Source organism: Aromatoleum toluvorans (assembly GCF_012910905.1).
Classification (GTDB): Bacteria; Pseudomonadota; Gammaproteobacteria; order Burkholderiales; family Rhodocyclaceae; genus Aromatoleum; species Aromatoleum toluvorans.
Genome location: NZ_WTVN01000012.1, coordinates 1 through 56,667, shown reverse-complemented (window position 1 = coordinate 56,667; position 56,667 = coordinate 1). Strand labels below are relative to the sequence as shown.

Here is a 56,667-nt window from a genome sequence, read left to right as displayed (position 1 = left end):
CAAGATCTATCAGCGTCCGTTCGGCGGCCACTCGCAGAACTACGGCAAGTCGCCCGTTTCGCGATCCTGCGCCGCCGCCGACCGTACCGGCCACGCGATGCTGCATGCGCTGTATCAGCGCAACGTTCGCGCCAATACGCAGTTCTTTGTGGAGTGGATGGCGCTCGACCTGATCCGCAACGCGGACGGCGACGTCCTGGGCGTGACTGCGCTGGAAATGGAAACGGGCGAAGTCTCGATCTTCCATGCCAAGGCGACGATCTTCGCGACCGGTGGCGCCGGCCGTATCTTCCACAGCTCGACGAATGCGTTCATCAACACCGGTGACGGTCTGGGGATGGCGGCGCGCGCCGGCGTTCCGCTCGAGGACATGGAATTCTGGCAATTCCACCCGACCGGCGTGTTCGGCGCGGGAGTGCTGATCACCGAAGGCGTGCGCGGTGAGGGCGGGATCCTGCGCAACGCGTCCGGCGAGCGCTTCATGGAGCGCTATGCGCCGAACCTGAAGGACCTCGCGTCGCGCGACGTCGTTTCGCGTTCGATGGTCACCGAGATCAACGAGGGACGCGGCTGCGGGCCCGACAAGGATCACGTGCTGCTGGACATCACGCACCTGTCGCCCGAAACGATCATGAAGCGCCTGCCCGGCATCCGCGAAATCTCGATCCAGTTCGCGGGGGTGGATCCGATCAAGGCTCCCATCCCGGTCGTGCCGACGGCGCATTACCAGATGGGCGGCATCCCGACCAACTACAAGGGTCAGGTCGTCGCGCCGAAGAACGGCAACCCGAACGCCCCGATCACCGGCTTCTACGCGGCGGGCGAATGTGCCTGCGCATCGGTGCACGGCGCCAATCGTCTTGGTACCAACTCTCTGCTCGACCTGCTGGTGTTCGGTAAGTCGGCGGGCGAGTCGGTCGTCGAGGACCTGAGCAACGGCAATCTCAGCCTCAAGCCGCTGCCGGCCGACGCCGCCGACGTCTCGCTCGCGCGTCTGGCACGCCTCGAGGGGCAGACCAATGGCGAGAGCGTGTTCGATGTCGGCCTTGAAATGCGTCGCACGATGCAGAAGCACGCGGGCGTGTTCCGTTTCGACAAGCTGCTGAAGGAAGGCGTCGCCGCCATCCTCGACGTGGCCGAACGTTCGAAGCGTACCGAGATCAAGGACAAATCGAAGGTCTGGAACACTGCACGCACCGAAGCGCTCGAACTCGACAACCTCATCGAAGTCGCAAAGGCGACCATGGTGTCGGCCGAGGCGCGGAAGGAATCCCGCGGTGCCCACGTGCGCGACGACGCGCCGGATACGGCGGAATTCCCGAACGGCCGCAATGACAATGAATGGCTCAAGCACACCTTGTGGTACAGAGACGGAAACCGGCTCGAATACAAGCCGGTGACGATGCAGCCGTTGTCGCAAGATGTGGACCCGATTGCGCTCGCAAAGCGCACCTATTGAGCGCGGGAGAAATACTGAAATGAGCAAGCGCACCATTCAATTGAAGATGTACCGCTACGATCCGGACAAGGACGACAAGCCGTACATGCAGGACTACACCCTCGAACTGGAGCCGTCGGACAAGAAGCTGCTCGACGCGCTGGTTCGCCTGAAGTCGAAGGACGATTCGCTGTCTTTCCGCCGTTCCTGCCGCGAAGGCGTTTGCGGTTCCGACGCAATGAACGTCAACGGCAAGAACCGTCTCGCATGCCTCACCGACATCGACAGCCTGCCGCAGCCCATCGTGCTGCGTCCGCTGCCCGGGCTGCCCGTGATCCGCGACCTGATCGTGGACATGACCCAGTTCTTCAAGCAGTACCACTCGATCAAGCCGTACCTGATCAACGACGCGCCGGCACCCGAGCGCGAGCGCCTGCAATCGCCGGAAGACCGCGAAGAACTCAACGGGCTCTACGAGTGCATCCTGTGCGCCTGCTGCTCGACGTCCTGCCCGTCGTTCTGGTGGAACCCGGACAAGTTCGTCGGCCCGGCGGGCCTGCTCGCGGCGTACCGCTTCCTCGCCGATACGCGCGACGAGGCGACGAGCGAGCGCCTCGACAACCTCGAGGACCCGTATCGCCTGTTCCGCTGCCACACCATCATGAACTGTGTCGACGTGTGTCCGAAGAGTCTGAATCCGACGCGCGCGATCGGCAAGATCAAGGACATGATGGTCAGCCGGGCAGTATGAGCATCAACCGGGGACGCGTGCGCTGGCAATGCCGTCGGGCTCTTCTGGAGCTCGACCTTGTCTTCGCACGTTTTCTGGAAAGGGATTTTGACCGTCTCACGGACAGTCAACTGGCAGACCTCGAGGATTTGCTGCGCTGCGAGGACCATGAGCTGTGGGCCATGGTCAACGGCAGCAAGCCCTGCGAGGTCGATCGCTGGAAGGAGATGATCGGCCTGCTGAGTCAGCGTTGATTCGGCAGGGCGGTCATTACAGGGAGCAAGTAGTTAATACGGGCACGCATAAGGGACGACCTATGAGCACTGAACGCACCGCAACGCTTACCGTCGATGGCAAGACCGTCGAATTCCCGGTGATGACCGGCACCCATGGCAATGATGTCATCGACATCCGTACTCTTGGTGCCAAGACCGGTCTCTTCACCTATGACTCCGGGTTCCTTTCGACCGCGAGCTGCAAGTCCACGATTACCTTCATCGACGGTGACAAGGGCGAGCTGCTGTATCGCGGTTATCCCATCGAGCAACTGGCCGAGAAGTGCAACTTCCTGGAAGTCGCCTATCTGCTGAAGAACGGCGAGCTGCCGAACGCCACGCAGAAGGGTGAGTTCGAGACGACGATCAAGAACCACACGATGCTGCACGATCAGATGACGAAGTTCTACACGGGCTTCCGTCGCGATGCGCATCCGATGGCGGTGATGGTCGGCGTGGTGGGCGCGCTGTCGGCGTTCTACCATGAGGCGATGGATTTCTCGGATGCTGCGCACCGCAACATCTCGATCAACCGCCTGATCGCGAAGTTGCCGACGATCGTGGCGATGGCGTACAAGTACAACATGGGCCAGCCGTTCATGTACCCGCGCAACGACCTCGATTACACGGCGAACTTCATGCACATGATGTTCGGCACGCCGTGCGAGAAGTACGAGCCGAACCCGGTCCTGGTGCGTGCGCTCGACGTCATCTTCACGCTCCACGCCGATCACGAGCAGAACGCGTCGACCTCGACGGTGCGCCTCGCGGGTTCGTCGGGCGCCAACCCGTTCGCGTGCATCTCGGCGGGCATCGCCTGCCTGTGGGGCCCGGCGCACGGTGGTGCGAACGAAGCCTGCCTGAACATGCTCGAAGAAATCGGCGACGTGTCGCGTGTCGGCGAGTACATCAAGCGTGCCAAGGACAAGAACGACAGCTTCAAGCTGATGGGCTTCGGTCACCGCGTGTACAAGAACTTCGACCCGCGCGCGAAGCTCATGGGCAAGGTCTGCGCCGACGTGCTCGGCGAGCTGGGGCTCGAGAACGACCGCCTGTTCAAGCTGGCCAAGGAACTCGAGAAGATCGCGCTCGAGGACGAATATTTCGTCGAGAAGAAGCTGTATCCGAACGTCGACTTCTATTCGGGCATCGTGCAGAAGGCCCTCGGTATTCCGACCTCGATGTTCACCTGCATCTTCGCGCTTGCCCGTACGGTCGGCTGGATCACCCAGTGGGAAGAAATGATCACCGATCCGGAATACAAGATCGGGCGTCCGCGTCAGCTGTACGTCGGCGCGGCACGCCGCAATGTGCCGGAACTGGCTCAGCGTCCGTAAGAGATGATGACCAGGGGCGGGAGAGAATCCCGGCTGTGATCTCCGCGGGATGGTCGTTCGACGCGGCCATCCCGTTTTTTGTTCGGAGACGCCGGGTTTTAGCGTCGAATAGCCCAAGCAGAGCAACAAGACTACAGGTGGCATCACAATGACGACTCAGAAAAAGGCAACTTCTCACTTGTTCGGCAGCAATGCGCCGTTCATCGAGGAGCTCTATGAGAACTATCTTTCGGATCCGGCGTCGGTATCCGAATCGTGGCGTGAATACTTTGACAAACTCCAGGCGCAGAGCGGTGCGGCGCTGCGCGACGTGGCGCATGGCCCGGTGATCGCGGCCTTCGCCGAAATGGCCAAGCGCGGTCCGGTGCGCACCGTGGCGCCGGAAGGCGACGACAAGCGCCAGGTCAGCACGCTGCAGTTGATTAACGCTTACCGCTTCCTCGGCAACCGCTGGGCGAACCTCGATCCGCTGCGTCGGACCGAGCGTCCGCATATCGCCGAGCTTGAACCGTCCTATTACGGATTTACCGAAGCTGACCTCTCGCGCAGCTTCAACACCGGATCCTTCCACGGTTTCTCGACCGATCACGCGACGCTGCGCGAGATCCTCGAGGCCGTGCGCCAGACCTATTGCGGCTCGGTCGGTTCGGAGTACATGTACATCTCCGAGATCTCGCAGAAGCGCTGGATCCAGGCGCGTCTCGAAAGCGCGCGTGCGACGCCGCGCTACGACGCAGCGAAGAAGAAACGCATTCTGGAACGCGTTACCGCCGCCGAAACGCTCGAACGCTACCTGCACACGAAGTACGTCGGCCAGAAGCGCTTCTCGCTCGAGGGCGGTGAATCGGCGATCGTCGCGATGGATGAGCTGATCAACGTTGGCGGCGGGCTCGGTGCGCAGGAAGTCGTCATCGGCATGGCGCACCGCGGCCGTCTCAACGTGCTCGTGAATACGCTGGGCAAGTCGCCGTCGATGCTGTTCTCGGAGTTCGAGGGCAAGGCCGCCGCCGACCTGACCGCCGGCGACGTCAAGTATCACATGGGTTTCTCCAGCGACGTCATGACCCAGGGCGGGCCGATGCACCTGACGCTGGCGTTCAACCCGTCGCACCTCGAGATCATCAACCCGGTGGTCGAAGGTTCGGTGTATGCCCGCCAGGTCCGGCGCAGCGATGAAAGCAAGACCCAGGTCATCCCCGTGCTCATCCACGGTGACGCGGCGGTCGCCGGCCAAGGCGTGAACCAGGAGATGCTGAATTTCTCCCAGACGCGCGGCTACGGAACGGGCGGCACGATCCACATCGTCATCAACAACCAGATCGGCTTCACGACCTCCGATCCGCGTGACTACCGCAGCTCGCTGTATTGCACCGACATCTTCAAGATGGTCGAGGCGCCGATTTTCCACGTGAACGGCGACGATCCCGAAGCTGTCGCATTCGTGACGAAACTCGCGGTCGAATTCCGTCAGGAGTTCAAGAAGGACGTCGTCATCGACATCATCTGCTTCCGCAAGCTCGGCCACAACGAGCAGGACGAGCCGATGGTGACGCAGCCGCTGATGTATCGGACCATCCAGAAGCATCCGGGCACGCGCAAGCTTTACGCCGATCGCCTGGTCACCGAAGGCACCTGCAAGACCGACGAGCCCGATCGCATCATCGCCGAGTACCGCGAGCATCTGGACCGCGGCGAGCTGCTATCGAACCCGGTATTGCCCGGACACAACCGCCAGTTCTCGGTGGATTGGACGCCGTTCCTGAAGAAGCCGTATACCGACGCCGCCGACACGGCCATTCCCGTGCCCGAAGTCAAGCGCCTGGGCGAGCGCCTGTCGACGATTCCGACGACCTTTGCGCTGCATTCGCGCGTCAAGAAGATCATCGACGATCGCGCCGCGATGGCACGCGGCGAACTGCCGCTCGACTGGGGCATGGGTGAGAACCTCGCCTACGCCAGCCTGCTTGCGCAGGGTTATCGCGTTCGACTTTCCGGTGAGGACGTGGGGCGCGGCACCTTCTTCCATCGCCATGCCGTTCTGCACGATCAGAAGCGCGAGCGTTGGGACGAGGGTATCTACAAGCCGCTCGACCATATCCAGGATGGCCAGGCCGGCTTCCAGTGCTTCGATTCCGTGCTGTCCGAAGAGGCAGTGCTGGCGTTCGAATACGGATACTCGACCACCGAACCGAACGAGCTCGTCGTATGGGAAGCCCAGTTCGGCGACTTCGTAAACGGTGCCCAGGTCGTCATCGACCAGTTCATCAGCTCCGGCGAGGCGAAGTGGGGCCGTCTGAGCGGACTCGTGATGATGCTGCCGCACGGCTACGAAGGCCAGGGACCGGAGCACTCGTCGTGCCGTCCGGAGCGTTTCATGAGCCTCGCGGCGGAAAACAACTGGCAGATGTGCGTGCCGACCACGCCGGCACAGATCTTCCATTTGTTGCGCCGCCAGATGGTGCGCAAGCTGCGCAAGCCGCTGATCATCGTCACGCCGAAGTCGCTGCTGCGTCACAAGGAAGCGATCTCGACGATCGACGAACTGGCGAACGGCAGCTTCCAGACCGTGATCCCGGAGGTCGAGAAACTCGATCCGAAGAAGGTCAAGCGCGTCGTACTGTGCCAGGGCAAGATCTACTACGAACTGCTGGCGCATCGTCGCGAGAACAAGATCACCGATACGGCGCTCGTCCGCATCGAGCAGATCTATCCGTTCCCGACGGAGGCCTTCGCCGCGGCGATCAACCAGTTCCCGAACGCCAAGGAAGTGGTGTGGTGCCAGGAAGAGCCGCGCAACCAGGGTGCATGGTACTGGCTCGCCTCGCGCCAGCACCTCGTGAACGTGCTCGGCAAGCGCCGCCTGCTGCTCGTCAGCCGTCCTGCCTCGGCATCGCCCGCGGTCGGCTACTACGCGAAGCACAACGCGCAACAGAAGGCCGTCATCGAAAATGCCTTCGGTCCGATCCAGGACACGACGCAGCAATCGCCTAACTAACTAATAAATATAGCAATCGGGAGTTCCTTACATGCTGATCGAAGTAAAAGTGCCGCAACTGTCGGAATCCGTCTCCGAAGCCACGCTGGTGTCGTGGCACAAGAAGGAAGGGGACGCCGTCGCGCGCGACGAGAACCTGATCGACATCGAAACCGACAAGGTCGTGCTCGAGACCCCGGCCCCCGCCGATGGCGTTCTCGTGAAGATCGTCAAGGCCAACGGTGACAACGTGAACTCGGGCGAGTTGATCGCCCAGATCGACACCGAAGCGAAGGCTGCTGCCGGTGCGGCAGCGCCTGCCGCGGCTGCGGCAGCGGCGCCCGCTGCTGCGGCGCCCGCGACGGCAGCCGGTACGGCCAGCCCCGCAGCGCGCAAGATCCTCGAAGAGAAGGGCATCGTGGCCGGGGATGTGGCCGGCACCGGCCGTGGCGGCCGTGTGACCAAGGAAGACGCGGTTGCCGCTCAGGTGCGTTCGGCGGCGGCCGCTGCTGCGCCCGCGCCGCTTGCCCTGACGGGCGAGCGTCCGGAAGAGCGCGTCCCGATGACCCGTCTGCGTGCCCGCATCGCCGAGCGCCTGATCCAGTCGAAGAACGAGAACGCCATCCTGACCACGTTCAACGAAGTGAACATGGCGCCTGTGATGGCCATGCGCAAGCAGTACGGCGACAAGTTCGAGAAGGCACATGGTGTGCGCCTGGGCTTCATGGGCTTCTTCGTCAAGGCTGCCGTTGCAGCGCTGAAGAAGTTCCCGATCCTGAACGCCTCGGTTGACGGCAGCGACATCATCTACCACGGCTACATCGACATCGGCATCGCCGTCGGTTCGCCGCGTGGCCTCGTCGTGCCGATCCTGCGCGACGCGGACCAGATGTCGATCGCCGACATCGAGAAGAAGATCGCCGAATTCGGCCAGAAGGCCAAGGACGGCAAGCTGTCGCTCGAGGAGCTTTCGGGCGGCACCTTCTCGATCTCCAACGGCGGCGTGTTCGGTTCCATGCTGTCGACGCCGATCATCAACCCGCCGCAGTCCGCCATCCTTGGCATCCATGCAACCAAGGACCGTCCGGTGGTCGAGAACGGCCAGATCGTGATCCGTCCGATCAACTACCTGGCCATGTCGTACGACCACCGTATCATCGACGGCCGCGAAGCCGTGCTCGGCCTCGTGACGATGAAGGAAGCGCTGGAAGATCCGGCCCGCCTGATCCTCGACGTGTAATTTCACGCTCGCGTGGCGATCCGCCGGGACGCAATCGCCCGGCGGCGCCACGTTTTTCTTTTTTCGGAGTCAAGAATAATGGCTGACAAGCAATTCGACGTACTCGTTATCGGCGGTGGCCCGGGCGGATACGTGGCGGCGATCCGTGCTGCTCAACTCGGTTTCAAGACGGCGTGCGCCGAATCCAACCCGTATGCCGATCCGAAGGGCGAGCCCCGTCTCGGAGGCACCTGCCTCAACGTGGGTTGCATTCCGTCCAAGGCATTGCTTCACACCTCGCATCTGTTCGAGGAAGCAGAGCATTCCTTCGAAGGGCAGGGCATCAAGGTCGGTGGCAAGGTCAGCATCGACGTGCCGACGATGATCGCCCGCAAGGATAAGGTGGTCGACCAGCTCACCACGGGCATCAAGGGTCTGTTCAAGAAGAACAAGGTGACCTTCCTCGCCGGGCACGGCAGCTTCGAGAGCGCGGGTGCGGGGGGCTATGTCGTCAAGGTCGGCAACGAGACGGTCGAGGCGAAGCACGTCATCATCGCGACCGGTTCGAAGCCTCGTCACCTGCCAGGCATCCCGGTCGATAACAAGATCGTTTGCGACAACGTCGGTGCGCTGGATTTCGACTCGGTGCCGAAGAAGCTGGGCGTGATTGGCGCTGGCGTGATCGGTCTCGAAATGGGCTCGGTGTGGCGCCGCCTGGGTGCAGACGTGACCGTGCTCGAAGCGCTGCCGGACTTCATGTCCTTCGCGGACGTCGATGTCGCCAAGGAAGCGCTGAAGGTCTTCAAGAAGCAGGGACTCGTGATCGAGACCGGCGTGACCATCGGCGAGACGAAGGTCACGAAGAAGGGCGTGTCGCTCGCCTATACCGACAAGGACGGCAAGGAAGCAAAGCTCGAATGCGATCGCCTGATCGTGTCGGTGGGGCGCGTGCCGAACACCGACGGCCTGAACGCCGCGGCGGTCGGGCTGAACGTCAACGAGCGGGGCCAGATCGCGGTCGATGGACACTGCAAGACCAATCTGCCGAACGTGTACGCGGTCGGCGACGTCGTGCGCGGCCCGATGCTCGCGCACAAGGCGATGGAAGAGGGCGTGATGGTCGCCGAGATCATCGCGGGACAGGCCGGCCACTGCAACATGGACACCGTCCCGGGCGTCATCTACACCTCGCCCGAGATCGCGTGGGTCGGCAAGACCGAGCAGCAGCTCAAGGCCGAGGGGGTGGCTTATCGCGCGGGCAAGATCCCGTTCATGGCCAACGGCCGCGCGCTCGGTTCCGGCGATCCGACCGGCTTCGTCAAGATGCTGGCTGACGCCAACACCGACCGCATCCTCGGCGTGCATATCATCGGTGCCAACGCTTCCGAGCTGATCTCGGAGGCGGTGGTGGCGATGGAATTCGGCGGCGCTTCCGAGGATCTGGCGCGGATCTGCCATGCCCACCCGACGTTGTCGGAGGTGGTGCACGAGGCGGCTCTCGCGGTGGACAAGCGCCCGCTGCACTTCTGATCGATCGCTGGTCCGGAGAGGGGTGGTGCGGGATAATCCCCGACCACCCCTCGTTTCTTTATCGATTCTCGCATCCCAGTTTCCATGCCCCACCGTGTCCTGAACGTCCCGCAGCACGGCATGCTCGACGCCTACGAGGCGCAGCTGAAGTCGCGCGGTTACAAGTCCGACCCCGAGCAGCGCGCGGCCGCGCAGCGGCTCCAGCAGATGTATACGGAACTCATCGGTTTCAAGGCGGCGCGGCGGGGAACCCTCAGGAAGATGTTCGCGCGTCCGCGCATGCCGCGCAGCGTTTATTTCTGGGGAGGGGTAGGTCGGGGGAAGAGCTTCCTGATGGATTGCTTCTTCGACGCCGTGCCCTACCAGCGAAAGCGTCGCGTGCACTTTCATGCCTTCATGCAGGAGGTGCAGAACGACCTCAAGAACTTCAACAACGAACCTGATCCCCTGCAGCGTGTCGCGGATCGGGTCGCGCGGCAGACACGGTTGCTGTGCTTCGACGAGTTCCATGTGTCGGACATCGCCGACGCGATGATCCTGGGCCGGCTTCTCGATGCCCTGTTTGCACGGGGAGTCATCTTCGTGATGACCTCGAACTATCCGCCTGAGGGGCTATACCCGAACGGTCTCCAGCGGATCAATTTCCTGCCGGCGATCGAAATGATCAAGCGCCGGTTCGATGTCATCGAAGTGGATCACGGGACCGACTATCGACTGCGTACACTCGAGCGGATCGAGATCTACCTGGTGCCCTCCGACAAGGAGTCGGACCGGAAGATGAGAGGGGACTTTCGTCGTCTCTCGGGCACAGAGGCGGCGGCCGGGGAAATCGACCTGTTCGAGCGCAAGATGCCGGTGCTGGCGCATGGTCCCGGGGTGATCTGGTTCGATTTTGCGACCCTGTGCGGCGGCCCCCGATCGCAAAACGATTACCTCGAGATCGCGCGCGAACATCACACGCTCCTGTTGTCGGGCGTGCCGCGCATGACCGCCGGCAATGCCGCGGAAGCCAGGCGCTTTACCTGGCTGGTCGACGTATTGTATGACCACAGGGTGAAGCTGATCATGAGCGCGGAGGTTGAAGCGCCCGAACTTTATACCGAAGGGCACTACGCCCATGAGTTCGTCCGCACCGTTAGCCGGCTGATCGAGATGCGCAGCCGCGAGTATCTCGCTCAGGGGCATCGCGTCGACTGAGGGGCGCACCCACTTTATCAGGTCCGTGGATTACCGATGACCGATCTGGAAACCGCCTTCTCGCCGGACGGACCGCTCGCTGCGGCAGTGCCTTCGTTTCGCCCGCGTCCGCAGCAGTTCGAGATGGCACGTCATATCGCCGATGCCCTCAGGGACAATCGCGTACTGGTTGCCGAAGCCGGAACGGGTACCGGAAAGACGTTCGCCTATCTCGTCCCGGCGCTGCTGTCGGGGGGAAAGATCATCCTTTCCACCGGGACGAAAACGCTCCAGGATCAGCTTTTCAATCGCGACCTTCCGACCATTCGCGCGGCGCTCAAGGTGCCGGTCACGATCGCCCTCCTGAAGGGGCGCGCGAATTATGTGTGTCCCTACCATCTCGAGCGCAACGCGCGGGACGGGCGCTTCCTTACCGCCCAGGACGCAGCAGACTTGCGCTCGATCGTCCGGTTTGCCCAGATCACGCAAAGCGGAGACAAGGCCGAGTGTTCCGAAGTGCGGGAAGATTCGCCCGCCTGGATGGCCGCCACTTCGACGCGGGACAACTGCCTGGGACAGGAGTGTCCGAACGTCAAGGAATGTTTCGTGCTGGCGGCGCGGCGCGCGGCGATGGACGCAGAGGTCGTCGTCGTGAATCATCACCTTTTCTTCGCCGATGTGATGCTGCGCGACGAAGGAATGGGCGAGCTGCTGCCGTCGTGCAACGCGGTCATTTTCGACGAAGCCCATCAGCTCCCGGAAACGGCGAGCCTGTTCTTCGGCGAGAGCGTGTCGACGGCTCAGGTCCTGGAGCTCGCACGCGACACCCGCTCCGAGACCCTGGCCGGTGCGCGTGACTGTCGGGCGCTCATCGATGCGACGCGCTCGCTGGAAAAGGCCGCGCGTGATCTGCGGCTCGCATTCGGTGCCGATCCGGCCCGTCTTTCCGCTGCGCAGGTGGCGGCCCTGCCGGAGTTCGACAAGAACCTCGACGCCCTGTGCAAGGAGCTCGACGCCTTTTCGGCCGTGCTGGAAACGCAGGCCGAGCGCAGCGAGGGACTCGCGAACTGCCTGCGTCGCGCGGCTGAAGTGGGGGAACGGCTGGTCCGATGGCGTTCGCCGGAGGTGGGCGAGTTCATCCGGTGGGTCGAAGTGTTCAGCCAGTCTGCCGCGCTCAATGCCACGCCGCTTCACGTGTCCGGAGTCTTTCGCCGCCAGCTGGAGAGCCACCCGCGGGCATGGATCTTCACGTCCGCGACGCTGGCCGTCGGACAGAACTTCAGCCATTACTGCAACGAGATGGGCTTGAGCTGGATCGAGCCTCCGCCCGTGACTGCCGTCTGGGGAAGCCCGTTCGACTACGAACGGCAGGCCTTGCTGTATGCGCCGGCGGGGATGCCGGACCCGAACCACCCCGAGTACGCGGAGGCCGTCGCCCGGGTCGCCTTGCCGCTGATCCGTGCGGCGCGCGGGCGCACCTTCGTCCTATGCACTTCCCTGCGTGCGATGAAGCGTATTCACGGCCTGATCGCCGATGGGCTCGAACGCGCCGGCGAAAAGCTGCCGCTGCTGCTGCAGGGCGAAGGTTCGCGGACCGAGCTGCTCGATCGCTTTCGACGCCTCGGCAATGCCGTGCTCGTGGCGAGCCAGAGTTTCTGGGAAGGCGTGGACGTGCCCGGGGATGCCTTGTCGGTCGTCGTGATCGACAAGCTGCCGTTCGCCCCGCCCGACGATCCGGTCCTCGCCGCGCGCGTCGAACACCTGCAGAAGAGCGGCCACAACCCCTTCATGCACTATCAGCTGCCCCGCGCGGTCATCAACATGAAGCAGGGGGCCGGACGCTTGATTCGCAGCGAGCGTGATCGCGGTGTGCTGTGCATCTGCGATCCCCGCATGATCGAGAAGCAATACGGGAAAATCGTGTGGCGCAGCCTGCCACCGATGCGACGCACGCGTGCCGAAGCGGACGCCGTCGCATTCCTTGAACAACTCCCGCCGCCTGCCGGTGCTTGAGCGGGCGTTCGGAAGATCCGGGGGCTGGCATGACCGCATTACCGACAGTTGAAAGCGATCCGCTCATCCAGGCCATTGCGGACGTGGATCATCAGGACATCGTCGAACGCATGAACCGTGGCTGCCAGTGCGTTTCACTGGACCATGATCGCTTGAAGGCCGAACTCGAACGCGACCCGCGTGACGGAGCCTTGCTGGCCACCATCAATGCGACGCGCCCCCACCTGTTCGCCGATTCGGTTGCCTTCGTTGCGGCCAGCCATCTGGAGGCGGCGGCCGGGATCGTGGCGGCGGTGGAGCGGGTGGTGAAGCTGCGGGCGTGGCAATCCACGGTACTCGAACACGCGCCCGCGAGCGCCGCGATCGATTGCGCGGCGTCCGGAGTATTTCTCGGCTACGATTTTCACCTCGGCCCCGACGGGCCGAAGCTCATCGAGATCAATACCAATGCCGGCGGCGGGCTGCTGAACGTGGCCCTTGCGCGTGCGCAGAGAGCCTGTTGCGCGGAGGTGGCGCCACTGGCGGTAACGACGGCGGCAGGAGATCCCGAGCACGCGTTCATGGACATGTTCCTCGCCGAGTGGCGTGCCATGCGGGGCGACACTCCGCTGCGGACGGTCGCGATCGTCGATCGCGAACCGCAGAACCAGTACCTCCTGCCGGAATTCCTGCTGTTCCAGCGGATGTTCGAGCGCCATGGCCTGACCGCGTGGATCTGCGATCCCGAAGCCCTGCGCTTCGTCGATGGTCGACTGCTGCTCGAGGAGCACGAAGTCGATCTGGTCTACAACCGGCTCACGGACTTCAGTCTGGGCGAACCGGCTTCGTCTGCCATGGCCAAGGCATGGCATGCGCAGGCGGCCGTGATCACGCCGCATCCGCGCGCACATGCGATCTACGCGGACAAGGGGAACCTCTCCTTGCTGTGCGACGATGGCTTCCTGCGATGGATCGGCGCCGATTTGCCTACCCGGACCGTCCTCGAGAACGGCATTCCCCATACCGTGCGCGTGCGTCGGGAAGATGCCGAAGCCTTGTGGAAGAATCGCCGCGAGCTTTTCTTCAAGCCTGCGACCGGTTTCGGGAGCAGGGCGGCGTACCGCGGAGACAAGCTCACGAAGAGCGTGTTCGAGAGCATTCTGGCAGGCGATTACATCGCGCAGCAGCTTGTCCCCCCGAGCGCCCGGCGCCTGTCCGTCGGCGGGGTCGTGACGGATCTCAAGATGGACCTGCGCGTCTATGCGTACCGGGGCGCGATTCAGCTCGCGGCGGCTCGGTTGTATCGTGGCCAGACGACCAATTTCCGTACCCCCGGCGGCGGGTTCGCCACCGTTGTTGCGTTGCCGTGAGCGCAGAGGTAATCCCTGAGGTATGCTTTGAATCCGTGAAAACATTGGCGCCAACACGATGATCGTCTTCGGTATCGCCGGTTGGTCCGGCTCAGGCAAGACCACGCTGATCGAGAAACTGATCCCGGAATTTTCGTCCCGCGGCCTTTCGGTGTCCGTCATCAAGCACGCTCACCATGGCTTCGACCTCGACAAGCCCGGGAAGGACTCGTATCGCCATCGGGAAGCGGGTGCGAGCCAGGTGCTGATGCTCTCCAACGACCGCTGGGTGCTGATGCATGAGCTGAGAGGCGCACCCGAACCGACGCTCGACGACCAGTTGCGAGTGCTTTCGCCGTGCGATGTCGTGCTGATCGAAGGTTTCAAGGCGGCCGCAGTCCCCAAGGTCGAGGTCCATAGGCCGACGCATGGCAAGCCGCCGCTCTGGATTGAAAACCCCCACGTGGTGGCAGTGGCGTCGGACGCGCAACTGGAATGCCCGTTGCCCTGCCTGTCGCTCAACGACGCATCCGAAATCGTCCGGTTCATTCTCGAGTACGCTGCCCGCCATGAATCCAAACATGCTGTCGTTTGACGAAGCGCTGGCCACGCTGCTGGCGAAAGCCCGCCCGATCCGCGAGATCGAGATGGCGGACACGCTCGTCGCACTCGGGCGCGTCATGGCTGCGGACGTCCGATCGCCGCTCGTGGTCCCCGCGCTGGACACATCGATGATGGATGGCTACGCGGTGCGCGTGTGCGATGTGGCCGAAAGTGGGACGCGCCTGCCGGTGTCGCAACGGATTCCCGCCGGAAGCGTGGGCAAGACCCTCGAACCGGGAACGGCGGCACGCATCTTTACCGGAGCGCCACTGCCGTCCGGCGCCGACGCGGTCGTGATGCAGGAACTGTGCGAGCATGCCGGCGACGAAGTGGCGATCAACCATCTTCCCCGTGCCGGCGAAGCAGTGCGGCTTGCCGGTAGCGAGATCGCGGCCGGCGACATCGTCCTGCCTGCCGGGACCCGCATTCGAGCCCAGGAGATCGGCCTTGCGGCCTCGGTCGGCATCGCACAGATCCCCGTCGTGCGCAGGATGCGTGTTGCGCTGTTCTCCACCGGCGACGAACTCGTGATGCCCGGCGAGCCGCTCCCGCCAGGCGGCGTCTATAACTCGAATCGATTTCAGCTGCGCGTGCTCCTCGATCAGTTGGGTTGCACGGTGACCGACTTCGGTATCGTCCCAGACCGCCTGGATGCCACGCGCTCCGTGCTGCGCGAAGCGGCGGAAGGGCATGACCTGATTCTGACCAGCGGGGGCGTATCGGTGGGCGAGGAAGATCACGTCAAGCCCGCAGTTCAGGCCGAGGGTTCGCTGGACCTTTGGAAGATTGCGATGAAGCCGGGTAAGCCGCTTGCCTACGGGCAGGTCGGTGCCGCGGCGTTCATCGGCCTGCCGGGCAATCCGGTGTCGAGTTTCGTGACCTTCCTGCTCATGGTCCGTCCGTTCATCCTGGCGACGCAAGGCGCCACCGCGGTGACGCCGAAGGCCTTGATGCTGCAGGCGGATTTCGACTGGCCCAGACCGGATCGTCGCCGCGAATTCCTGCGTGCCCGCATCAACGATGCCGGCGCGGTCGAGCTATACGGCAATCAGGGTGCCGCCGCCTTGTCGTCCATCGTGTGGGCGGAGGGGCTGGCCGATGTGCCGGCCGAGACGCCCATCCGCAAGGGGCAGACGATACGTTTCCTCCCTTATGGCCAACTCCTGTACTGACACCATGACCGTCAAGATCCTGTATTTCGCGTCACTGAAGGAAGCCCTCGGCTGTGCCGGGGAGGATTTCGTGCTGCCGTCCGGCGTATCGACGATTGGCGAACTGCGCACCTTTCTCGCCGGGCGCGGCGAACCATGGAACGCGCTGGGCGAAGGGCGGAACATCCGGGCGGCGCGAAACCAGCGGATGGCGGCTCCCGCCGATCCGGTGCTTCCCGGAGATGAAATCGCGTTCTTCCCCCCCGTGACGGGAGGCTGAGTCATGTCGGTCAGCGTGCAACAGGAAGATTTCGATGCGGGCGCCGAGATCGCGGCCCTGTCTGCGGGACGCCGTGAGGTCGGCGCGGTCGCCAGCTTTGTCGGTCTGGTGCGCGACGTGAGTCACGGCGCGCACGTCGGTGCGATGACGCTCGAACACTATCCGGGAATGACGGAGCGATCGCTCGAAGAAATCGTCGATCAGGCCCGGGCACGCTGGACGCTGTACGCCGTGCGGGTCATTCACCGCTTCGGCCGGCTGGAGCCGGGCGAACAGATCGTGTTTGTCGGCGTTGCCGGTGCGCACCGCGGAGAATCCTTTGCCGCGTGCGAATTCATCATGGACTATTTGAAGACGCAGGCGCCGTTCTGGAAACTTGAGGAAACCCCCGACGGGGCACGCTGGGTCGACGCGCGGGAGAGCGACGACTCGGCAGCGGCACGCTGGGAACAGTAGGGCCAGGACTGCGCGCCCGACCCGGCAAAGAAAAACGGCGCCCGCGGGCGCCGTTTTTTCTGGTCAGGGAGCCCGCTTATTTCTTGCCCTTGCCGGTCTGCTGCGTGAACAGCTGGAACGCTTCGGTCGAAGCGCGGGTCATCTGTTCGAATGCGGCGCGCGTCGTGTCCATCGCGTTCTGGATCGCGGACATGGCGTTCTGGTCGGTGATGGGCATGCCCGAGAACATCTTCTGCATCGACTCGAAGACGTCCTTGCTGCCGGTGGACAGTTGCTCACCGACGAGCTTGCCGACTTCGGCCTGCGTGCGGCTCGCCAGTTCGGCCATTTCGCGGGCGCAGGCGAGCATTTTCTCGGTCGCGCTCTGGGTGTACTGCGAACGCAGTTCCAGGACTTCCTTCGGATCCTTCGCGGAGGAGAGCGCCTTGGCGTTCTGCACGCCTTCTTCGAACAGGCTCTTCGCGGTCGCAACCTGGAGTTCCATGATGCGCTGGGAGTTCTCGATCGACATCTGCGCCAGGCGCATCGCTGCTTCGAAGTTCTTCTTCTGGATTTCGTTGAACTGTTCCTGCTTGATCGCCATGTTCTTCCTCCACGAGCGCTGAAAAATTTTTTGCGGCGTTGGATACGCCTGCTTGATTCTTTCAACATAGCATGCCGATTCGGCTTGGCATGGCTGCAGAAAGTTATCTGTGCTATTTGAACACGCTTGCTGCAACGCAGCAAGCGTGCGCGTGCAGAATTGGTTCGCTGCTCGATATCGGACTGCCCATAATGAGCCGATGGCCAGGCGGTGCGAAGGTTGAATTGGAATGGGGCGACCCCATATCACAGCCAACCCCATACCGGAACGAGGATTGCGGAAATGCGCTTCGACAAACTCACCACAAAATTCCAGCAGGCGCTTGCGGATGCGCAGAGCATCGCCATCGGCGGCGACCAGCAGTTCATCGAGCCCGTCCACCTGCTGCTCGCAATGCTGGGACAGGACGATGGCGGAACGGTTTCGCTGCTCCAGCGTGCGGGAGTGAACGTCCCGCCATTGAAGACCGCGCTGGACAAGCTGCTCACCCGTTTGCCCAAGGTCGAGGGGTATGGCGGCGAGGTCCAGATCGGGCGAGACCTGTCCAATCTCCTCAACCTCGCGGACCGCGAGGCGCAAAAGCGCGGAGACCAGTTCATCGCGAGCGAGATGTTCCTGCTCGCGCTCACCGAGGACAAGGGCGAGACCGGGCGCCTGCTCAAGGAACACGGACTCGCGCGCAAGCCGCTCGAAGCCGCAATCGAGGCCGTACGCGGCGGGGCTGCCGTGGGCAGCCAGGATGCCGAGGGACAGCGCGAAGCGCTCACCAAGTATTGCCTGGATCTCACCGATCGCGCCCGCGCGGGCAAGCTCGATCCCGTGATCGGCCGCGACGACGAAATCCGCCGCGCCATCCAGATCCTGCAGCGCCGTACGAAGAACAATCCCGTCCTGATCGGTGAGCCCGGTGTCGGGAAGACGGCCATCGTCGAAGGACTCGCGCAGCGCATCGTGAATGACGAAGTGCCCGAGACGCTCAAGGGCAAACGGGTGCTGTCGCTCGACATGGCGGCATTGCTCGCAGGCGCCAAGTACCGCGGGGAATTCGAGGAGCGCCTCAAGGCGGTGCTGAAGGAAATCGCCCAGGAAGAAGGGCGGATCATCGTCTTCATCGACGAGATCCACACCATGGTGGGCGCCGGCAAGGCGGAAGGTGCAATCGACGCCGGCAACATGCTGAAGCCGGCACTGGCACGCGGGGAATTGCACTGCATCGGCGCGACCACGCTCGACGAGTACCGCAAGTACATCGAGAAGGACGCAGCGCTCGAACGGCGCTTCCAGAAGGTGCTCGTGGACGAGCCCTCGGTCGAGTCCACGATAGCCATCCTGCGCGGCCTGCAGGAGAAGTACGAGTTGCACCACGGGGTGGACATCACGGACCCGGCTATCGTCGCAGCGGCCGAACTCTCGCATCGTTACATTACCGACCGCTTCCTGCCGGACAAGGCGATCGACCTGATCGACGAGGCCGCAGCGCGGATCAAGATGGAAATCGATTCCAAGCCGGAATCGATGGACAAGCTGGAACGCCGGATCATCCAGCTCAAGATCGAGCAGGAAGCCGTCAAGAAGGAAACCGACGAAGCTTCGCAGAAACGCCTGCTGCTGATTCGGGACGAAATCGAAAAGCTCGAGCGCGAATACGCCAACCTTGATGAAATCTGGCGCGCCGAGAAGGCCAGCGTCCAGGGCAGCCAGCACATCAAGGAAGAAATCGAGAAGCTGCGTGCGCAGATGGCGGAAATGCAGCGCAAGGGCCAGTACGACAAGCTGGCGGAGCTCCAGTACGGCAAGCTGCCGCAGCTCGAAGCGCAGCTGAAGGCCGCCGAGACGGCGGGAAGCGGCGAGCGCAAGTTCAAGCTGTTGCGCACCCAGGTGGGCACCGAGGAGATCGCAGAGGTCGTCTCGCGCGCGACCGGCATCCCGGTGAGCAAGATGATGCAGGGCGAACGCGAAAAGCTGCTCAAGATGGAGGAGCGCCTGCATTCGCGCGTCGTCGGCCAGGACGAAGCCGTGCGCCTGGTCTCCGACGCCATCCGCCGTTCGCGCGCCGGCCTGTCGGACGAGAATCGTCCCTATGGTTCGTTCCTGTTCCTCGGGCCGACTGGCGTCGGCAAGACGGAACTGTGCAAGACCCTCGCGGAATTCCTGTTCGATTCGGAGGAGCATCTGATCCGGATCGACATGAGCGAATTCATGGAGAAGCATTCGGTTGCGCGCCTGATCGGTGCGCCTCCGGGCTACGTCGGCTACGAAGAAGGCGGCTATCTCACCGAACAAGTCCGCCGCAAGCCCTACAGCGTGATCCTCTTCGACGAGGTCGAGAAGGCCCACCCGGACGTCTTCAACGTCCTGCTGCAGGTGCTGGACGACGGACGGATGACGGACGGGCAGGGGCGCACGGTGGATTTCAAGAACACCGTCATCGTCATGACGTCCAACCTCGGCAGCCAGATGATCCAGCAGATGTCGGGCGACGACTACCAGGTCATCAAGCTCGCCGTCATGGCCGAGGTCAAGACCTACTTCCGTCCCGAGTTCGTCAACCGCATCGACGAGGTGGTGGTCTTCCATGCGCTCGATGAAAAGCACATTGCCAGCATCGCGCGCATCCAGCTGCAGTATCTCGAAAAGCGTCTGGCGCGACTCGAGATGGCGCTCGAAGTGACAGACGCGGCGCTCGCGGAGCTTGCGACTGCGGGTTTCGATCCCGTATTTGGCGCCCGCCCGCTCAAGCGTGCGATTCAGGAGCGGATGGAAAACCCGCTGGCCAGGGCCATTCTCGAAGGGCAGTTCGGCGCGAAGGACAAGATCGCGGTCGACGCGGCGGGTGGGCATCTCACTTTCGCCAAGGGGTGATCGGCACGTCGTGATGGATCGGGCAGGCGCACCGCCTGCCTTGTTCTACGCGCTCCATCGGGCATTCCGTTTGCAAAGGTTGGTCTGCCGGGCCGCGCGATGCGATAATTGTCCGCTTTGATTGGCGGCGTTTGGCCGCACTGCCTTCCTTCTGAGATCTCACGGAAACAGACGATGCTGGAAACAGTTCGCAATAACAAACGCGTGGCGCAGCTCATCCTGGCGCTGCTGATCGTTCCCTTTGCCTTCTTCGGGCTGGATTCCTATTTTTCCAATGGACCGGGCGGAGCCGACGTTGCCACGGTCGCGAAGTCCAAGATTTCGATCGCGGAGTTCGATCAGGCCTTGCGCGAGCAGCAGGATCGCCTGCGGGAGTCGATGGGCGGCGAAGTTGACCGGGCATTGCTGGACTCGGAGCCGATCCGCCGTTCGGTTGTCGAGGGTCTGGTCAATCAGCGTCTGCTCGCCTTGCATGCGGCAGACCGGCACCTGGTCGTGACGCCGCAGCAATTGCAGCAGGTCATCGGCAGCGTTGAAGCGTTCCAGCAGGACGGAAAGTTTGCGATCGAGCGTTACGAAGCGGCGGTGCGTGCGCAGGGAATGACGCCGGCGATGTTCGAGTCGCGCCTCGCGCAGGATCTGCGCATCCAGCAGGTGGCACAGGCCGTCGGCGACTCCGCGTTCGCGTCGCGGGAGTCGATCAGGCGTTTCATGACGGCGCAACTCGAGGAGCGCAAGGTCAGCGAGCTGCAGTTTCCGGCGAGCCGGTTCACCGGCGAGGTGAAGCTCGCGGAAGACGCGGCGAAGCAGTACTACGACGCGAATGCGGCGCGCTTCGAGCGGCCAGCGCGTCTGCGTGCCGAGTACGTGGTTTTCAACCAGGATGCGGTTCTCGGGCAGGTCAGCGTGTCGGATGATGCGGCGCGCAAGTTCTATGAGGCAAATGCCGAACGTTTCAGCCAGCCTGAAGAGCGCAGCGCGCGACATATCCTGATTTCCGCGGCGGCGGACGCATCGGCAGCCGAGGTGACCAAGGCTGGCGAAAAGGCCGCCGGAATCCTGAAACAGCTGCGCGCCGATCCGAAGCGTTTCGCCGAGCTGGCGAAGGCGGAGTCGCAGGATCCGGGTTCCGCTTCGCGCGGCGGGGATCTCGGGTTCTTCGGGCGCGGTGCAATGGTGAAACCGTTCGAGGATGCCGCGTTCAGCCTCGGCAAGGGGCAGATCAGTGATGTCGTGCGTTCGGATTTCGGCTTCCACATCATCGAGGTCACCGACATCAAGTCCGCACATGCGCGTCCGTTCGAGGAAGTGAAGGGCGAGATCGTCGAGGAACTCAAGCGCCAGGAGGCGAGCAAGAAATTCGCCGAACAGGCCGAGCTCTTCTCGAACACCGTCTATGAGCAGTCCGACAGCCTGAAACCCGTGGCCGAGGCACTGAAACTGAAGATCCACACTACTGACTGGATCGAGCGGGTCGGCGGGGCCGTGGGCGATTACACGAACGAGAAGCTGCTGAATGCGCTGTTCTCCGACGAAGCGATGACGAAGGGGCGCAACGTCGAAGCGGTCGAGGTATCGCGCGGGACGCTGGTGTCTGCCCGCGTCGTCGAGCATCAACCGGCACAGCGGGCGCCGTTCGAGCAGGTGAAGGCTTCCATCGAACAACTGCTCAGGACCGAGGAGGCGGCGAAACTCGCGGCCGCACGCGGGGAGGCGGAGCTTGCTTCGCTGCAGAAGGGCGAGTCGGTGTCGGGTGAATGGGCTGCAGCGCGCACCGTGCAGCGCGGCAAATCCGAGTTGCCGCAGGCGGCGATGTCGGCAGTGTTCGGCGCGCCGGCTGGAAAGCTGCCCGCCTACGTCGGGGCACCGATGCAGGGGGGCGGCTATTCGGTGTATCGCATCGAAAGCGTGAATCGTCCCGATGTCGCGAAGGAGGATCCGCGACTGAAGGCACTTGAAGCGCAGTACCAGCGCCTGGTTGGCCAGCGCGATTTCAATGCCTTCCTGAACTCGCTGCGGCAGCGCTACGCCGTGAATATCAACACGGCGGCGATCCGGTCGCAGCAGCAATAAGCGTTTTCACCAAGGCGCTGCTGTTCGGCGCGCCCTGGTCAGCACGCAAAAAAACGCCCGATGCGCAAGCATCGGGCGTTTTTGCTTTCGGTCACCGGCTGCGCGTAACGCAGCCGGCCGAGGGCATCGGCTTCAGGGCTGTTCGGAGTTGCCGAGCGCCGTGGTGTTGAAGCCGCCGTCGACGTACATGATCTCGCCGGTCATCCCGCTCGCGAGATCCGAGCAGAGGAAGGCCGCGGCGTTGCCGACTTCATCGATCGTCACGTTGCGACGCAGCGGTGCATTGTGCTCGTTGAAGGAGAGCAGCTTGCCGAAGCTGCCGATGCCCGATGCCGCAAGCGTCTTGATCGGGCCAGCGGAGATGGCGTTCACGCGCGTGCCTTCAGGGCCGAGACAGACGGCGAGATAGCGCACCGCGCTTTCGAGGCTGGCCTTTGCGAGTCCCATGATGTTGTAGTTGGGCATCGTGCGCACCGCACCCAGGTAGGACATCGTCAGGAGCGCACCCCTGCGGCCCTTCATCATCGGGCGGGCGCCCTTGGCGAGCAGCGGGAAGCTGCAGGCGCTGATTTCCTGCGATACGCGGAAGGCCTCACGCGAGAAACCGTCGAGGAAATCGCCTTCCAGTGCATCGCTCGGTGCGAAGGCGATCGAATGGACGAGGCCGTCGAGACCGTCCCATTTTTGCGACAGCTGCTCGAACAGCGAAGTGATTTCCGCGTCGTTTTGCACGTCGCACGCAAAGACGAGATCCGAACCGAATTCGGCGGCCATCTTGGCCACGCGGTCCTGGAAGCGTTCGTTCTGGTACGTGAAGGCGAGTTCTGCGCCTTCACGATGCATGGCTTTGGCGATGCCGTAGGAAATCGAGCGATTGCTGAGCAGTCCGGTGATCAGAATGCGTTTTCCGGCGAGAAAGCCCATTTTCGGTAATGCTCCTTCTTGATAGTCGGCGGATTATAGCTGATGGGCGCCGATGGTCGACGGGTGCGGCGGCAGTCGAGTGTCGTCAGCGGTGAATTATGCAGCCTTGCGGGTAGAATCGCCGGTCATGTTCCGGCGCATCTGTTTACTGCTCCTGCCTTGTCTGCTGCTGCCTGCCTGCGGGTCGGTGTGGAACGACCCCTATCCCGCGGCAGAGCAGGGGCAGAACATCATGTACTCCGCCTTTACCGACCGCCCGAAGCATCTCGATCCGGTGCAGTCGTACAGCGAGGACGAGGCGACTTTTCTTTATCAGATCTACGAACCGCCACTCCAGTACCATTACCTGAAGCGCCCGTACACGCTCGTGCCGGGCAGCGCTGCGGCCATGCCTGAGGTGCGCAGATACGACGACGCGGGACGGGAACTTCCCGCGACCGCGCCGGCGTCGCAAGTTGCGAAGAGCGTTTATGAGATCCGGATTCGGCCGGGAGTTCTCTACCAGCCGCATCCGGCCCTGGCGCGGCGGGCGGATGGCACGCTGCGCTACGCCGAACTGCGTGCCGAGGACCTGAAAGGCGTCCGCGGTGTCGGCGATTTTGCCGAAACGGGCACGCGCGAGCTCGAGGCCGGGGATTTCGTTCATCAGATCAAGCGTCTGGCGCACCCGCGACTGCATTCGCCGATCTTCGAGTTGATCGCCGACTATCTGCCCGGACTGAAGACCTTGCAGAGCGCGCTCGCCGAGGAAGCGGCGCGGAATTCCGGTTGGATCGATCTGGAACGCCATGCCGTACCGGGCGTGGAGGTCGTCGATCGCTACACCTATCGCATCACCCTGAAGGGCGCCTATCCGCAGTTCCTGTACTGGCTGTCGATGCCGTTCTTCGCGCCGGTCCCGCCCGAAGCGGACCGCTTCTACGGGCAGCCGGGCATGGCGGAGCGCAACCTCACGCTGGACTGGTGGCCGATCGGGACCGGCCCCTACATGCTGGCGGAGAACAATCCGAACGCGCGCATGGTGCTCGCGCGGAATCCGAACTTCCGCGGCGAGGCTTATCCCTGTGAAGGCGAGCACGGCGATCGGGAGGCTGGCCTGCTCGACGATTGCGGCAAGACGATGCCTTTCGTCGACGAGGTCGTGTTCACACGCGAACGCGAAGGCATTCCGTACTGGAACAAGTTCCTGCAGGGCTATTACGATGCCTCCGGCGTTTCGTCGGACAATTTCGACCAGGCCGTGACGATGACGAGCCAGGGCGATGTGACGCTGTCCGACGAGATGCGCGCGCAGGGCATCCGGTTATTGACCTCGGTGTCGCCGTCGATCTTCTACCTCGGCTTCAACGTGCTGGACAACGTCCTCGGGGGCGGGGAGAGCGCCGAGGGACAGACGCGGGCGCGCAAGTTGCGCCAGGCGATCTCGATTGCGCTCGACATGGACGAATTCATCTCCATCTTCCTCAATGGGCGCGGCGTAGTGGCGATGCACCCGATTCCGCCCGGCATTTTCGGCGCACGCGAAGGCGAGGCGGGGATCAATCCGGTGGTATACGAGTGGCGCGATGGGCGACCGGTGCGGCGCAGCAGGGAGGTCGCGCGACGCCTGCTCGCCGAGGCCGGCTATCCGGACGGGCGCGACGCGAAGACGGGCGAACCGCTGATCCTCAACCTCGACACGACGCCGGGTGGGCTCGGCGACAAGGCGCGGTCCGACTGGCTCGCGAAGCAGTTCCGGGAGCTGGGCGTGCAGTTCGTCGTGCGCGCGACGGACTACAACCGCTTCCAGGACAAAATCCGCGAGGGCAATGCGCAGATGTTCTTCTTCGGCTGGAACGCGGACTATCCGGATCCGGAGAACATGCTGTTCCTGCTGCATGGTGCGCAGGCCAAGGTCAAGGAATCGGGCCAGAACGCGGCGAACTACGTGAATCCGGAGTACGACCGCCTGTTCGAGAAGATGAAGAGCATGCCCGACGGTCCCGAGCGCCAGGCGGTGATCGATCGCATGGTCGCGATCCTGCAGCAGGATGCGCCCTGGATTTTCGGCTTCCACCCGAAGGCGTACTCGCTGCAGCATGCCTGGGTGCTCAATCGCAAGACGGGCAGCATGGTGCGCAACACCTTGAAGTACCAGCGCATCGACCTTGGCCGCCGTGACGCGGCGCGTGCGCAGTGGAATCGACCGATCGTGTGGCCGCTGGGGCTCCTGGCGGTGCTCGTCGTGGCCGCGCTGGCGCCCGCGTTCGTGCATTACCGGCGGCGCGAACGCGCGACGGCCGTAGGAGGGCGCGGCTGATGTTCGCCTACATCGTGCGCCGGCTCCTTTATGCCGTGCCGATCCTGATCGGGGTCAATCTGGTCACCTTCGGCCTGTTCTTCGTCGTCAACTCGCCGGACGACATGGCTCGCATGCAGCTCGGCGTGAAGCGCGTGACGCCGGAGGCGATCGAGCGCTGGAAGGCCGAGCGCGGTTACGATCGTCCGCTGTTCTTCAACGCCAAGGCTGCGGGGAGCGGACAGGTCACGGACACGATCTTCTTCCAGAAGTCGCTGCGGATGTTCGCCTTCGATTTCGGACGCGCCGACGACGGACGCGACATCGCCCAGGAGATGCGCGATCGCATGGGGCCCTCGCTGGCGCTGGCGCTGCCGACCTTCGTGATGGGCCTCTTCGCGTCGATTTCGTTCGCACTGATCCTGGTGTTCTTCCGTGCGAGCTACCTCGATTTCTGGGGTGTGGTGCTGTGCGTCGCGATGATGTCGATATCGAGCCTCTTCTACATCATCGGCGGGCAATGGCTGGTGTCGAAACTGTGGGCGCTGGTGCCGATCTCCGGCTACGCCCCGGGGCTCGACGCCTGGCGCTTCCTTGTCCTGCCGGTGGCGATCAGCGTGATCGCCGGCGTGGGGTCGAATGCGCGCTGGTATCGGACGATCTTCCTCGAGGAGGTTTCCCGCGACTACGTGCGGACGGCGCGCGCGAAGGGTTTGTCCGAGCGCGTCGTGCTGTTCCGGCACGTGCTCAAGAACGCGATGATTCCCATCCTGACGGGGGTGGTCGTGGTCATTCCGCTGTTGTTCATGGGCAGCCTGCTGGTCGAGTCCTTCTTCGGCATCCCGGGCCTGGGGAGCTACACGATCGATGCCATCAATGCGCAGGATTTCGCGGTCGTGCGGGCAATGGTGTTCATCGGGTCGGTGCTCTACATCGTCGGCCTGATCCTCACCGACATCTCCTACACGCTGGTCGATCCGCGCGTGAGGCTGGAGTAGGCCATGGGGTTCCTGCCCGTCCTCCTGTGGACCGATGCGCTCTTCTTCCTGCTGCTCGCGATCGGTGGCCTGACGGTCATTCACGTCCGTCGGGACGAGCCGCTGCGCGCCGCATGGCGACGCGTGGGCAGTCGCGCCAGCGGGATGGCGTCGGCGGTGATCCTGCTCGCTTTCCTCGCCGTCGGAATCGCCGACAGCCTGCATTTCCGCGCGCAACTGCCGGTGCCGGAGGGTGCGCCCGCGAACATGCAGGTCGCATATTCGTCGGAAGTGCTCAGCGCACTGGATGTCCTGCTCGCGTCCTTGCGCACGCAGGTGGAGAAGACCTACTCCGCTCCGTTTGCGACCGAGTTGTATGCGCGCGAGACGGTCGAACTGCCCGGCGGCGGCCAGGCTCGCATCTATCCGCGCCTGGTGTGGGGCGGCGCCCACCTGGGTGAAGCGGCCGACCGGCGCGATGCGGACGTCGCGCAGCGGATTGCGACCGGTGTGGCAGGGGCGGCCGAAGCCTGGATCGCGGTCGCGGCCGTCCTCGTCTTCGCGCTGGCGCGCAGGCGCAGGCAAGGAATGGCAGAGGCGGCCCGTGCCGTGTGGCGCGGCCGGACGGTTCTCGCGTGGCGCGCCGCGCTCGGCACGCTCGCGTGCGTGCTGCTCGTGACGATCCTCGCGATCAAGCTCGCGCCTTTCTACCACGTGTTCGGCACCGACAAGGTGGGACAGGACGTGCTTTACCTGTCGCTCAAGAGTGTGCGCACCGCATTGATCATCGGCACGCTGACGACGCTTGTGATGATGCCGTTCGCAGTCGCCCTCGGCATCATGGCGGGGTATCTCGGGGGCTGGGTCGATGACGTGATCCAGTACATCTACACGGTTCTCAACGCGATCCCCGGCGTGCTGCTGATTGCCGCGGCCGTGCTGATGATGCAGGTCGTGATCGATACCCATCCGCAGTGGTTCTCGACCGCGGCCGAACGCGCCGATGCGCGCCTGATGGCCCTGTGCCTGATCCTCGGCGTCACGAGCTGGACCGGCCTGTGCCGCCTGCTGCGCGGCGAGACGCTGAAGCTGCGCGAGCTCGAGTACGTGCAGGCCGCGCGTGCCTTCGGCGTGCGCACGCCGTCCATCCTGCGCCGGCACGTGCTCCCCAACGTGATGCACATCGTGCTGATCGCGCTGGTGATGGATTTCTCCGGCCTGGTGCTCGCCGAGGCCGTCCTGTCCTATGTCGGCATCGGCGTCGATCCCACGACGATCAGCTTCGGCACCATGATCAACATGGCGCGAGCCGAACTCGCGCGCGAACCGATGGTGTGGTGGTCGCTCATGGCGGCCTTCGCCTTCATGTTCGTGCTGGTGCTGTCGGCCAACCTGTTCGCGGACGTCGTACGCGACGCCTTCGATCCGCGCCGTTCCTGAGCACGCAAGGGACGGCGGCGGCGAACCAAGCGCCGCCGGTGCCGTCTCAGAGGGCAGTCCCCCAACCCCGCGCATCATCCACATAATGAAAACCCTTCAGTTCGACAACCGCTTCGTCCGGGAGCTGCCCGGCGATCCGGAAGACTCTCCGCATGTCCGGCAGGTGCACGGCGCCTGCTATTCGCGCGTGATGCCGACTCCCGTCGCGGCACCGCGCCTGATCGCCTGGTCGCCCGAGGTGGCGCGGCTGGTCGGCTTCGACGAGGCCGAGGTGCGTTCGCCCGAGTTCGCGCAGGTGTTCGCCGGCAATGCGCTGCTGCCGGGCATGGAACCGTATGCCGCTTGCTATGGCGGACACCAGTTCGGCAACTGGGCGGGCCAGCTCGGCGATGGACGGGCGATCACGCTCGGAGAAGCGATCAACGCGGCTGGCGAGCGCTGGGAGCTGCAGCTGAAGGGCGCCGGCCCGACGCCGTATTCGCGGCGCGCGGACGGGCGCGCGGTGCTGAGGTCGTCGATACGGGAATTCCTGTGCAGCGAGGCCATGCACCACCTGGGCATCCCGACGACGCGCGCGCTATCCATCGTGGGAACAGGGGAAGCGGTCATCCGCGACATGTTCTACGACGGACGGCCACGCCCCGAGCCGGGAGCGGTCGTGTGCCGCGTTGCGCCGTCGTTCATCCGTTTCGGCAACTTCGAGATCTTTACCGCACGCGGCGATCAGGTCCTGCTGGAAAGACTGGTCGATTTCACGATCGCGCGCGACTTTCCGAAACTCTCCGGAGACACCGCCACCCGACGCGTGGACTGGTTCCATGCGGTGTGCGAGCGCACGGCGCGGCTGATCGTCCAGTGGATGCGCGTCGGATTCGTGCATGGCGTGATGAACACCGACAACATGTCGATCCTCGGCCTGACGATCGACTACGGCCCCTATGGCTGGATCGACAATTTCGATCCGGGCTGGACGCCGAACACGACCGACGCCGAGGGGCGCCGCTACCGCTTCGGCAACCAGCCGCATATTGCGCAGTGGAACCTGCTCCAGCTCGCGAACGCGCTGTATCCGGCGTTCGGTAGCGTCGAGCCCCTGCAGGACGGCCTGTCGCGCTACGCGGCCGTGTATGAGGCCGAGAGCCGCGGCATGCTGGCCGCGAAGCTCGGCCTGGAGGAACTGCGCGAAGAAGACGATGCGCTCGTCGAAACTCTGCATGAGCTGATGGCCGCAGCCGAAGTCGATATGACGATCTTCTTCCGCGGGCTCGCCCGCGTCGATGCGCAGATGCCCACGCTCGACCCCCTGCGTGACGCCTTCTACGTGGAAGACAAGGCAAAGGCGCACGAGGCGGCGTTCGCCGACTGGCTCGGCCGCTACGCGGCGCGGGTGCGCGCCGACGGCCTGCCCGCCGGCGTGCGGCAGGCGCGGATGGATGCGGTCAATCCGCGCTACGTGCTGCGCAACTACCTGGCGCAGGAGGCGATCGACGCGGCGGAGCAGGGCGACGATGCGCGGGTGTCCGAGCTGCTCGATGTGATGCGCCGCCCCTACGACGATCAGCCGGGGCGCGAGCGCTTCGCCGCGCGACGGCCCGACTGGGCACGCAATCGCGCCGGCTGCTCGATGCTGTCGTGCAGTTCGTAGCGCGGTTCGCCGATCAGACCTTGGTCTTCATGAGGCGCGCCTTGTCGCGCTCCCAGTCGCGCTGCTTCGCGTCCTCGCGCTTGTCGTACTGCTTCTTGCCCTTCGCGAGGCCGACCAGCGCCTTGATGCGGCCTTTCGTGTAGTGCAGGTCGAGCGGCACGAGGGCGTAGCCTGCGCGTTCGACCTTGCCGATGAGTTTCGAGATCTCGCTCGCATGCAGCAGGAGCTTGCGGGTGCGCACGGGGTCGGGCTTGATGTGCGAGGAAGCCGCGGCCAGCGCGGTGATGTGCATGCCGAGGATGAAGATCTCGCCGTTTCGGATGATGACGTAGGCTTCCTTGATGTTGGCGCGGCCCGCCCGGATGGCCTTGACCTCCCAACCCTCGAGCACAAGGCCGGCTTCATACTTCTCCTCGATGAAGTAGTCGTGATAGGCCTTGCGGTTGTCGATGATGCTCATGCGGGTTCAGGATCCTGTGCGTCGCGGCGGCACGGCATGGCGCGGGGAGCGGCCGTAGCTGGTGCATTGCGGTAGAATCGCGCATTTTAGCAGTTCGGCGAAGCGCCGGCCCCACACGCACATGGCTGACGTCAAGAAGCAGGTTCTGATCGAGTTCACCCCCGCGCAGATGTTCGAGCTCGTCGACCGCTGCGAGGACTATCCGCAATTCCTTCCGTGGTGCGGGGGCGCGGACCTGCTGACGCGCACCGAAAACACGACGGTCGCGACCTTGCACATCAGCTATCACGGCATCAAGGCGAACTTCACCACCGAAAACACAAAGGAATATCCGCGCGAGATGAAGATCGGCCTCAGGGAAGGCCCGTTCACGCACCTCGACGGACTGTGGCGTTTCACGGCACTGGGCGATACCGCCTGCAAGGTCGAGTTCAACCTCCATTACCAGTTCTCGAGCAAGCTGCTCGAAAAGGCCCTGGGGCCGGTCTTCAACCACATCGCAAGCACCTTCGTGGAATCGTTCATCAAACGCGCGCAGCAGGTGTATCCCAAGGGATGACGATGACCGCATTCATCGACGTGGAAGTTGCGTACGCGCTGACGGCGAAGCAGGAGCTGATCAAGGTCCGCGTCGCGGCGGGGGCGACGGTGCGCGACGCCATCGAGGCGTCGGGAATTCTCCGGAAGCATCCCGACATCGAGCTCGACGGGCGCAACAAGGTCGGCGTGTTTGCCAAACTCACGCGACTCGACACCGTGCTGCGCGACCGCGACCGCGTCGAGATCTACCGGCCGCTCATCGCCGATCCGAAGGCGGTGCGCAAGCAACGCGCCGAGGAAGGCAAGGTGATGAAGAAGGGCGGCGGCTCGGCCGAGGAATGAGGGACTCCTGCCGCCCGTGCAAGTCGCGGCGCGTGCGCGCTACTTGCAGTTCTGGTCGACGTACTTCTGCGAGCGCTCGATTTCGGCCGTGCGTTCGGCGCTGTCCATGAGTTCCCGCTGACCTTCGCTGTTGTAGCGCGAGATGCGGCGGCTGTTCTTCAGGCCAACGATCTGGGCGCGCGCCTCGCTGCAACTGCGGGCAAGCTCTGCCGCCTTCTGCCGTTCCTTCTCGGCTTTCGCTTCGGCCTCTGCGGCGGCTACGCGGCGCTGACGGAATTCCGTTTCCTTTTCGGCCATCGTCTTGGGTTTGGACGGATCGGCCTTCCCTGCGGCGGCTTTGCCCGCTTCACCCGCGGTACCCTGCGCACTGCCGTCGGCAGCAGGCTTCTGCGTCCCGGAATCGGCCGGCTGTTCGGGGGCGTCATTGGCGACCGCCGGCGCCGGGCTCCGCGCGGCGGGCTTGACGGTTTTCGCCGTGCCCGCGGGGGGCGGGGTGTCGGAGTAGTTGATGCGCCCCTGCGCGTCGCGCCATTGATACACCTGGGCCGCGGCGGGCAGTGCAAGAGTCATGCTCAACACAAGCAGGCTAAGGCGACGCATCGAATGGGCTCCATTGAAAAGCGCCGCTTACCATGACTTCGCGGCATCTGTATAATACGGATTTGGCCGAAAGGATAGAAGCCATGCGAGTGATTCAGAAGGCGCTGACGTTCGATGACGTCCTTCTCATCCCCGCCCACTCTACGGTTCTCCCGCGCGATGTCAGTCTGCGGGCACAGCTGACGCGCAACATCCGCATCAATATTCCCCTGGTATCCGCGGCGATGGATACGGTGACCGAGTCCCGCCTGGCGATCGCGCTGGCGCAGGAAGGCGGTATCGGCATCATCCACAAGAACCTTCCCGTGAAGCAGCAGGCGGGCATGGTCGCGAAGGTGAAGCGCTTCGAGTCGGGCGTTCTCAAGGATCCGATCACCATTCCGCCGACGATGAGTGTTCACGACGTTGTCGCGCTCACCCGTCAGCACAAGTTCTCCGGCCTGCCGGTCGTCGAGGGCAAGCGGGTGGTGGGTATCGTGACGAACCGCGACGTGCGCTTCGAGACGAACCTCGATCAGCCCGTTTCCGCGATCATGACGCCGTTCGATCGCCTCGTTACGGTCAAGGAAGGCGACAGCCTCGAGGAGGCACGCCGGCTGATGCACAAGCATCGCCTCGAGCGCGTGCTGGTGCTGAACGACGCGGGCGAGTTGCGCGGCCTGATCACCGTGAAGGACATGATGAAGTCCACCGAGCACCCGCTCGCGGCCAAGGACGACCTCGGTCGCCTGCGCGTTGGTGCGGCGATCGGCGTGGGCGCCGGGACCGAAGAGCGTGCCGAGGCCCTGGTCGAGGCGGGGGTTGACGTCGTTGTCGTCGATACCGCGCACGGACATTCGCAGGGCGTCATCGACCGCGTCAACTGGGTGAAGAAGAATTTCCCGCACGTCGAAGTCATCGGCGGCAACATCGCGACCGCGGCCGCGGCGCGGGCGCTGGCCGATGCCGGGGCCGATGCGGTCAAGGTCGGCATCGGCCCCGGATCGATCTGCACGACGCGGATCGTCGCCGGTGTCGGCGTGCCGCAGGTGACGGCGATCGACAATGTCGCGACCGCGCTGGCGGGCACGGGTATTCCGATGATCGCCGACGGCGGGATCCGCTTCTCCGGCGACATTTCGAAGGCGATCGCTGCCGGCGCGAACGTGGTGATGCTGGGCGGGCTGTTCGCCGGCACCGAAGAGGCGCCGGGCGAGACGGTGTTGTACCAGGGGCGTTCGTACAAGTCGTACCGCGGCATGGGGTCGCTCGGCGCCATGCAGCAGGGGGCCGCGGACCGCTATTTCCAGGAATCCGACGGCAATGCCGACAAGCTCGTCCCCGAGGGGATCGAGGGGCGCGTGCCCTACAAGGGGGCGGTCACGGCGGTGATCCACCAGCTGGTGGGTGGCTTGCGCGCGTCGATGGGTTATCTCGGCTGCGCCACGATCGAGGACATGCACGAGAAGGCGGAGTTCGTCGAGATCACCGCGGCGGGCGTGCGCGAGTCCCACGTCCATGACGTGCAGATCACCAAGGAAGCACCGAACTACCACGTGGATTGATCCGATCCCGACACCGAAGGCGGCCCACGCGGGCCGCCTTTCCTTTTTTCGTACCCCGAGACCGTCGCCATGGCTCACCAGAAAATCCTCATCCTCGATTTCGGTTCCCAGGTCACCCAGCTGATCGCGCGTCGCGTGCGCGAGCAGCAGGTGTATTGCGAACTCCATCCCTTCGACGTTTCCGATGATTTCGTGCGCAAGTTCGCACCGGCCGGCGTCATTCTGTCGGGCGGACCGAACTCGGTGTACGAGGCGCTGGACTGGAAAGCCCCGCAGGCCGTCTTCGAGTTGGGTGTTCCGGTGCTCGGCATCTGCTACGGCATGCAGACGATGGCGCAGCAGCTCGGCGGCAAGGTCGAGAGCTCGGGCAAGCGCGAGTTCGGCTACGCGGAAATCCGTGCCCGCGGCCATTCGGAGCTCTTTCGCGGTATCCAGGACCGCACGAACGACGAGGGCCACGGCCTGCTCGACGTGTGGATGAGCCACGGTGACAAGGTCACCGAGATGCCTCCGGGCTTCAAGGTGATCGCGAGCAACGAAGCCTGCCCGATCGCGGCAATCGCCGACGAAGCGCGCAAGTTCTACGCCGTGCAGTTCCATCCGGAAGTCACGCACACGATCAAGGGCAAGGAAATGATTGCCCGCTTCGTGCACGAGATCTGCGGTTGCGGTCACGATTGGAACATGCCGGACTACGTCGCGGAGGCGATCGAGAAGGTGCGTGCGCAGGTGGGCGACGAGGAGGTGATCCTCGGCCTGTCCGGCGGCGTTGATTCGTCGGTCGTGGCGGCGCTGCTGCATCGCGCGATCGGCGACCAGCTCACCTGCGTGTTCGTCGACAATGGCCTGCTGCGCCTGAACGAGGCCGAACAGGTGATGGAGACTTTCTCGCGCAACCTCGGCGTGAAGGTCATTCACGTCGATGCGACCGAGCAGTTCATGGGCCATCTCAAGGGCGTCTCGGATCCGGAGGCGAAACGCAAGATCATCGGCCGCGAGTTCGTCGAGGTGTTCCAGGCGGAAGCGCAGAAGCTGCCGAACGCGAAGTGGCTGGCGCAGGGCACGATCTATCCCGACGTGATCGAGTCCGCCGGTTCGAAGACCGGCAAGGCGCACACGATCAAGAGCCATCACAACGTCGGTGGGCTGCCGGAGACGCTGAACCTGAAGCTGCTGGAGCCGCTGCGCGAACTCTTCAAGGACGAGGTGCGCGAACTCGGCATCGCGCTGGGCCTGCCGCACGACATGGTCTACCGCCATCCCTTCCCCGGCCCGGGTCTCGGCGTCCGCATCCTCGGCGAGGTCAAGAAGGAGTTCGCCGACTTGCTGCGCCGTGCCGATGCGATCTTCATCGACGAGCTGCGTGCGGCGGACTGGTACGAGAAGACCAGCCAGGCGTTCGCCGTGTTCCTGCCGGTGAAGAGTGTCGGGGTGATGGGCGACGGGCGCACCTATGAGTACGTGGTGGCGCTGCGCGCGGTGCAGACCCAGGATTTCATGACCGCGCACTGGGCGGAGCTCCCGCACAGCCTGCTCGGCAAGGTGTCGAACCGCATCATCAACGAGGTGCGGGGGATCAACCGCGTCGTGTACGACATCTCGGGCAAGCCGCCGGCAACGATCGAGTGGGAGTGATCGGGATCTAACCTACGGTGTTCCAAGAAAGCCTAACGCCTGAAAACGTTAGGCTTTTTTGTCTCCGTGGCCTACATGTACCATCATGGCCGCCCGCTGGCCGCTCGCCCTGCCGCTGTACCTAGCCCTCTACCTGTCCAAGCAATTACAACGTGTGAATGGACAGAAAAATGGACAAGCTTTCTGTCCATCATCTGCCGGGGCGAACCCCTCGCCCTTGTCGTTACATTAGCACCGCGTCATTGTTTATGCGACTATCAACCTCGTCATGACGATAGTTTGATGACGTAGTAAGTTTTATTTCGGTAAATTTTTGCTATGGCGACCCAGGGGGCTCTGAGATCCGAGCGAGGTTTTCAAACTCTTGGATTTCGACCTTGGATTGATGAGTCGGTCACGCTGTCGGAGGTCTCGCCTGTGCACGGGAATGTGTTAAATGTCACATCATCTCAGCCCATGTTGTGAATATCGTATGTGACCGGGATAGGCTTTAGCCTCGGTCGGAGAAGACGTCGGGCAGAGGCGACAGATCTTTTCTGATGCTCATAAAAGGGCGATTTATGCGAATCGATCACGTAATAGGCGCCGGCCTAATCATCATGCTCGTGAGTGCATGTGGTCTGTTTGAAGGTGAGGATGAGACTCGGGTCAGATATTTGCTCAAAGACGCGTCGTCCGCGGAATTCAGAAACCAGCGGGTCGGTAGATTTTCAGAGGTGGACAGCGAGAAAGTATATTGTGGCGAGGTAAATTCAAAGAACTCTTTTGGTGCAATGGTTGGGTTCACGCGCTATGTTGTTATTGGAAACGCTGTACTTGTAGGAAATGAGTCAGGTGTATATGCGAGCGGAAATAAGAGCCGTGATAGCGCTGAGAAAATGATTGACCATTTATCTGCGCGCGTAACGATTGAAAAATTTGAAGCAACAGCGCAAGTAAATGCGACAAAGTTGCAGTTAATGGCGCTTAATTTAATTCCACAGAATCAACATATGAACTCTGAGTCGATCCCAACGACTGCATTAGAGGTCGCGTGGGAAGAATTCTGTACCCATTGATGTCCGAACGACGGAGGTCAGATATGAATCGACGCGGGTTCATGATCGGCGCGATTGCCGGCTTGCTCGCTGCCGGATGTGCGGAGACGTCGCAGTTTTATCACGTCGAGGTGCCCGCGGGGGCACCATCTGCGACAGTGCATCTGGTTCGCGCGAATAACTTTACCGGCTCTGCAATCGCGGCGCCGGTATTCATCAATGGCATGCAGATCGGCGACATCGGGCCGGGCGGCCACCTGAAAAGCTACGTTCCCGTGGGTAAGACGTTGGTCGCCTCGACGGGAGCGCCCGCCTCCTTCGTCGTCGAGGCCGATAAGAGCTATTACATCGAGATCGGTTACTCGCTGCAGATGTGGCTGTGGCGTCCCGTATTCACGGCTACGCAGATCGACGCCGCCCAGGCAGCCAACATTGCCGGGCGCAAGTTGTAAGGTAACAATAGGAGCCTACGAGCCAAACACAAGTGGAGCGCCAGATACTGTGCAAGTGTGATGACGACTAAACATGGTGAAAGGAGGAAGGTGGCATGAGCATTTCCAGCGTACTAATCGTCATCTTCGTTTTGATAGTCTGCATCCCTGTTTTCTTCGCCTATTTTGTAAAAGCGAGCACGGACAAACGGCAAGTGGCGACAAAGAGAGCGATTGAACTAATCAATGAGCATCTTTCAACTCTCTCGATGAAACGTCACCAATGTGTATATACCGATGATTATGGAAAAGAGGCGGGACTTGATGACTGGGCAAGAGAGGTAGTCTATTTCACAGACCAGGTGATAAACACGGACCGGGAGATTTCAAGGCTCAGCCCCGTCAATGCGACGACCATTCAATGCCTCGTGGATGAGCGTTTGGAGCTGTATGTTCCCGATGCCGTACCCTTCGATACCGACTTACTTACTGGTCCCGATTACGAGGTTTATTGCGCCGATGTCTTGAGGCGCCACGGCTGGTCAATTGTGCGGAAAGGCGGCACAGGGGATCAGGGCGTCGATCTCGTCGCCATAATTGGCAACTTGCGAGTCGCTATTCAGTGTAAGCGTTATGGGCAACCCGTGGGGAACAAGGCTGTGCAGGAGGTCGCTGCAGGGCGGCAGTTCGAGCAGTGCGATATTGCGCTGGTTGTTTCCAACGCAGACTACACACCATCTGCAAGGCAGCTTGCAAGTGCGCTCGGGGTAATGTTGCTACATCACTCCGAGTTGCCAGGATTGCGCGAGCATGTGCAAAAGAATTTTCCGACTCTGATTAGCGGTGAGGCAAGCGTATAGGCAGCTTAAGAGCCGTTCCGAGTTCTTCCGTGCTAGCCAACCAATCGCGCAGCGCTGCCGCGCCAACTCCATGTAACACCCCGTCACCCATGTTCGCCCACGCCTGCACAGGTACATCCGGGTAACGTTGGGCGAGGTCGCGGCGTCGCTTGGCGCCAGCACTCTCCGCCCGCTGCGCCCTCATGCGCAGCAATTTAGACGTTGATCGCTGCGCCATTGCGCTGGTCCTCGGTGACGCGGTGCAGGGCGAGCAGGACTTGTGTGAGCGTGGTCGAGGCACGGAGCGCGACCCCGGCGAGGGCGCGGCGGTTCTCAATCTTGCGTTCGCGGGCGGCGGCAATGGTGTAGGCGGAAACTGTCGCCTCCAGGAGCGCGACTTGATCCGCGAGCGCGACGCGGATTTCGGCGGGGCTTCCGTTTACAAGCTGGCGGTTGCGTTCGGCCAGGGCGTTGAACGCGTCGCGGGCCGCGATCGAGGGATCTCCGGTCCACAAGACGGACAGGGCGCGGGCCTTGGCTTCCCGATGGTCAAGGGCGAGGGCAGGAACCACGGCTGCGGTTTGGGCCGCGGTGCGGCTTTCCTCGCGGTTAGCATCTACACGGGCGGTGGAGGTGATGTCGCTCATTGGTCGTTCTCCTTGTCCTCTTCGGCGGGCTCGACGGACAGGGCGCTGTCAGCCTCCAGAATCAGGCGTTCGAGCATCGCACGCCGCGTTGTCGCGTGATGCAACGTCAGGCGGTCAAGGGCCGCGCTGGCGGCCGCGCTGATCCAGGTGTTGAGGCGCTTGTCGCCGTTGCCTTCGGCGCGTCGGCGCCGATAAGCCGCTTGTCGTTCTGCCGCTGTCGCCACCGGAAAATCTCGAACGTTACGCAGTAACAGCGATTATAGCAGCGTTACGCCGTAACGGTGTCGCCGGCTGGGCACCCCTTGCCCGAGGGGCTAGGCGTCGCACGCTCGGTGCCCCTGATACCCTGACTCAAGCCTGACACGTTCCCTGACAGGTGTCAGGGTAGGCGACGCCTCTGAAACCCGCGCCGATACTAGCGCTTAGGTATGACAAAAGCAAAAACCTGACACCCTGACTCAGGGTGCGCAAGTGGGGGGGGGAGCGGAGCGTATATGCATAGAGCGATATATATGTTTTCCAGCCAGCCAGCATAGAGTCAGGGTGTCAGGGTGTCAGGTTTTGGCCTGAAATCCGCGCCGTTGCTGGGCTGCGGACCCTGACACCAGAATTTTCGAACCCTGACACCCTGACTTGTTCCACGAAAAAATTGTTCCACGGACGGCCGCGAGGAACAAGAGAGCACCGCTTGCGCGGTCATGGCGTTACTTTCCATGCCGCCCCCTTGTAGGTGCGGCCGGCCCTCAACAGTCGCTTGCCCTTCACGATCTGCCCTTGTCGGGCCGCCATCCAGCTGCCAAGCGCCTTGGCGTCGATCTCGCCGCGCCGCAGCGCCACCTCTTCGAAGGCGATCCGCAGCGCTTCCCGCGGCCCGGACGCCATGCCGCGCACTTCTTGCAGGGCGTCGCGCAGTGTCACGGGTTCGGCGCCATACACGTCAAACCAAGCCTGCAGCAGGCGTCCCAACAACTCGCGCTCGTCGTCGTCCTCGACGTTGCGGCTGACCGCGCGCACGGGGTCGGGCAGGCCGTGGAACACAAGCGCGCCGCGCACGAGCCGGGACCATTCCGCGAAAGAGCCGAAGGGCGAAAGATCGGGAGCCGTCCCGGACTGGACGAACTCCTGCAGGACGCGCAAGGCGATCATGACCCACTTGCCCCTGTCTGCGCGCACGATCGCGAGCGGGTCGAAGTCGAAGCTCCGCTCCCAAGGGCGTTCCACGCGCGGATCAAGCTCGACCGTAACGACGCGCCTTGCCAGGTCGGCAGCAGGGCGCACGTTGTTGCCGTTCGCAATCACGAGGCAGCGGGTCGAGAGCCGCGCAACCTCATTGCCGCCCAGGAGTCGATCGGAGTAGGTCGGCGCGGTCAGGATCGCGGCCAGGGTCGCCGAACTCCAGTTGGTCATGAGGTTGTCGAAGGACATGACGAACTCACCAGCAAGCAGCGCACTTGTCAGCACCTTGTCTTGTTCTTCGCCGCGCCCCGGCCAGCGTTTCATGTCCGCTTCATCGGCCGCGAACGCGGCGATAACCCGTGCCAGGAAGGATTTACCGCTGCCAAGATCGTGCCCCGCGACCAGGAACGCGGGCGCAGTCGGCAGCGAGGGGCGACACGCTGCGGTCAGGATCGCACTGAGCGCCGCCGACTCATCGACCGGAGAGGCGAACGGGAACCCGGCGAGGAGCCCGCGCAGCGCTTGTAGCGCGTCGGCGCCGCTTCCCTCGAAAGGCGGAAAACTGGCAGGGTCGAACACCGCTTCCCATCCCTCGTGGTTCCCCGGTGTCAGCAGGATTTCGCCGGTTGCGGTGAGCGAGGGCTGTGTCATTAGCCCGTCCAGTTCGGGAACACCGGGTTTCGGCCCCGCCATTACCGCCTGCAGTACAGCGGGGTCAGGGGTGCCAAACTCGTCCCCGTAACGCCACCGGGCCGCGTCCGCGAGCATGAAGGCGAGGCGGGCGGGCTGTACGGCGGCGATGGAGGCGCGCTTGCCGCTCCGCACGACCTCGACCAGGGCGCCGGAGCGGACGCGCAGCCCCGGCACCGATGACAGCATCGCTTCGGCACTCCGAACGCTCCCGGCAAAGTCGCCCCGCCTGATCTCAATGACCGGCATGTTCCCGGCGTCAGCAGGCGCCCGCAGATCGGCCGACAGCACCTTCATGGAGACGCCTGCAGCCTTCGACGCCCGCTTGAGCAGGGCTTGCGCTTCCGTCCTCGAGAGGCGCTCGTCGGCGTTGAACCGGCGTGCTACTTCAACCACGGCCCCGGCGTCGCCTTCCGCGTCATCAAGCATGGAAGCGTAGTCGTCGGCGCCAACACCACTTGCGAGATCCGCCCCCTCGTCGGGATCGAACCCGCACGCCCAGCGTGCCACCTCGCGAATCTCCCTGTCATCGCACGGCGGATCGAACTGGCTCTCGGACAAGGCCGTGAGGCTCTCCACGATCGCAGTAAAGCCCCAGCCCCGGCGCCGCAGCGCCCCCGCTTCCGAAACCAGCGTGGCATTCCGCGCACCAGCACACACCTTGCCCTCAGCGCGCCCGACACCTTGCCCCTTGGGCGCTGCAGTTGCCCGTGTACCCTTCCCATTCGCTGTATCACGCCCGCAGGCAAGGCGAACCAGCCAATCGGGGGCGTCCGCGATCTGCGGGGCGTCCTCTGCGGTCGGGTCCCACCCGTCCCACTGATAGACGCCTTCCGCACGAACGGACGGCGCGACAACGATCTGCCCGCTTGATGCGCGAATGTCGATACCGCTGTACCCGAGTTTAGATCCGACAATCGACTTGACCGGAACGTCGTTATCACACCGGAAAAGCATGTGTTTTCCGCCTGTCGGCGTGGTTGCAGTCAAGGTCGCGGGCAGGGCGCCGAACCTCGATTCCAAATCGTGCAGCGTGTCAAATCCGTTGCGCCCGCCCTCGTCGGGCTTCGTGTCGATGTCCAGCACGAACACACCGCGATCAGGCGTCCAGCCGAGGTTATTCGCCGTTTCGCTGAACCAACGCGCCAATGTGTCCTCGTCGCGCGACGCGGCATTGACCCAATCCCCGATGGCCGGCCGCTTGCCCTTGGGAACGACTGGCAACATGCGTCCGGGGAGTTTCGCCGCGTAGGCGAGAGCAAAATCGAGCGTATTACTCATGCTCGCAGCCCCCCGCGCCCATGATGTAAACGCCTTGCGTGTGGATCACCCCTTCCGAGTCGGAAACCTTGCGCCACACGGTTTTGATCGAAAAACCTTGTTTACGCAACTCCATCATACGCGCGGCGGGACTCATGATTGCCAGCAATTCGCGGCATTCGCTGGTCGCTATTTGGCCGTGTTCGCGCAGCCAGGCGAGGAGGCGGGCGCACTGCGCTTGTCTCGAAAGATTCAGCTTACTCATCGCCCACCCCCGTGAAAGAGGTAGCTTGCGAAGCGATCAATCCGAGTGCGGCAATCACCCTGCGCTTGCTAACGTCGTCTATTGCAGGGAGCGAGCATTCCACCCTTGTGCAGAGCGCCACCACGATTTCGGTAACGAAGCGCGCTTCCCCAACAAGGTCCGCAGGGTCGGCGCAGGGATCGCGTTCGACGTCCAGGAGCGTGCGGCCGAGGTTCCAGTATTCCGCCGTGACCGGAAACCCCTGTTGCTCCAGGAACGTAATCAGTGCCCGTTCACCCGGCGTCTGGTCGGCATAGTTGGGGATGATGCCGGCGACTTCTGCGATGTGATCGCCGCGCCAGAGCAAGCGCCCGTTCGGGAGTTTCGTGGGCGCGATGCCGCGCCAATGACCGTTCCGGGCACGCGCTTGGTAAAGAACATGAGGCTCGACGCGCGCCAGTCGCGCCGCCTGTTTCGTGGCGATATGAAACGTGTGTTTCATGCTGCACCCCACGTCCTTGCCATGGGAGGAGAAGCACGGGCCCCCGTCGATGTCGCGCTCAATCGGCAATGACCGCAGTACGCGATCCAGATTCCGAAGCTCGCTCTGTAGGGGGTGAAAACCCGGATGTGCCTGACCGCGCAGCAGCACCTGCCGAAGGTTCGGCTTCGCTCCTTCGAGCAACCAGACAAGCCGCGTGATCTGCGGCATGACCTTGTAGAAATCCGTTTCAGAAACGGAAAAGTGGTCTTGTTTCATGGGGATTGGCCCTCGTGTTTAGGTGAGGCCAATCTAAAATTCCCCTGAAAACGGATCGCGCGACTCCGCGATTTTCCGCGCGACTTTCCGCGCGGAATGGAATCAGACGGTAATTCCTTCCCTTTTGAGGATCTCGCACCCCTCGCCACTCATGACAAGAGGTTCGCCAATCTCATAGCATTCCCTCATGAGTGCGAGAGTGCCGACCTTGTCAGAAACCTTCGTCCGAGGAAACTCAAAACTAGGATAGGCACGCTCGGCAGCGTGCCGCAGGGTTTCAGCGTCCCTAACAGGGGGGAGGCGGAGTATGTCGGAGCCTTTAAGATCCTCAGGTTTCCCAAGGGCTTCGTACATCATAGGGATAGTAAATTTCAGATCCTTACCGTTGAGAAGGTCGCCTAGCGCGGCCTTCCCCTTCCTCGCGGCCCCAGCCAAGATTGCCCCCAATGGGTTTATGCGCCGGAAGTAATCGTCCTCCCAATCCTGTTTGGTGAATTTCGCGCCTCTTGGTTTGGACGTTGCGGTTTCGCGCGCCGACTTGGCGTCGAAGTCGGCGTGGTCTTCCGAGGGCAGGTCCTCCGATTCCAACCACTTATTGAGTTCAGGGCCGATGTCACCAAGGGTCTCGCGATGGGGGTGCAGTGCGGCGGGATCAATGAAATAACGCTTCGCAGGACTCGAAGGGGTTTTGACGGCCCGCCCACCAAAACTCCCCAACACGAGTTCAGGCATCAGATAGTCCTCAGTCTTTGCCGGGGTCAACTGCCCCAAACTGATAAGGGTGTACAGTCGCCGAAGTAAGGGGTCGTCGTTATTTATCTGGCCGTGAACGTCGTCAAGGCTGCACCGCGAAAGCCTTGCGACGTCCTCAAGTGAGAGCGTTTCGCCAAGTTCGTTGCGCTGCGAGCGCGCGAAAATAGAGTCTTTCATTATTGCCCCGTCCCAAGCCCGCCCATCGGAAAAGAGACGGGGCGGGAGCGCGGACGGGGTTGCGCTCCGGTTCGATTGGCCGATCTAGCCCCGGCCCGAGAATAGCTTCCGAATTTTGAAAGAGCAACCAGACGGAATAATCAGCCGCGAGCGCCTACCCATCCGGCGAGCGTCGGAGCCAGCCGCGCGAAAAGCCTGTCATGGTCCCTGTAGTACAGCCAGGAAGGGCCACACAGCGCGCGGGCCGTCTGATGATGCACGCCCAATACCTGCCCCATCTGCCCGAAACTGAGCCCGCACAGGCGCCTTACGCTGCCAATGGGGGCGGATTTCGTGATGTTGGCGAGCAGGAAGCCGACACGGTCCTGCACCCCCGACAGGGCCTCGATATGGTCGTGAGCCAGGGGCGTGACCTCGACCAAGTTAGCGGTGACCCGCTCGTGCACGCACCCGCCCGCATAGGCCCGCGCGAAAGTCTCCTTCCGCATGAAGCTACCGCGACGCTGCAACCCTTCGGCTTCAGGCCATCGAATGAGGCGCTCCACGCCCTCCAGGTCCGTATGGAGGAGGGCGGCGAGGTGGTCGACAAGGGCTTTAAAGGTGTTCATGGTGGTTTCTCCGGTATGTTGTGGGGCACGATTCCGGCCCCGGGTGGCACTATCGACTTCCCATCACGTCCAGCTTGGCGACCAAGTGTGTAGGCCGGACGTGGCTGTACCGCTTGAGGCACTGCATGGTCTTGTGTCCGCTGATCGCCGCAACCTCGATCAGACTGAACCCGCCCTCAACCAGCGCACTGACGCGTTCATGGCGCAGGTCGTGAAGCCGCAGGTCGCACAGATACCCGTCTTGCCCGATTTCCGCGGCCGTGGCGCCAGCTTCGGAGCGTTCCCGCTCGTAGCTGCGGCGGGCCCGCAGGACGGCGCGCTGGAATGCGCCTGATAAGCTGGTGCCGTTCTTGTCGAACACCCTGCCGTCGATCCTGCGCGGCAGCGTGGAAAGAACCTCGACCGCTTTGCGCGTCAGGGGGACCGTGCGGGAGTCGCCGTTCTTGGTGAGGGGAAGCGTTACAAGGCGCTTGCGCAGATCGACATACCGCCACTCGAGCCCGAGAATTTCGGATCGCCGCATGGCCGTTTCCGCGGCCAGCGTGACGATTGCCGGGAAGTCGGGCGATTCGGACGCGGCAATGATGCGTTCCAGTTCGCCCGGTAGCAGGCGCCGTTCGCGCGGGCGCCCGTTGGGCGGCTTCCGTATCGCCCGCACCGGGTTCGCGGTGACGATCTCCCAGTCTCGGGCGGCGACCTCGAACACAGCGGATAGGGTGTCCAGGTAGCGACGCACGGAACCGCTGGAAACCTCCTGCAGCCGCTTGTCGCGTGCCTGCGCGACGTCCGCAGCCTTGATCGTAGCCAGTGAGCAGCGGCCCAGCGCGGAAGCCCGCCACGCCTTGAGGGTGTAGCGCTCCTGTGCCGCGCCCCGCTTGGAAGGGAGGACCTCCCGTTCATAGCGATCAATCGCTTCGGCAAGGGTGACGGCAGGGCGGGGTGGTTCGTACTCCCCGCGCTCCATCGCAACTTGTTGATGACGTGCCCATCGTGTAGCCTCCGCCTTCGATGTGAAAGTGCGGGTAGCGGTTTGACCGGCCACTGTGACCCGCACTTGGAAGCGGTCGCCCCGTTGTCGGATGTTCATTTCAAGCCCCCAAACGGTCAGGGCTTGGACAGGCAGGAGAGGTACAGCAATTGAAGTGTCGTAACCCATTGATGCGCAGCCGATTTTTCCTCATTCGGCAAGGTGTCGAACCGCATCATCAACGAGGTGCGGGGGATCAACCGCGTCGTGTACGACATCTCGGGCAAGCCGCCGGCAACGATCGAGTGGGAGTGATCGGGTCGTAAAGCAGGCCCCCTCCTGTTTTCTCCGATCGGGCGTCGTTAGGCATGGCGCAGGGTTTGCCGCGTACGCGACTCAATAGTTCGAGTCTGGTACGCGCGCTTGCCGATCTCGCGGTCGCGGACGTGCCCGCGTCGAAGCAGTCTTTCGCGGACCGGCTCGGCCAATGGCTGGGTTTCGCGGACGCGCTGACGCTGTTCTCGGTGATCAATGCCGACAAGGCGGCGTCTGACGTCCTGGCCGCAGCCCCTTCGGCGGAAAGCTCGGCCGCACGACAGGCGCTGGCCCGTGTGCGTGCTGCGCTGGTGGAGTCGATCACCACCGATGGGGTGATCAGGCCCGGCCGGGCGCGCATCGAGCTGCCGACGCCGGATCCGCAGGCGAGCATCGAGAGCGCGGCCGATTTCGCGCCCTATCATCGGTACTACCTCGCCCATCAGCGCGACATGAGCGCGAGCATCGGCCCCCTGCGGATCACGGTGCGTACGGCGCTGTCCGGGCAGACCCCTGCTCTCGGACGGCTCGCCGCGCTGGATGCGGTCATGGAGCAGGCGCTGGCCGGCCGCGAGCGCGACCTGCTGGCGACGGTGCCGGGGCTCCTGGGCAGGCGCTTTGATCATTTGTACAAGACACATCAGCTGAAGCTGGCCGAAGCGCAGGCAGCCGACGAACCGGGCCGGTGGATGCAGCCCGGCGGGTGGCTGGCGGGGTTCTGCCGGGAGATGCAGTCGGTGCTGCTGGCAGAGCTGGACCTTCGCCTGCAACCGGTCGCCGGGATGATCGCGGCACTCGAGAATGTGGCAACGGGGAAGCAATGAATAGAACGATCTGTGCAGTGGCCTTCGGCGTCGGCCTGATTGCCGTGCTGTGGGTCGGCGCCGGGTATGTCGGATCGAGTGCGCTGGCGCTGACGATGACGGCGCTGATCGGTGGCGTGTATGTGACCGGTGCGGTCGAGCTGCTGCGCTTTCATCGCACCACGTCCGCACTGGCGCGGGCGCTCGACGTCATTCCCGATGGGCTGGAGAACGCGGGTGAGTGGTTGCGCGGCTTGCCGGCTTCGCTGCAGAACCCGGTGCGCCTGCGCATCGAGGGCGAGCGCGTCGGGCTCCCGGGCCCGGCGATGACGCCGTACCTCGTGGGCCTGCTGGTGCTGCTGGGGATGCTGGGTACCTTTCTCGGCATGGTCGTGACGCTCAACGGGGCGGTCATCGCGCTGGAAAGCACGACGAACCTCGAGGCCATCCGTGCATCGCTTGCCGCGCCGGTGCGGGGCCTGGGCGTCGCGTTCGGCACCTCGGTGGCCGGCGTCGCGGCATCCGCGATGCTGGGCCTGATTTCCGCCGTGTGCCGGCGCGAGCGGCTGCAGGTGGGGCAGCGGCTCGACACCCGCATCGCCACGACGCTGCGCGGTTTTTCGCTCGTCCATCAACGCCAGGAAACCTACAAGGCCTTGCAGGTGCAGGCACAGCTCCTGCCGGAGCTGGTGGAGAGGTTCGACGCGATGATGGCGCGGATGGATCGGCAGGGCCGGGAACTGAACGAGCAACTGCTTTCCGGGCAGGAGCGTTTCCACCGCGACGCGCGCGAGATGTATTCGAATCTGGCGCGTTCGGTTGACGAGTCCCTCAGGGTGAGCCTGACCGAGAGTGCCCGCCTCGCCGGCGAGACGATCCAGCCCGTGGTCGCCGCGACGATGGACGGGATTGCGCGCGAGACCGCCGCGTTGCAGGAACGTGTCGCGCACGCGGTCGGGACGCAGCTCGACGGGATCTCCGAGCGTTTCGGCGCCAGCGTCGCCACGGTGGCGGACACCTGGACGACGGCCCTGGCCAAGCATGAGGGCACCAGCGACCGCCTCGCCGGAGATCTGCACAAGTCGCTCGAAGCCTTTGCCGATGCCTTCGCGCAACGCTCGACTGCGCTCGTCGCGACGATCGCCGAATCGGCACGAGCCCTGCAGGCTGAACTGGCCGCCGGCGACGAGGCGCGGCGGGTCGCGCAGACCCGGGCGCTGGAGTCGATGGCCGCGTCGCTGCAACGCGAGTGGCAGGAGGTCGGCGCGCGGACGCTGGCGCAGCAGGAGCGGATCTGCGAGACCCTGGGGGAGACCGCCCGCGACATCGCGGCGTCCGTGGAAGCCCAGGCTGGCAGCACCATTGCCGAAGTCTCCCGCCTCATGCAGACGGCGGCCGAAGCGCCGCGGGCCGCGGCGGAAGTCATCGGCCAGCTGCGACAGGAACTTTCGGCGAGCATCGCGCGCGACAACGAACTGCTGGCCGAGCGCAGCCGCATCATGGAAACGCTGAACACGCTGCTCGATGTGATCAATCGCGCATCCATCGAACAGAGGGGAGCGATCGACGCGCTGGTGGTTTCGTCGTCGGGCATGCTCGAGCGTGCCGGCAGCCGCTTCACCGAGAACATCGACGCGGAGTCGGCGCGGATGGCGGAGGCGGCGGGCCAGGTCACCGGTGGAGCGGTGGAGGTCGCCAGCCTGAGCGAGGCCTTCGGGTTCGCGGTGCAGCTCTTCACCGAATCCAACGACAAGCTCATGACGACGCTGCAGCGCATCGAAGGGGCGCTGGACAAGTCGCTCACGCGCAGCGACGAGCAACTCGCCTATTACGTGGCCCAGGCGCGGGAAATCATCGATCTCTCGATCATGTCGCAGAGACAGATCGTCGATGACCTGCAGGCGCTTTCCGGTCGACTGGCGCCCGTCGTCGGCGAGGTCTGACAATGGACGAGCTCGAAGCCGGCATCGAACATTCGACGCCCGTATGGGCGGTCTTCGGTGACCTGATGTCGGGCCTGCTGGGCGCGTTCGTGCTGATACTCGTCGGTGTGCTCGGCGTACAGCTCGATCTCGTGACCAGCCTCGAGGCCGAAGTGCAGAAGCGCCATGCCGAGGAGCAGAAGCGCGAGGCACTGGAGAAAGCCCTCGCGGTGCCGCTCGCCGCGGGGCGCGTGACGCTCAATGATGGGCGCATCGGCATCAGCGGCAGCGTGCTGTTCGCACTCAATTCCGACGAGTTGCAGCCGGAAGGCCGACAGCTGCTCAAGAGCCTGGCGCCGCCGCTGGCCGCCTACCTCGCCGTGAACGACGAGATGCTGATGGTGAGCGGTTTCACCGATGACCGGCCGGTGCGCGACACCAACCGGCAGTTCGCCGACAACCTGGAACTCTCCGCCCAGCGCGCCCTGACGGTGACGCGGGCGCTGGTCGACGAGGGCATTCCTTCGTCCTCGGTTTTCGCCGCGGCCTTCGGGCAGGAGCAGCCGGTGGCGTCCAACGCCGACGCCGATGGGCGTGCGCGGAACCGTCGCGTGGAGATGGCGCCGGTTCCCAAGGGAAGCAAGGTGGGCGCGGGACATGGCTGATCCAGGCCGGTCCGGTGTGCCGGCGTCGCATCCGCTGGCAAGGATCGATACCGAGCGGCTGATGGAGTCGCTGCGCGTACGCGGTGCGGAGCGCTTCGATCCGGTCCGCTTCCGCTTCATCGAGTCGCTCGCGCGGCGCTCGTCGGCCTGTCGCGGCGACGCCAGACGTTTTCTCGATGCCCGGCTGGCCACGCTCGTGAGCGACTACCGTGAGCGCTTCGAGCGGGCGGAGGACAAGGACCACGACGCGCTCGCGCGGCGCGAAGGGCTGGGCAATACGCCCTTGGGGGAGCTGCTGGCCCACATTGCCCGCCAGGCGGCGGACGGCGGGGCGGGCGGAGCGATACCGGCAGCAGACCCCGTCGCCGAGCCGCAAGCGGAACTGAGATCGGTAAGGTATTTTCGCAGCACCTGGGCGCGGCTCAGCGTCGACCGGCAGCTGTCGCAGGCTTTCGCCCAGGCGCCGGAGAACGCCGGCCCGCTCAACTCGCATTTCCTCGTCCTGCAGTCGCTCCGGCAGATGCGCGATATATCGCCGGAGTACCTGCAGCAGTTCATCGCCTACGTGGATGCCCTGCTATGGCTGGACCAGGCGGACGCGGGTCGCAATGCCACGAGGAAGGCCGGAGTGAAGGGTGCGCGCGAGAAGAAGGGCAAGTCGGGCCGCAGCAGGGCCTGACGTGCAGCCGGCCTTGATCGGTGAAACCGGGGGGTGATCGATGGGGCGCACGACTCCTCGACTCCGTGTCATGAATCCGTGTCAAGCTCCTCGTCATACCTTGCCGCACTGATAGTATTCTATTCAGATGTCTGCGATTCCGAGCGATGACTGCCTGCCCAACTTCGTCGACCTGCTGCTCGACGTGGTGTTTCTCGTCGCGCCCGGCGGACGCATCATGTACGTGAACGCCGCATGCGAGCGGATTCTCGGCTACTCGGCCGATGAAATGGTCGGCCACCACCTGTTCGATTTTCTCGCCCCGGAAGACCGGGAGCGGACAATGCAGGAAGCCGGCGAGATCATCGCCGGTGGTGCGCGCATCGGTTTCGAGAACCGCTACGTCCACAAGGATGGGCATCGCGTGGACCTGATGTGGTCGACGTGCTGGTCCGAGAAGGGCTGCTCGAGGACATCCAGACGCCCGAGGATGCGCACGAGGTTGCAGACAAGATCCGCGAAACGATCAGCCATCCGTTCGATCTCGATGCGCGGATACTGCGCACCCGGGCGAGCATCGGCGTGGCGTTCCATCCCGGGCACGGACAGGACCCGGACGATATCCTGAAGCACGCCGACGAGGCGATGTACGCGGACAAACAGAACAAGCCCCGGCCCTCCGCCTGAGCGGTGCGCCCGGCGGTTTCCCCGCCGGCTCCAGACCTCAATCGAGGCAGCAGACGGTCGCGGCAGGTTCCTTGCATCCGCAGTGAGCCTGGCCTGCGATCCGGCGATGCAGGGTCCTGAAGCGCTCCTGCACGGAATCGCCGAAGATCGGGTCCGCAGCGAAATGAATCGCGGAATCGACAAGGAACCAGTCTTCGTCATCGAGCGCGGCGGCAAGGCGCGGGAAGAGCTCGCGCTCCTCGTCGTCCATGTGATTTTTCAGGAAGGCGACGTAGTTGCGGACGTCCGTGGCCAGCGTCGAGCGCGGCATCATCGCGCCATTGGCCGCGGCAGCGAGGTCGGCCGCCAGTGCCGTGCTGCATTCGGATATCGCACCGTGCTGGTGCGCGAGTTCGTCGACGATGGCAGCCAAGGTCGGGTCGCGCGCAAGCAGCCGCCGGAATGCGACATCCTCGCGTGGATGGTGGTAGTGGTCGGGATACTGGGTCATGTAGTAGACGATGTCGGACATGAGGTCGTAATCCGGCTCGTCGCCGTGCATGAAGGATGCGGTAAGGGATTGCAGCAGGTCGAGCAGCTTGTGGTAGTTGGCGTGCTCGGCCTGCCACTTCAGGATGTGTCCGGACATGGCGATCTCCAGCAATCGTGGGCGATTCCGGCATCCCGGATGCCGCGGAGCCGGTCTGTGCGGTGTGATTCCATCCTAGGGAGCGGGTCCTGCGCGGGGAATGATTTTTGTCATTCAGGCTGCGGCGCGTCCGCCCTACATTGATCCCGCACTGCAAGACCCGATCACCCCGAGAGAGCAAATCATGACCTATGTCGTCACCGAAGCCTGCATCAAGTGCAAGCACACCGATTGCGTCGATGTCTGCCCCGTCGACGCCTTCCGCGAAGGCCCGAATTTCCTCGTCATTGATCCGAGTGAATGCATCGACTGCACCTTGTGCGTCGCCGAATGCCCGGTCGATGCGATCTATTCGGAGGATGACGTGCCCGCTGACCAGCGGCATTTCATTCCGCTCAACGAGGAACTCGCCAGAAAGTGGATCCCGATTGTCGAGGTGAAGCCGGCGCCTGAGGATGCCGGCTTCTGGGCGACCGTCAAGGACAAGCTCAAACTGCTCGAGCGCTGACGACGAAGGCCTGCGCGTGGCGGGTCAGGATTCGCCGATCCGCTGCAGCATGTCGGGACGCAGGATCTCGATCCTGCCGGGCCGCGAGGCGAGCCAGCCGGCCTTCTGCCACCGGCTCAGGATCCGTATCACCGTTTCGACCCGCGCGCTCACGAGCTGGCTGATTTCATCGCGGCCGAGGTGTGCGTCGACGATGATGGTGCCGTCTTCTGTCGCTTGGCCGAATCGCCCGATCAGGTAACGCATCAGCGCAGCGAGGCGGCGCGGTACGGAACCCGCGCTGACGATGTCGATCTTCGCGCGCAGCGCAGCGGTGTGCTGCAGCAGCGCACGGTTCACCGCCAGCCCGACAGCTACGGAGTTGCCCAGTGCTTCCCGCAGCGCTTCCGCGCGGATCAGCAGCACTTCCGCCGGCCCGCCGAGCGCGATGGCGTCCGCCGGGAAGTTGCCGCTCTCGAGTGCGGCGACGAGGCCGACCGCCTCGCCACGCCGGAATAGCCCGACGACGATCCCTTCGCCCGTTGGCGTCATCCGCCGGATCTCGACCATGCCCGCTTCGACCACCGCGAAATGTTTCGCGTGCTCGCCGGCGAACCACAGCGATTCCCCCGGGCCGATGCGGCGCGAGCGCGCGCCTTGCGCAAGCGATTCGAGGTCCGCGGGCGGCAGCAGCGAGAAGATGTCGAGCGCCCCCAGCCGTTGCGCCAGCGCTGTGGCGAAGGCGCGTCCGTGTCCGGCGAGCGGGCCGGGCTGCGGGCGCAGGGCGGACAGTGGTGGCGCGTGTCCCATGGTGTTCTCGTGGCCTGTCGAGGCGAGCGTTCACTTGACTATAGGGGGACTTGAAAAAGAGTCAACAAAAATGCATCTTATGTCCGTGCCACCCGCGCTTGCTTGCGCGTGATGCCAGACGGCAGATTCGGACTAGGATGAAATGGATAACTTGCCTTACGGTGCCCCATGTCGATGAATGTCAGTCGCCCGGAACCGCGGCATGTCCGCCCCGGGCAGGTCGTTGCTGCCGTGTCGTCGGGCCTGCGCGTGTTCGTGCAGACGGCGCCCCTGTCGCTGACGTATGCGGGGGGATTCGCGGTGCTCGGCGTGGGGTTCATTTCCTTGCTGGTTACGGTCGGCCTGGCACCGATGGCGTTGCCGTTGGTGGGAGGCTTCCTGATTGTCGCGCCGGCACTGCTGACAGGTTTTTTCGCCATGTCGGCCGCACAGCGCCGCGGCCGGAAACCGACGTGGCGAGACGTGGGTGGTGGCTTCCTGCAATCGCCGCCGTCACTCTGGGGCCTGGTACTTGTCTGCCTCTTCCTCTTCGTGATCTGGATGACGGATGCCGGGATCCTCTACAGCTTCATGCTGGGCCGCAGCTACTCCGGATGGAGAATGCTCTTTCCGTTCTCCGTTGAGCTTCTGCGTTTCCACCTCGGAGCGGTGCTGGCGGGCGGACTCTTTGCGGTGATCGCATTCAGCATCACCGCATATGCCGTGCCCCTGCTCATCGAGCGCCGCGCCAATCTCGTCGTGGCCGTGAGCGCGAGTGTTCGCGCCATCTTCCGCAGCATTCCGGCAAACCTGACGTGGAGCTGCCTGTTGGCGAGCACGATCATCGCGTCAATCGCCGTGCCCCTGCTGCTGACGGTGACGCTGCCCATAGCGGCCTTCGCGACCGAAGCGCTCTACCGCACGGTGTTCCCGGACGAGCAGGGGCGGGTTCCGGAAGAGCAGTCTCGCCATCGGAAGTGAAGCACGCATAGAAGGCCAGACGGAAATGGAACAATGGTTCATGGCAAACCTGGGTGATGCGATGCTCGCCGGCGACGAGCTGGATCGCGTGTGTGCACTGTTCGGACAGCTAGGCGATCGAAACGCGACGACCGCGGTACTGATGCGGCACGAGAACTACGGCGGGTTGCACTGCGAACTGATGCTCTATTTTCCGCCGGAGCTGGCGGATCTCGCCGCGTGCGTCGGGGCGAAGCCCTGCGGCAGGCCGGACTCATCGGGCCTGGGGGTGGCGGTCGGTTCGCGGCAGCGCATCGCGGATCTTCGTGCCGGGGAGTGACACGGTCCACACTTCCCCGCGTCCGGTTCGCGAAGTGATTGTTCTGTCATGTGTTTTTAATCTGTGTGGCTTACGGTGCCCAGTTGGCACCCCCCACAGAGGAAACACACGATGAACAATCAGAACGTCCTGCACGTCGACGGCGACGACGAATCCACCAACCCGTCAGCGAATCCTTCTTTCGACGGCATCCTGCAGGCGCGCCTGTCGCGCCGCCAGCTTCTCGGCGGCGGGATGGGTGCCGCCGCGCTGACGATGTTCGGCGCCGGCCTGTCACCCGCGATGGCCGCACCTGCCGCCAACGGCGCGGCCGCGCCCGGTCGCACGCCGCCCAGGCTTGCCTTCACGCCTGTCGCGAAGAGCCTCGCCGACATGGTTTCGCTGCCGGAAGGTTATCGCCATACCGTGCTGTACCGCCTCGGCGACCCGATCGACGGTAGTGTGGGCGAATACCGGAACGACGGCACGGACCCCGCCGACAGCTTCGCACTGCGCGCCGGCGACCATCACGACGGCATGCACTTCTTCGGCCTCGGTCCCAACGGCAGGCACCACAAGAACGAATCGGATCGCGGCCTGCTGTGCCTGAACCACGAAGCGATCACGCCGGCCTTCCTGCATCCGAACGGCCCCACGGTGGTCGGCGGCGTGCGCACGGTGGCCGAGGAAGTGCTGCGCGAGTTCTACGTCCATGGCGTGAGCGTGATCGAGACCGCGCGCGAGGGCGGCGAATGGCGTTACCGGCGCGATTCGCACTTCAACCGCCGCGTCCATACCTTGACCGAGATGGAGCTGTCCGGCCCGGCCGGGAAGACCCCGTACATGGTCACGAAGTACTCGCCGGACGGCAGCCGCACGCGCGGCACCGCGAACAACTGCGCGAGCGGCAACACCCCGTGGGGCACCTACCTCACGTGCGAGGAGAACTGGGCCGGCTATTTCCGCCGCATCGTTGCGACCGACAACCCGAACCGCACGGCCAGGGAGCGGACCGCCCTGGCACGCTACGGCGTGGCGGGCAACGGCCGCGAACTGTGGGCGACCGTCACCCCCGATACGGCGGACGATCTCTACGGCCGCTGGAATGCGATGAAGCTCGGTGCTTCGACCGACGGCAGCGACGACTATCGCAACGGCCCGAACACCTATGGCTGGGTCGTCGAGATCGATCCCTTCGATCCCAACGCAATGCCGAAGAAGCGTACCGCGCTGGGCCGCTTCGCGCATGAAGGCGCATGGCTCGGCCCCGTCCGGACCGGCCATCCGCTGGTGTGGTACATGGGCTGCGACTCGCGCAACGAGTACATCTACAAGTACGTCTCGAATGCAATGTGGAGCCCGGACGACGCCAATGGCGGGATGGCGGCGGGCGACAAGTACCTCGACGACGGCAGGCTCTATGTCGCGCGCTTCGACGCCGACGGCACGGGGCAATGGATCGAGCTGGGCTTCGGCGTCGGCAACGTGTCGCCCGCGAACACCGCATACCCGTTCGCGGATCAGGCCGACGTGGTCATCCACGCGCGCCTCGCGGCCGACGCGGCCGGCGCCACGAAGATGGACCGTCCCGAATGGGGCGCCGTCAATCCGCGCAACGGCGAGGTCTATATGGCGCTGACCAACACCAATGCCGCGAGCCGTCCGCTCGAGCGCCTCGACGCCGCCAACCCGCGTTTCTACAACGACCGCAAGACGACGGGCCAGAACCAGCTCGGCAACCCGAACGGCCACATCATCCGCTTCGCTGAAGCCGGCGGCGACGTCGCCGCGACCGCGTTCAAGTGGGACGTGTTCCTGTTCGGCGCGCGAGCCGCGGCGGATGCGGCGAACGTCAACCTCTCGGGGCTGACCGACGCCAACGACTTCTCCAGCCCCGACGGCCTCTGGTTCAGCCAGGCTACGGGTGTGCTGTGGATCGAGACCGACGACGGCGCCTACACCGACGTGACGAACTGCATGCTGCTGGCGGCCGTCCCGGGTGAAGTCGGCGATGGCGGGCCGCGGACGATCACGAACAGCAACGGCACGGATTCGCGGACGGTGGGTACGTACGTCGGGAAGCAGCTGGGCGAGGAAAACCTGCGGCGCTTCCTCGTCGGACCGAAGGAGTGCGAGATCACGGGTGTGGCGGAAACGCCGGACGGCAAGGCGCTGTTCATCAACATCCAGCACCCGGGCGAAGACACCCGCCCCGACTTTGCGACCGGCAGCTTCGGCAGCCACTGGCCGGATGGCGGCCTGTCGCGTCCGCGCTCGGCCACCATCGTCATCACGCGCGAGGACGGCGGCAAGATCGGCGTCTGACGCAGAGACCCGGCGGGCGTCGCGAACGCCCGCTGCGCGGACAAAAAACAAACGCGGCCGAGGCCGCGTTTGTCTCTGGGGCGAATCGCAGTGCGGCCTGGCCGCACCCCGCGCTCAGGCGTTTACCGGGCGACCATACATCAACAGGATCTCGCGGAACTTGCGGTGCCGCTCGTCCGGGTCGTACTGGCTGAAGATCCGCTCCTGGCGCGCCCGGCTCAAGGGGGAGAGCGCATCCAGAATAATGCGGCGTTCGTTCAGGATGCGTTCGCGCATGTTCCTGTTCACGAAGACGAAGCGGATCGGCTCGTAGAACCCGTCGGCGCGCGTGCGATGGAAACCCGGCTCGGCGGGGAGGAAGTTCTCTGTGGTGTGGCTTTTCATGGTTATTTTTGGTGTGTTGATGTCTCGTATCGCCACTATACCTGCCAATGATTAAGATCGTGTTACTTCGGGCTTCCCGGAAACCACCGTATAGCAGGGGTTGTAGGCCGTTCCCGGCAGCTTCATGCGCCCCTGGGCGACGAAGGACGAGAGCAGGGCGTCCATCGGGCCCATGATCCCCGCATCGCCGTGGATCTCGAACGGACCATGCTGCTCGATTTCGCGAATGCCGTCGTTCTTGACATTGCCCGCCACGACACCGGAAAACGCGCGGCGCAGGTCGGCCGCAAGGAGATGGCGCGGCTGGTTGTGGCTCAGCCTGAGACGACGCATGTTCGCGTGCGTCGGGCGGAAGGGTTGCTGGAACTCGTGCTCGATGCGCAGCAGCCAGTTGAAATAGTAGGCGTCGCGATACTCCTTGCGGAAGGAGCGCACTTTTGCGACTCCACCCTGCATCTCGCGCGCGACGGCGGCGGGATCATCGATGATGATGCGGTAACGGCTGCGCGCCTCGTCGCCCAGCGTTTCCGCGATGAAGCCGTCGATGCGGCGGAAGTATTCCTCGGCGCTCTTCGGGCCGGTGAAGACCAGGGGAAGCGGGTGATCGACGTTGGCCGGATGCAGGAGGATCCCCAGCACGTACAGGATTTCTTCCGCCGTGCCGACTCCGCCGGGAAAGACGACGAAGCCGTGTCCGGTACGGACGAAGGCTTCCAGCCGTTTCTCGACGTCCGGGAAGACTACCAGATCGTTCACGATGGGATTGGGCGATTCGGCCGCGATGATCCCCGGTTCGGTGAAGCCGAGATAGCGCGCCTTGCCGATGCGTTGCTTGGCGTGCCCGATGGCCGCCCCCTTCATCGGTCCCTTCATCGCGCCGGGCCCGCAGCCGGTGCAGATATCCAGCCCGCGCAGGCCCAGTTCGTAGCCGACGCGCTTCGTGTAGTCGTACTCCGCGCCGCTGATCGAATGCCCGCCCCAGCACACCACGACGCTGGGCTGGATGACCGGCTGCATGATCCCTGCGTTGCGCAGGATCTGGAACACCGCGTCGGTGATGCCCTCCGAGGTGCCGAAGTCGAAACGCGCCGGTACGGCACCGGCCGTTCCCTCGGCCTCTCTGCTGACGTACAGGACGTCGCGCAGCACCGCGAAGAGATGTTCCTGTATGCCGCGGATCATCGTGCCGTCGACAAAGGCACTTGCCGGTGCATTGCGGATGTCCAGTTTGATGCCGCGCGAGCGCTGGATGATGTGGATCTCGAAATCGGGGTAGCGCGCGAGCAGTTCCTTGCCGTCGTCGAGTGGATTGCCGCAGTTGAGAACGGCGAGCGCGCAATTGCGGAAGAGCTCGCGCAGGCCGCCGTGGCCCTGGCTGGAGAGGCGGGCCGCCTCGGTGCGGGAAAGCACTTCCATGCGTCCGGTGGGCGACACCTGGGCGTCGACGACCGGGAATCTTGCGGAGATCTTTGTCATGAATCGGATTCGTGTGCGCGGCCTGCCGGAAACCGTGAGGTTGCGTCAGCGCCGCTGCAGGATGGGGGAGTCCCGCATATTAGGCGCACGGGCTGGAGAATGCATGCGTTCGCTGAGTGCGGCGCTCAGCGACGGACGTCGAGATGCACGACGAGGTTGGCTTCGAAGTCGCGCCAGCGCAGCGGGATCGCGAACGGGGCGCCGGCCGCCTGCACCGGCGCGGGAGGGGTGGCGCGGAGGCGGGAGG

At 63.9% G+C, this 56,667-nt stretch carries 52 protein-coding genes and 2 pseudogenes (1 of these 54 only partly in view); 38 read left to right on the top strand and 16 right to left on the bottom strand.

Translation table 11 applies throughout. The features are described 5' to 3' along the window. The 14 genes from sdhA to moaE all read left to right on the top strand — a co-directional run. Window positions 1-1,459, top strand: partial view of a succinate dehydrogenase flavoprotein subunit gene (gene sdhA, locus GPA22_RS09805; protein WP_169255890.1) — the 3' portion only. Its footprint begins 335 nt before the window's first position; the window shows 1,459 of its 1,794 coding nt (coding positions 336-1,794); its start codon lies off the left edge, out of view; the stop codon is at window positions 1,457-1,459. A 19-nt stretch (window positions 1,460-1,478) separates the two neighbouring features. Then, on the top strand, window positions 1,479-2,189 hold the full coding sequence (locus GPA22_RS09800) for a succinate dehydrogenase iron-sulfur subunit (protein ID WP_169255889.1): 711 nt from the start codon (window positions 1,479-1,481) through the stop codon (window positions 2,187-2,189). Continuing rightward, on the top strand, window positions 2,186-2,422 hold the full coding sequence (locus tag GPA22_RS09795) for an FAD assembly factor SdhE (protein ID WP_169255888.1): 237 nt from the start codon (window positions 2,186-2,188) through the stop codon (window positions 2,420-2,422). The genes GPA22_RS09800 and GPA22_RS09795 overlap by 4 nt, the downstream gene beginning before the upstream one ends. 62 nt (window positions 2,423-2,484) lie before the next feature. Next, window positions 2,485-3,780, top strand: a complete 1,296-nt coding sequence (gene gltA, locus GPA22_RS09790) for a citrate synthase (RefSeq protein WP_169255887.1) — start codon at window positions 2,485-2,487, stop codon at window positions 3,778-3,780. Between the two features lie 148 nt (window positions 3,781-3,928). Then, entirely contained in the window at window positions 3,929-6,775 is a 2,847-nt protein-coding gene (locus GPA22_RS09785; RefSeq protein ID WP_169255886.1) for a 2-oxoglutarate dehydrogenase E1 component, read from the top strand. A gap of 31 nt (window positions 6,776-6,806) precedes the next feature. Next, window positions 6,807-7,994, top strand: a complete 1,188-nt coding sequence (gene odhB, locus GPA22_RS09780) for a 2-oxoglutarate dehydrogenase complex dihydrolipoyllysine-residue succinyltransferase (protein ID WP_169255885.1) — start codon at window positions 6,807-6,809, stop codon at window positions 7,992-7,994. A 78-nt stretch (window positions 7,995-8,072) separates the two neighbouring features. Continuing rightward, complete coding sequence (gene lpdA, locus GPA22_RS09775) at window positions 8,073-9,503, top strand: dihydrolipoyl dehydrogenase (protein WP_169255884.1); 1,431 nt, start codon at window positions 8,073-8,075, stop codon at window positions 9,501-9,503. A gap of 84 nt (window positions 9,504-9,587) precedes the next feature. Next, window positions 9,588-10,700, top strand: coding sequence for a cell division protein ZapE (zapE, locus tag GPA22_RS09770; RefSeq protein ID WP_169255883.1), 1,113 nt, complete (start codon window positions 9,588-9,590; stop codon window positions 10,698-10,700). Between the two features lie 36 nt (window positions 10,701-10,736). Continuing rightward, on the top strand, window positions 10,737-12,692 hold the full coding sequence (gene yoaA / locus GPA22_RS09765) for a DNA repair helicase YoaA (protein ID WP_169255882.1): 1,956 nt from the start codon (window positions 10,737-10,739) through the stop codon (window positions 12,690-12,692). Window positions 12,693-12,721: 29 nt separating this feature from the next. Further along, window positions 12,722-14,041, top strand: a complete 1,320-nt coding sequence (locus GPA22_RS09760) for a hypothetical protein (RefSeq protein ID WP_169255881.1) — start codon at window positions 12,722-12,724, stop codon at window positions 14,039-14,041. Between the two features lie 58 nt (window positions 14,042-14,099). After that, window positions 14,100-14,615 (top strand): molybdopterin-guanine dinucleotide biosynthesis protein B, encoded by a 516-nt coding sequence (gene mobB, locus GPA22_RS09755; protein WP_169255880.1) that lies wholly within the window; start codon window positions 14,100-14,102, stop codon window positions 14,613-14,615. Continuing rightward, complete coding sequence (locus GPA22_RS09750) at window positions 14,590-15,795, top strand: molybdopterin molybdotransferase MoeA (RefSeq protein WP_169255879.1); 1,206 nt, start codon at window positions 14,590-14,592, stop codon at window positions 15,793-15,795. Before mobB ends, GPA22_RS09750 begins: the two co-directional genes overlap by 26 nt. A 4-nt stretch (window positions 15,796-15,799) precedes the next feature. Next, window positions 15,800-16,054, top strand: a complete 255-nt coding sequence (moaD, locus tag GPA22_RS09745) for a molybdopterin converting factor subunit 1 (RefSeq protein ID WP_169255878.1) — start codon at window positions 15,800-15,802, stop codon at window positions 16,052-16,054. Window positions 16,055-16,057: 3 nt separating this feature from the next. After that, window positions 16,058-16,510, top strand: coding sequence for a molybdopterin synthase catalytic subunit MoaE (moaE, locus tag GPA22_RS09740; protein WP_169255877.1), 453 nt, complete (start codon window positions 16,058-16,060; stop codon window positions 16,508-16,510). 76 nt (window positions 16,511-16,586) lie between these two features. On the opposite strand, the gene GPA22_RS09735 is transcribed toward moaE, so the two are convergent. Beyond that, on the bottom strand, window positions 16,587-17,093 hold the full coding sequence (locus GPA22_RS09735) for a phasin family protein (protein WP_169255876.1): 507 nt from the start codon (window positions 17,091-17,093) through the stop codon (window positions 16,587-16,589). 282 nt (window positions 17,094-17,375) lie between these two features. Here GPA22_RS09735 and clpB point away from each other — a divergent pair, with 282 nt between their 5' ends. Both clpB and GPA22_RS09725 read left to right on the top strand, forming a co-directional pair. Next, window positions 17,376-19,955: an ATP-dependent chaperone ClpB gene (gene clpB / locus GPA22_RS09730; protein ID WP_169255875.1), complete on the top strand. Its 2,580-nt coding sequence runs from the start codon at window positions 17,376-17,378 to the stop codon at window positions 19,953-19,955. A gap of 174 nt (window positions 19,956-20,129) precedes the next feature. Then, window positions 20,130-22,028 (top strand): SurA N-terminal domain-containing protein, encoded by a 1,899-nt coding sequence (locus tag GPA22_RS09725; protein WP_169255874.1) that lies wholly within the window; start codon window positions 20,130-20,132, stop codon window positions 22,026-22,028. A gap of 132 nt (window positions 22,029-22,160) precedes the next feature. On the opposite strand, the gene GPA22_RS09720 is transcribed toward GPA22_RS09725, so the two are convergent. Further along, entirely contained in the window at window positions 22,161-22,952 is a 792-nt protein-coding gene (locus GPA22_RS09720) for an enoyl-ACP reductase FabI (RefSeq protein WP_169255873.1), read from the bottom strand. A gap of 127 nt (window positions 22,953-23,079) precedes the next feature. On the opposite strand from GPA22_RS09720, the gene GPA22_RS09715 reads away from it, so the two are divergent. The 4 genes from GPA22_RS09715 to GPA22_RS09700 all read left to right on the top strand — a co-directional run bounded on the left by GPA22_RS09715 (window position 23,080) and on the right by GPA22_RS09700 (window position 29,292). After that, window positions 23,080-25,251 carry an ABC transporter substrate-binding protein gene (locus GPA22_RS09715; RefSeq protein ID WP_169255872.1) on the top strand — a complete coding sequence of 724 codons (2,172 nt, stop codon included), beginning with the start codon at window positions 23,080-23,082 and terminating at the stop codon, window positions 25,249-25,251. Next, the gene (locus GPA22_RS09710) at window positions 25,251-26,228 is read left to right on the top strand and encodes an ABC transporter permease (RefSeq protein WP_169255871.1); all 978 of its coding nucleotides are present in this window, start codon (window positions 25,251-25,253) and stop codon (window positions 26,226-26,228) included. The genes GPA22_RS09715 and GPA22_RS09710 overlap by 1 nt, the downstream gene beginning before the upstream one ends. 3 nt (window positions 26,229-26,231) lie before the next feature. Next, window positions 26,232-27,647, top strand: coding sequence for an ABC transporter permease (locus tag GPA22_RS09705; protein ID WP_169255870.1), 1,416 nt, complete (start codon window positions 26,232-26,234; stop codon window positions 27,645-27,647). A gap of 85 nt (window positions 27,648-27,732) precedes the next feature. Next, the gene (locus GPA22_RS09700) at window positions 27,733-29,292 is read left to right on the top strand and encodes a protein adenylyltransferase SelO (protein WP_169255869.1); all 1,560 of its coding nucleotides are present in this window, start codon (window positions 27,733-27,735) and stop codon (window positions 29,290-29,292) included. Window positions 29,293-29,305: 13 nt separating this feature from the next. Here GPA22_RS09700 and smpB read toward each other — a convergent pair whose 3' ends face one another. Beyond that, window positions 29,306-29,752, bottom strand: a complete 447-nt coding sequence (gene smpB, locus GPA22_RS09695) for an SsrA-binding protein SmpB (protein WP_169255868.1) — start codon at window positions 29,750-29,752, stop codon at window positions 29,306-29,308. 121 nt (window positions 29,753-29,873) lie between these two features. Between smpB and GPA22_RS09690 the strand changes: the two genes are divergently transcribed. After that, window positions 29,874-30,311, top strand: a complete 438-nt coding sequence (locus tag GPA22_RS09690; RefSeq protein ID WP_169255867.1) for a type II toxin-antitoxin system RatA family toxin — start codon at window positions 29,874-29,876, stop codon at window positions 30,309-30,311. Window positions 30,312-30,313: 2 nt separating this feature from the next. After that, window positions 30,314-30,634, top strand: coding sequence for an RnfH family protein (locus tag GPA22_RS09685; RefSeq protein WP_169255866.1), 321 nt, complete (start codon window positions 30,314-30,316; stop codon window positions 30,632-30,634). 39 nt (window positions 30,635-30,673) lie between these two features. Here GPA22_RS09685 and GPA22_RS09680 read toward each other — a convergent pair whose 3' ends face one another. Next, window positions 30,674-31,204, bottom strand: a complete 531-nt coding sequence (locus GPA22_RS09680) for a DUF4124 domain-containing protein (protein ID WP_246264223.1) — start codon at window positions 31,202-31,204, stop codon at window positions 30,674-30,676. A 113-nt stretch (window positions 31,205-31,317) separates the two neighbouring features. Between GPA22_RS09680 and guaB the strand changes: the two genes are divergently transcribed. The 5 genes from guaB to GPA22_RS09655 all read left to right on the top strand — a co-directional run bounded on the left by guaB (window position 31,318) and on the right by GPA22_RS09655 (window position 36,741). Then, window positions 31,318-32,778 carry an IMP dehydrogenase gene (gene guaB / locus GPA22_RS09675; protein WP_169255864.1) on the top strand — a complete coding sequence of 487 codons (1,461 nt, stop codon included), beginning with the start codon at window positions 31,318-31,320 and terminating at the stop codon, window positions 32,776-32,778. 69 nt (window positions 32,779-32,847) lie between these two features. Continuing rightward, a complete protein-coding gene (gene guaA, locus GPA22_RS09670) occupies window positions 32,848-34,413 on the top strand; it encodes a glutamine-hydrolyzing GMP synthase (protein WP_169255863.1) in 1,566 nt (521 codons plus the stop codon). A 716-nt stretch (window positions 34,414-35,129) separates the two neighbouring features. Further along, complete coding sequence (locus tag GPA22_RS09665; protein WP_169255862.1) at window positions 35,130-35,471, top strand: hypothetical protein; 342 nt, start codon at window positions 35,130-35,132, stop codon at window positions 35,469-35,471. A gap of 41 nt (window positions 35,472-35,512) precedes the next feature. Beyond that, window positions 35,513-35,902, top strand: coding sequence for a hypothetical protein (locus GPA22_RS09660; RefSeq protein WP_169255861.1), 390 nt, complete (start codon window positions 35,513-35,515; stop codon window positions 35,900-35,902). A gap of 95 nt (window positions 35,903-35,997) precedes the next feature. Next, window positions 35,998-36,741, top strand: coding sequence for a restriction endonuclease (locus GPA22_RS09655; protein WP_169255860.1), 744 nt, complete (start codon window positions 35,998-36,000; stop codon window positions 36,739-36,741). A gap of 194 nt (window positions 36,742-36,935) precedes the next feature. Here the strand turns inward: GPA22_RS09655 and GPA22_RS09650 are convergent, their stop codons facing one another. The 8 genes from GPA22_RS09650 to GPA22_RS09615 all read right to left on the bottom strand — a co-directional run bounded on the left by GPA22_RS09650 (window position 36,936) and on the right by GPA22_RS09615 (window position 43,999). Beyond that, complete coding sequence (locus tag GPA22_RS09650) at window positions 36,936-37,367, bottom strand: hypothetical protein (RefSeq protein ID WP_169255859.1); 432 nt, start codon at window positions 37,365-37,367, stop codon at window positions 36,936-36,938. Next, a complete protein-coding gene (locus tag GPA22_RS09645; RefSeq protein WP_169255858.1) occupies window positions 37,364-37,591 on the bottom strand; it encodes a hypothetical protein in 228 nt (75 codons plus the stop codon). The genes GPA22_RS09650 and GPA22_RS09645 overlap by 4 nt, the downstream gene beginning before the upstream one ends. Window positions 37,592-38,063: 472 nt before the next feature. After that, window positions 38,064-40,514, bottom strand: a complete 2,451-nt coding sequence (locus GPA22_RS09640; RefSeq protein ID WP_169255857.1) for a bifunctional DNA primase/polymerase — start codon at window positions 40,512-40,514, stop codon at window positions 38,064-38,066. Then, complete coding sequence (locus tag GPA22_RS09635; protein ID WP_169255856.1) at window positions 40,507-40,758, bottom strand: helix-turn-helix domain-containing protein; 252 nt, start codon at window positions 40,756-40,758, stop codon at window positions 40,507-40,509. Before GPA22_RS09635 ends, GPA22_RS09640 begins: the two co-directional genes overlap by 8 nt. Further along, entirely contained in the window at window positions 40,751-41,497 is a 747-nt protein-coding gene (locus GPA22_RS09630) for a hypothetical protein (protein ID WP_169255840.1), read from the bottom strand. Before GPA22_RS09630 ends, GPA22_RS09635 begins: the two co-directional genes overlap by 8 nt. A 102-nt stretch (window positions 41,498-41,599) precedes the next feature. Then, window positions 41,600-42,427, bottom strand: coding sequence for a hypothetical protein (locus GPA22_RS09625; RefSeq protein WP_169255855.1), 828 nt, complete (start codon window positions 42,425-42,427; stop codon window positions 41,600-41,602). Between the two features lie 140 nt (window positions 42,428-42,567). Then, window positions 42,568-43,035, bottom strand: coding sequence for a hypothetical protein (locus GPA22_RS09620; RefSeq protein WP_169255854.1), 468 nt, complete (start codon window positions 43,033-43,035; stop codon window positions 42,568-42,570). A gap of 49 nt (window positions 43,036-43,084) precedes the next feature. Next, window positions 43,085-43,999 carry a tyrosine-type recombinase/integrase gene (locus GPA22_RS09615; protein ID WP_211169034.1) on the bottom strand — a complete coding sequence of 305 codons (915 nt, stop codon included), beginning with the start codon at window positions 43,997-43,999 and terminating at the stop codon, window positions 43,085-43,087. A gap of 210 nt (window positions 44,000-44,209) precedes the next feature. Here GPA22_RS09615 and GPA22_RS22935 point away from each other — a divergent pair. The 7 genes and pseudogenes from GPA22_RS22935 to GPA22_RS09580 form a co-directional block, all read left to right on the top strand. Continuing rightward, window positions 44,210-44,317, top strand: a pseudogene (locus tag GPA22_RS22935) (GMP synthase (glutamine-hydrolyzing)); the annotation flags it as partial. Between the two features lie 53 nt (window positions 44,318-44,370). Then, a complete protein-coding gene (locus GPA22_RS09605) occupies window positions 44,371-45,141 on the top strand; it encodes a DUF3348 domain-containing protein (protein WP_169255852.1) in 771 nt (256 codons plus the stop codon). Continuing rightward, a complete protein-coding gene (locus GPA22_RS09600; RefSeq protein ID WP_169255851.1) occupies window positions 45,138-47,063 on the top strand; it encodes a DUF802 domain-containing protein in 1,926 nt (641 codons plus the stop codon). The genes GPA22_RS09605 and GPA22_RS09600 overlap by 4 nt, the downstream gene beginning before the upstream one ends. Before the next feature lie 2 nt (window positions 47,064-47,065). Then, window positions 47,066-47,707, top strand: a complete 642-nt coding sequence (locus GPA22_RS09595) for an OmpA family protein (RefSeq protein ID WP_169255850.1) — start codon at window positions 47,066-47,068, stop codon at window positions 47,705-47,707. Further along, window positions 47,700-48,386: a DUF2894 domain-containing protein gene (locus GPA22_RS09590; RefSeq protein WP_169255849.1), complete on the top strand. Its 687-nt coding sequence runs from the start codon at window positions 47,700-47,702 to the stop codon at window positions 48,384-48,386. Before GPA22_RS09595 ends, GPA22_RS09590 begins: the two co-directional genes overlap by 8 nt. A gap of 127 nt (window positions 48,387-48,513) precedes the next feature. Continuing rightward, window positions 48,514-48,783 (top strand): annotated as a pseudogene (locus tag GPA22_RS22930) (PAS domain-containing protein); the annotation flags it as partial. Window positions 48,784-48,800: 17 nt separating this feature from the next. Next, window positions 48,801-49,052 carry a diguanylate cyclase domain-containing protein gene (locus GPA22_RS09580; protein WP_169255848.1) on the top strand — a complete coding sequence of 84 codons (252 nt, stop codon included), beginning with the start codon at window positions 48,801-48,803 and terminating at the stop codon, window positions 49,050-49,052. A 37-nt stretch (window positions 49,053-49,089) separates the two neighbouring features. Here the strand turns inward: GPA22_RS09580 and GPA22_RS09575 are convergent, their stop codons facing one another. Beyond that, entirely contained in the window at window positions 49,090-49,680 is a 591-nt protein-coding gene (locus GPA22_RS09575) for a hemerythrin domain-containing protein (RefSeq protein ID WP_169255847.1), read from the bottom strand. A 184-nt stretch (window positions 49,681-49,864) separates the two neighbouring features. Here GPA22_RS09575 and fdxA point away from each other — a divergent pair, with 184 nt between their 5' ends. Next, complete coding sequence (gene fdxA / locus GPA22_RS09570; protein WP_169255846.1) at window positions 49,865-50,188, top strand: ferredoxin FdxA; 324 nt, start codon at window positions 49,865-49,867, stop codon at window positions 50,186-50,188. 24 nt (window positions 50,189-50,212) lie between these two features. Here fdxA and GPA22_RS09565 read toward each other — a convergent pair whose 3' ends face one another. After that, window positions 50,213-50,977, bottom strand: coding sequence for a Crp/Fnr family transcriptional regulator (locus tag GPA22_RS09565; protein WP_169255845.1), 765 nt, complete (start codon window positions 50,975-50,977; stop codon window positions 50,213-50,215). Between the two features lie 168 nt (window positions 50,978-51,145). Between GPA22_RS09565 and GPA22_RS09560 the strand changes: the two genes are divergently transcribed. The 3 genes from GPA22_RS09560 to GPA22_RS09550 all read left to right on the top strand — a co-directional run bounded on the left by GPA22_RS09560 (window position 51,146) and on the right by GPA22_RS09550 (window position 54,560). After that, window positions 51,146-51,937, top strand: a complete 792-nt coding sequence (locus GPA22_RS09560; RefSeq protein WP_246264221.1) for a DUF2189 domain-containing protein — start codon at window positions 51,146-51,148, stop codon at window positions 51,935-51,937. A 40-nt stretch (window positions 51,938-51,977) separates the two neighbouring features. Then, window positions 51,978-52,256, top strand: coding sequence for a hypothetical protein (locus GPA22_RS09555; RefSeq protein WP_246264219.1), 279 nt, complete (start codon window positions 51,978-51,980; stop codon window positions 52,254-52,256). Window positions 52,257-52,367: 111 nt separating this feature from the next. Further along, window positions 52,368-54,560 (top strand): PhoX family protein, encoded by a 2,193-nt coding sequence (locus GPA22_RS09550; RefSeq protein ID WP_169255843.1) that lies wholly within the window; start codon window positions 52,368-52,370, stop codon window positions 54,558-54,560. A 114-nt stretch (window positions 54,561-54,674) separates the two neighbouring features. Here GPA22_RS09550 and GPA22_RS09545 read toward each other — a convergent pair whose 3' ends face one another. Then, window positions 54,675-54,944, bottom strand: a complete 270-nt coding sequence (locus tag GPA22_RS09545) for a hypothetical protein (RefSeq protein WP_211169032.1) — start codon at window positions 54,942-54,944, stop codon at window positions 54,675-54,677. A gap of 51 nt (window positions 54,945-54,995) precedes the next feature. Then, on the bottom strand, window positions 54,996-56,420 hold the full coding sequence (gene ppnN / locus GPA22_RS09540; protein ID WP_169255842.1) for a nucleotide 5'-monophosphate nucleosidase PpnN: 1,425 nt from the start codon (window positions 56,418-56,420) through the stop codon (window positions 54,996-54,998). Window positions 56,421-56,667 lie beyond the last annotated feature (247 nt).

Coding starts and splice junctions, on each gene's coding strand:
- GPA22_RS09795 (WP_169255888.1), top strand. CDS start 2,186: ATGAGCATCAACCGGGGACGCGTGCGCTGGCAATGCCGTCGGGCTCTT.
- moaD (WP_169255878.1), top strand. CDS start 15,800: ATGACCGTCAAGATCCTGTATTTCGCGTCACTGAAGGAAGCCCTCGGC.
- GPA22_RS09545 (WP_211169032.1), bottom strand. CDS start 54,944: ATGAAAAGCCACACCACAGAGAACTTCCTCCCCGCCGAGCCGGGTTTC.
- GPA22_RS09680 (WP_246264223.1), bottom strand. CDS start 31,204: ATGACTCTTGCACTGCCCGCCGCGGCCCAGGTGTATCAATGGCGCGAC.
- GPA22_RS09560 (WP_246264221.1), top strand. CDS start 51,146: ATGTCGATGAATGTCAGTCGCCCGGAACCGCGGCATGTCCGCCCCGGG.
- gltA (WP_169255887.1), top strand. CDS start 2,485: ATGAGCACTGAACGCACCGCAACGCTTACCGTCGATGGCAAGACCGTC.
- GPA22_RS09640 (WP_169255857.1), bottom strand. CDS start 40,514: ATGAGTAATACGCTCGATTTTGCTCTCGCCTACGCGGCGAAACTCCCC.
- moaE (WP_169255877.1), top strand. CDS start 16,058: ATGTCGGTCAGCGTGCAACAGGAAGATTTCGATGCGGGCGCCGAGATC.
- GPA22_RS09650 (WP_169255859.1), bottom strand. CDS start 37,367: ATGAGCGACATCACCTCCACCGCCCGTGTAGATGCTAACCGCGAGGAA.
- GPA22_RS09595 (WP_169255850.1), top strand. CDS start 47,066: ATGGACGAGCTCGAAGCCGGCATCGAACATTCGACGCCCGTATGGGCG.
- GPA22_RS09685 (WP_169255866.1), top strand. CDS start 30,314: ATGACCGCATTCATCGACGTGGAAGTTGCGTACGCGCTGACGGCGAAG.
- GPA22_RS09590 (WP_169255849.1), top strand. CDS start 47,700: ATGGCTGATCCAGGCCGGTCCGGTGTGCCGGCGTCGCATCCGCTGGCA.
- guaA (WP_169255863.1), top strand. CDS start 32,848: ATGGCTCACCAGAAAATCCTCATCCTCGATTTCGGTTCCCAGGTCACC.
- GPA22_RS09575 (WP_169255847.1), bottom strand. CDS start 49,680: ATGTCCGGACACATCCTGAAGTGGCAGGCCGAGCACGCCAACTACCAC.
- GPA22_RS09690 (WP_169255867.1), top strand. CDS start 29,874: ATGGCTGACGTCAAGAAGCAGGTTCTGATCGAGTTCACCCCCGCGCAG.
- GPA22_RS09605 (WP_169255852.1), top strand. CDS start 44,371: ATGGCGCAGGGTTTGCCGCGTACGCGACTCAATAGTTCGAGTCTGGTA.
- GPA22_RS09735 (WP_169255876.1), bottom strand. CDS start 17,093: ATGGCGATCAAGCAGGAACAGTTCAACGAAATCCAGAAGAAGAACTTC.
- mobB (WP_169255880.1), top strand. CDS start 14,100: ATGATCGTCTTCGGTATCGCCGGTTGGTCCGGCTCAGGCAAGACCACG.
- odhB (WP_169255885.1), top strand. CDS start 6,807: ATGCTGATCGAAGTAAAAGTGCCGCAACTGTCGGAATCCGTCTCCGAA.
- GPA22_RS09760 (WP_169255881.1), top strand. CDS start 12,722: ATGACCGCATTACCGACAGTTGAAAGCGATCCGCTCATCCAGGCCATT.
- GPA22_RS09600 (WP_169255851.1), top strand. CDS start 45,138: ATGAATAGAACGATCTGTGCAGTGGCCTTCGGCGTCGGCCTGATTGCC.
- GPA22_RS09550 (WP_169255843.1), top strand. CDS start 52,368: ATGAACAATCAGAACGTCCTGCACGTCGACGGCGACGACGAATCCACC.
- GPA22_RS09705 (WP_169255870.1), top strand. CDS start 26,232: ATGGGGTTCCTGCCCGTCCTCCTGTGGACCGATGCGCTCTTCTTCCTG.
- GPA22_RS09800 (WP_169255889.1), top strand. CDS start 1,479: ATGAGCAAGCGCACCATTCAATTGAAGATGTACCGCTACGATCCGGAC.
- GPA22_RS09620 (WP_169255854.1), bottom strand. CDS start 43,035: ATGAACACCTTTAAAGCCCTTGTCGACCACCTCGCCGCCCTCCTCCAT.
- GPA22_RS09750 (WP_169255879.1), top strand. CDS start 14,590: ATGAATCCAAACATGCTGTCGTTTGACGAAGCGCTGGCCACGCTGCTG.
- guaB (WP_169255864.1), top strand. CDS start 31,318: ATGCGAGTGATTCAGAAGGCGCTGACGTTCGATGACGTCCTTCTCATC.
- GPA22_RS09555 (WP_246264219.1), top strand. CDS start 51,978: ATGGCAAACCTGGGTGATGCGATGCTCGCCGGCGACGAGCTGGATCGC.
- GPA22_RS09660 (WP_169255861.1), top strand. CDS start 35,513: ATGATCGGCGCGATTGCCGGCTTGCTCGCTGCCGGATGTGCGGAGACG.
- GPA22_RS09700 (WP_169255869.1), top strand. CDS start 27,733: ATGAAAACCCTTCAGTTCGACAACCGCTTCGTCCGGGAGCTGCCCGGC.
- smpB (WP_169255868.1), bottom strand. CDS start 29,752: ATGAGCATCATCGACAACCGCAAGGCCTATCACGACTACTTCATCGAG.
- yoaA (WP_169255882.1), top strand. CDS start 10,737: ATGACCGATCTGGAAACCGCCTTCTCGCCGGACGGACCGCTCGCTGCG.
- GPA22_RS09725 (WP_169255874.1), top strand. CDS start 20,130: ATGCTGGAAACAGTTCGCAATAACAAACGCGTGGCGCAGCTCATCCTG.
- fdxA (WP_169255846.1), top strand. CDS start 49,865: ATGACCTATGTCGTCACCGAAGCCTGCATCAAGTGCAAGCACACCGAT.
- zapE (WP_169255883.1), top strand. CDS start 9,588: ATGCCCCACCGTGTCCTGAACGTCCCGCAGCACGGCATGCTCGACGCC.
- GPA22_RS09565 (WP_169255845.1), bottom strand. CDS start 50,977: ATGGGACACGCGCCACCACTGTCCGCCCTGCGCCCGCAGCCCGGCCCG.
- clpB (WP_169255875.1), top strand. CDS start 17,376: ATGCGCTTCGACAAACTCACCACAAAATTCCAGCAGGCGCTTGCGGAT.
- GPA22_RS09720 (WP_169255873.1), bottom strand. CDS start 22,952: ATGGGCTTTCTCGCCGGAAAACGCATTCTGATCACCGGACTGCTCAGC.
- GPA22_RS09635 (WP_169255856.1), bottom strand. CDS start 40,758: ATGAGTAAGCTGAATCTTTCGAGACAAGCGCAGTGCGCCCGCCTCCTC.
- GPA22_RS09715 (WP_169255872.1), top strand. CDS start 23,080: ATGTTCCGGCGCATCTGTTTACTGCTCCTGCCTTGTCTGCTGCTGCCT.
- lpdA (WP_169255884.1), top strand. CDS start 8,073: ATGGCTGACAAGCAATTCGACGTACTCGTTATCGGCGGTGGCCCGGGC.
- GPA22_RS09630 (WP_169255840.1), bottom strand. CDS start 41,497: ATGAAACAAGACCACTTTTCCGTTTCTGAAACGGATTTCTACAAGGTC.
- GPA22_RS09615 (WP_211169034.1), bottom strand. CDS start 43,999: ATGGAGCGCGGGGAGTACGAACCACCCCGCCCTGCCGTCACCCTTGCC.
- GPA22_RS09710 (WP_169255871.1), top strand. CDS start 25,251: ATGTTCGCCTACATCGTGCGCCGGCTCCTTTATGCCGTGCCGATCCTG.
- GPA22_RS09785 (WP_169255886.1), top strand. CDS start 3,929: ATGACGACTCAGAAAAAGGCAACTTCTCACTTGTTCGGCAGCAATGCG.
- ppnN (WP_169255842.1), bottom strand. CDS start 56,420: ATGACAAAGATCTCCGCAAGATTCCCGGTCGTCGACGCCCAGGTGTCG.
- GPA22_RS09655 (WP_169255860.1), top strand. CDS start 35,998: ATGAGCATTTCCAGCGTACTAATCGTCATCTTCGTTTTGATAGTCTGC.
- GPA22_RS09625 (WP_169255855.1), bottom strand. CDS start 42,427: ATGAAAGACTCTATTTTCGCGCGCTCGCAGCGCAACGAACTTGGCGAA.